A 55,594-nucleotide genomic window follows, 5' to 3' on the forward strand; every position below is an offset into this window, starting at 1 on the left:
TACGTCTCCCTCTGGACCGTTGTCCCGCGCTGTTCGCGTGATAACCCCTCCCCCCTCCCCCCCCCCCCCCCCCTTTTTCCCCCCCCCCCCCCCCCCCCCCCCCCCCCCCCCCTCTCCTTTCCCCCCCCCCCCCCCCCCCACGACGAGGAGCGGCGCTGGCTCACCTTCCGGCGGGGCGACGTACGGGTGGCCGTGAACCTCTCCCCGGAGCCGGTGACGATCGCGCTGGGCCGCAACGGGGTGCGGGTGCTGGCGGCCTGGGAGCCCCTCGAAGAGCCGGGCCCCGACGGCCGGATCCACGTCCCCGGCGAATCGGCGGTCGTGCTGGGTCCGTGAGGGCACGGTCGCCGCGGCCCGCCCCCGGCCGGGCTACTCGACGACGGCCAGCTCGCGCGGGGCGTTGTTGAGCCGTCGCCCGCCCTCCTCGGTGACGGTCACGATGTCCTCGATGCGCACGCCGAACCGGCCGGGCAGGTAGACGCCCGGCTCCACGGAGAAGCACATCCCGGGGACCAGGGGCTGTTCCTCGCCCTCGACCATGTACGGCGGCTCGTGGGTGGTGACGCCGATGCCGTGGCCGGTGCGGTGGATGAAGCGGTCCCCGTACCCGAACTCGGTGATCACCGCTCGGGCCGCCCGGTCCACCTCCTGGCACGAGACCCCGGGGCGGACCGCCGCCACGCCGGCCTGCTGGGCCTCGCGCACGATGTCGTGGACGCGCTGCTCCTCGGCCGTGGGCTCGCCCACGTGCACGGTGCGGGAGATGTCGGAGCCGTAGCCGAACCGCAGCCCGCCGAAGTCGAGGACCACCATGTCGCCGCGGCGGATGACGCGGTCGCCGGCCTCGTGATGCGGGTTGGCCCCGTTGGGGCCGGAGCCGACGACGGTGAAGTCGACCTGGGAGTGGCCGTGGGCGCGCAGCAGGGCGGCCAGGTCGGCGGCGACGTCCGTCTCCCGGCGGTCGGCGAAGGGCAGGTGGAGGATCTGCGCGTAGGCGGCGTCGGCGGCGGCCCCCGCCGCGGCGAGGCGCTCCAGTTCCCGTTCGTCCTTCACGGCGCGCAGCATGGGCAGGCAGTCGGTGAGCGGCGCGTGGGAGGTCTGTGGCAACTCCCTCTGGAGGCCGAGGAGATGGAGGGCCCAGGTGTTGTCGCTCACCCCGAACCGGCCGGCCGGATCCAGCAGCGGGGCGGTCACGGAGTACGGGTTCGTCCCGTCGGTCCAGTCCCGCAGGGTCAGCGCGGCGGCGCCCGCGGCCTTGGCCGCGTCGGGGGCCTCCAGTGCGGGGACGACGAGCACCGGTTCCTGTCCGGCGGCCAGCACGAGCACGGTCAGCCGCTCGGTCTCGGCGGTGGGCCGGTATCCGGTGAGGTGTGTGAGGTCGGGCCCGGGGGCGATCAGCAGACCGGCCAGTCCGGCGTCGGCGGCGGTCCGCGCGGCGGCGGCCATCCGGGCGGCGTAGTCGTCGGCCGTGAAGGGTGCCGGGTCCTTGAATGCGGCGTCACGTGTCATACGGGTGATCCTGCCGTGAGCCGGGCGGCGAGGGCGGCGGCCGCGCCGGTCGGGGTGCCGGGCGTGAGGAGTTCCGTACGGTGCACCAGGCGCGGGGTGGACAGCGGTACGGCGACCCCCGCGCCGGCGGCCTCGGCGACGCTGCGCGGAAGCAGCGCGAGGCCGTGCCCGGCCGCGGCGAGGGCGCAGAGGGCGTGCAGGTCGGTGCCGTCGTAGCGGACGGAGGCCCGGGCGGCGGTGAGCGGCAGCCCCACGCCGGGCGCGTCGAGCCAGCGCGCGTCGGCGAGGTCGTCCAGCCGGACGGCTGCCCGCCCGGCGAAGGGGTGCCCGGCGGGCAGCAGCACGGCCAGCTCCTCCTCGGCCACGCCGGTCACGGTGAGGGGGGCCACGTCGGGCAGCCGCAGCGGGTCACTGGGCGCGGCCGGGCCGTCGACGAGGCCGAGGTCGCAGCCCCCGGTGGCGACGGCCGCGGGCACCTCGGCCGGGGGCAGCACCCGCAGGGTGACCCCGGTGGCGGGCAGGGCCGCGAGCAGCCGGGGGCCGACGGCGAGCGGGGAGGCGGCGAGGGTGACCCGGCCGGGCGGGGCGGCGGTCAGCCGGAGCACGTCGGCGCGGGCGGCGTCGAGCCGCAGGAGCAGGGGCCCGGCGTGCTCCAGCAGCCGCGTTCCGGCCGCGGTCGGTGCGACGGGCCGGCGGGTGAGCAGCTCGGCCCGCAGGTCCCCTTCGAGCGCGGCGATGTGCTGGGAGACGGCGGACTGGGTGTAACCGAGCTCTCGGGCGGCGGCGGAGAAGGAGGCGAGCCGGGCCACGGCGACGAAGGTGCGGAGCAGGTGCGGGTCCATGGTCATCAGGATCACTGATGGCGGGTGCAGGAACAATCGTTGGCGCTGAACGGGGAGTCGGCCGCAGGATGATCGACATGACCACGGCACAGACCACACGGACCGCACGGACCCCGCAGATGACGCAGACCCCGCAGACCCCGCAGACCCCCCAGCCCGCACCTGCGGCGCGGATCGCGCTCGTCGGCGACCGCTCCCCGCACGTGAAGTCCCACACCCGGATCCCGCTCCTCCTGGACGCCCTGGCCTCCCGCGACGGGCTCGTCCTCGACGCCTACTGGATCCCCACCGGCGACGCCGGGGCCGAGGCGGCCGCCGGGACACTGGCCCGCTTCGACGCCGTGTGGGTGCTGCCCGGGAGCCCGTACGCGAGCGAGGCCGGGGCGCTGGCCGCGATCCGGGTGGCCCGCGAGGAGGGCATCCCCTTCCTCGGGACCTGCGGCGGCTTCCAGCACACCCTGCTGGAGTACGCCCGGACGGTCTGCGGGCTGACCTCGGTGGCGCACGCCGAGAACGACCCGGGGGCGGCGGACCCGCTGATCGCGCCGCTCGCCTGTTCGCTCGTCGGGCACGAGGGCCTCGTACGGGCCGAGCCCGGCTCGCTCGCGGAGGCCGCGCTCGGAGCGGAACGGTCGATGGAGCGCTACCACTGCAACTACGGACCCGCGCCCCGGCACCTGCCGACGCTCACCGCCCACGGGCTGCGGCTGTCGGGGCACGACCAGGAGGGCCAGGCCCGCATCGCCGAGCTGCCCGGGCACCCGTTCTTCCTGGCCACGCTGTTCCAGCCGGAGCTGCACGGGGACGGCTCGCGGCCGCACCCGATCGTCCGGGCCCTGGCCGCGGCGGCCGTCGCGCACGCCGCCGGCCGCCGGGACGGTGTCACGGCCCGGCTCGCCGCGACACCGGCCACCAGCCGCTCGGCCGGATAACGCGTCGCGGGACCACCCCGCAGATCGGCTATGCTGTGCATGCACATCGAACGGGTGGTCCGCCGCCCTTCGTGGTGGGTGTAGCTCAGTTGGTAGAGCACCTGGTTGTGGTCCAGGTGGCCGCGGGTTCAAGTCCCGTCACTCACCCTGATCCCCCGGGGTACGAGGTCTCCTCGTACCCCGGGGGTTTTTTGCGTTCGGGGTCCGGCGGTGCGGCTGCGGCTAGGGGGTGTTGCGCAGGTAGGCCTCGACCTCGGTGACGAAGGCCACGGGGGTCTCGTGCGGCGGGTAGTGCCCGGCGCCGGGGAGGGTGCGGATGCGGCAGTTCGGGTACCAGACCTGCCAGGTGGCGCGCATCACGTCGACGGTGAGCGCGAGGTCGTACTCGCCGACCAGGACGAGTACCGGCACCGTGTTGCCCTTGACGGCGTCGGACAGGTCCAGTGACTGCCAGCTCGCGAGGTAGTCGGCGAAGGCCTCCGGGCGGGAGACCTCCAGGGAGTGGGCGACCATCCGGTCGATCCAGCGCCGGCTCGCCCGGTTGCCGGTGACGAGGTCGAGGATGGCGCGCCGGTTCTCGGGGCTCTCCGCGGCGCCGAAGAAGAGGGTGCGGGTGGCGTCGTCCATCGCGTACGGCGCGGCCGGGACCGGATTGATCCCGACGAGCTTCTCGATCCGCTCGGGGGCGCGCACGAGCACCTGCTGGGCCGCCTTGCCGCCCATGGAGTGGCCGAGCAGGGAGAAGGTGTCCCAGCCGAGCTGGTCGGCGAGTTCGAGGACGTCGTCGGCGATCTCGTCGAGCGTGTGACGGCCCGTCACGTCCCGGCGGTCGCCGTAGCCGCGGTAGTCGAGGAAGGCGTACGAGAACCCCTCGGGGTCCAGGTGGTCCAGCACCGAGCCCCAGTTGGCCGAGGTGCCGAACCAGTCGTGCAGCACGATGACGCGAACGGGTCCGGTACCGATCCTGCGGTGGGCGATGGCCATGCGTTCTCCCTCGGTGACGGGGGCGACGAAAACGGACCCGTACGTTCTGCCCATCGGGTCCACGATCACACCGTCGAGCCGACACGCGACCCGCTGCTCCGGTGCGCCCGCGGCCCCGCGGCCCCGCCGCCCCGAGGACCCGCCGGTCCTGGAACGGCGGCTGCCGCGCCCACCGGAGGACCGCGTCAGACGGTCTTGATCGCCGGGTCGGAGACGCCCGGGGCGCCCGTCTCCACGTGGCCGGCGAAGCGGCGCAGGAAGGTGGCGTCGGCGTCGGAGACGACGCTCACGTCGTACCAGCGGCCCGTGGCGCCGAGGTCCACCGTGTGGGCGACGGTGCCGCCGGCCGGAACCCTGATGACCTGCGGGGCGCCTCCGTAGGCGTTGGTCACCGTCAGGTTGACGGCCGCCGTACCGGAGTGGGTGAGGGTCAGGGCCAGGTTGCCGGTGCCGGCGACGTGGCGGGCCGTGGCCTCGGGGCCGGCCTTCTTGGCCGGGCCCTTCCAGGTGCGCAGGAAGCCGTTGGGGCCCCAGACCGTCAGGTTGACCTGGTTGCCGGTGGAGCTGCTGGTGGACCAGGTGTCCGAGAGGGTCTTGCCCGCCTCGACCGTGTAGGGCCAGGGGCCGTCGGTCCGGTTGCCCGAGGTGCTGTGGAAGTGGGCGCCGAGGGTGGGGCCGGAGGAGAACGTGAGGGTGAACTTGCCCGTGGAGACGGTCCGGGCGCCGTCCACGTACGGGCTGTAGCCCAGCGCGCGGGTCGGCTTGGAGCCGGCCTCCTGCCGGGGCAGGGTGCCCGTGGCCGGCGGGGTCGGGTGGTAGGACGGGTGGCGGTTCCTGTCCGGCGGGACGTACCCGGCCGTGGAGGGCAGGGCGGCGGGCGCGGCGTCGGCGCGGGTGAAGTCGAAGGCCGAGGTCAGGTCCCCGCAGACGGCGCGGCGCCACGGGGAGATGTTGGGCTCCTGCACGCCGAAGCGCTTCTCCATGAAGCGGATCACCGAGGTGTGGTCGAAGGTCTCGGAGCAGACGTAGCCGCCCTTGCTCCACGGGGAGACCACGATCATCGGCACGCGCGGGCCGAGGCCGTACGGTCCGGCCGCGTAGCCGCCGCCACCGGCGTACAGGTCCTTGGACACGTCGGCGGTGGACAGGCCCCAGGCCGAGGAGGCGGGCGGGTACGGCGGGACGACGTGGTCGAAGAAGCCGTCGTTCTCGTCGTAGGTGATGAAGAGGGCGGTCTTCGCCCACACCGCCGGGTTCGCCGTCAGCGCGTCCAGGACCTGCGAGATGTACCAGGCACCGAAGTTCGTCGGCCAGTTGGCGTGCTCGCTGAAGGCCTCGGGGGCGGCGATCCAGGAGACGGAGGGCAGCGTGCCGTTCACCACGTCCGCGCGCAGCCGGTCGAAGTAGCCGTCGCCCGCCTTGACGTTCGTGCCGGTGCGCGCCTTCTCGTACAGGGCGCTGCCGGGCTGGGCGTTTCGGTAGGTGTTGAAGTACAGCAGCGAGTTGTCGCCGTAGTTGCCGCGGAAGGCGTCGTTGATCCAGCCCCAGGAGCCGGCCGCGTTCAGGCCGTCGCCGATGTCCTGGTAGACCTTCCAGGAGACCCCTGCGGACTCCAGGCGCTCGGGGTACGTCTTCCAGCCGTACCCGGCCTCCTGGTTCCCGAGGACGGGGCCGCCACCCACGCCGTCGTTGCCCGTGTGGCCCGTCCACATGTAGTAGCGGTTCGGGTCCGTGGCGCCGATGAAGGAGCAGTGGTAGGCGTCGCACACGGTGAAGGCGTCGGCGAGGGCGTAGTGGAACGGGATGTCGTTCCGGGTCATGTACGACATGGTGGTGGCCGTCTTGGCCGGGATCCACTTGTCGTACTTGCCGTTGTTGTACGCCTGGTGGCCGCCGGCCCAGTCGTGGTTCAGCCCCTCCAGGAACTGCATCCCGAGGTCCGCGACCTGCGGGTTGAAGGGCAGGACGTCCTTGGTCCCGTCGGACTGGAAGAAGACGGACTTGCCGTTGTCCTGGAGGACGGGGCGCGGGTCGCCGAAGCCCCGGACGCCCTTCATCGCGCCGAAGTAGTGGTCGAAGGACCGGTTCTCCTGCATCAGGACGACGACGTGCTCGATGTCCTGGATCGTGCCGGTGGTGCCCTGCGCCGGGATGGCGGCGGCCCGCGCGATGCTGTCGTTCAGCATCGTGAGGGCAGCGGTGCCGCCGGCTATCTGCAGGAACCTGCGACGGTTGAGTTCTGCCATGGCGTGACGACCTCTGCGGGTGAGGGGGGAGTCGAGGGGCGCCCCAAGGACAGCGGCCCCGGGGTACCGGCCGGGGATCCCCTCGTGACGCGGTGCCGTACACCTGGAGAACGGACGGCGTTGCTCCGCCCGCCGCGGCCGCGCTGGTGGGAGGGTAGGGGAACTCCCCGCAACACAACACCCCCTCGCAGCGCTCCCGTCAGCCGCCGACGGCCGCCGGTTCCCGTGCCGTGTCGATGAGCCGGTCGAGCAGCGCGAGCAGGGAGGCGCGGACGTCCCCGCGAGAGCGGGCGTCGAGCATGAGGACGGGCGTCCGCGGATCGCGCAGGTGCAGGGCCGCCGCTATCTCCTGTGCGGTGTACGGCTGTTCGCCGTGGAAGCAGTTCGCGCCGACCACGAAGGGCAGTCCGCGGCTCTCGAAGAAGTCGACGGCCGGGAAGCTGCGGTCGAGGCGCCGCGTGTCGACCAGCACGATCGCCCCGAGGGCCCCGTTCAGCAGGTCGTCCCACATGAACCAGAAGCGTTCCTGGCCGGGCGTGCCGAAGAGGTACAGGACGACCCCGGCATCGGTGAGGGTGATCCGGCCGAAGTCCATGGCCACCGTGGTGAGCGTCTTGGACTCGATGCCGTCGAGGTCGTCGACCCCGACGCCCGCGGCCGTCAGCCGCTCCTCCGTCCGCAGCGGCTCGATCTCGGAGATCGTCTCCACCAGGGTCGTCTTGCCGACCCCGAACCCGCCGGCGATGAGGATCTTGACCGGGTCGGGTTCCCCGGAGGCGGGCATGTCATATCCGGGCAAGGTTGTCCCTGATTCTCATGAGCAGGTTGACGTCGGTGGTGTCGGTGGCCGCCAGCGGCGGCCGGTGGTCGATCAGCCCGCGGTCGGCGAGTTCCCCGAGGAGCACCGTCATCGGGGTGAGACGGATGTGCATCCGCGCCGCGATCTCGGCGACCGCCCGCCCGCCCGGCGGCGCGCACATGGCGAGGATCTCCTGCCATTCGGTGGGGAGCCCGCCGAGCGCGTCGCCGGCGACCGCCGCCGTGATGGTGGTGTCCATGGTGAGGACGGTCTGCGAAGCGGCCGTACGTCCGTCGGTCAGGGCGTACAGCCGCGTACGGCGGCGACTCGCGGGCTGCGGCTCGTCCTGCGGCATTACGAGGACGGCACCTGACCGCGGTCGGGGGTGCCCAGCCACTCGCCGAGCGCCTGGGCCGTGCGTACGGCCTCGCCGCCCAGCTCGCCGAGGCGGGCCTTGCGGGAGGTGACCACGATCAGCGTGCTGCCCTCCCCGCACCCGACGATGCAGAGGTACCGGTCGTCCATCTCGACGAGCTGGCGGATGACGCCGCCGCCGTCGATCTCCCGCGATATCGCCTTCATCGTGGAGGCGATGCCAGAGGCCGCGGCCGCCATGCGCTCGGCCTGGGGCTGGTCCAGCAGGTAGGCGCTGAGCCGGATGCCGTCGTTGGACAGGAGCACGGCGCCCTGGATGCCCGCGATCCTGCTCAGGTTGTTGTCCAGGACGCTGTAGATCGCGTCGTTGGATGCGGTGGTGTTCGAGGAGATGGTCATGACTGATCCCGTCGGAGCTCTTCTTCCACTGTCTGGGTCCCCTGTTCGTAGTCCGCCCAGGCGTCGGCCACCTCTTCGGGTGTCTCGGTGTCCGGCCGCACGGGTGTTTGCGGCGCGCGGGGCGCGCGCAGCTGGTCTGCGATGTGGGTCTGCGGGACGCGCTCGGGGAGGGCCGGCCGCGCCGGGGCGTCCGCCGGAGCCGGCCGGACGGCGAGGGCGGCCGCGGGGGCGGGCGCGGACGTCGTCGTACGGCGGCTGGGCAGGCCGGCGCCCGTGAGCAGGACCGGCTCGGGCTCGGCCACCGGCTCGGGCTCGGCCGCGGCCGCGGCCTCCGGCTCGGGAGCGGCCAGGGTCCGGGGGGCGGGTTCGGGCCGGGCGGGCTCGCGCGGGGGCTCCGCCCCGCTCGCCAGCAGCAGTTCCCCGGGGAGGATCACCACGGCGCAGGTCCCCCCGTACACCGAGCGGCGCAGGGTGACGGTCGCCCCGAGCTGGTCGGCGAGGTGGCCGACGACGAAGAGGCCGAGCCGGTGCGCGTTCTGTGCCAGGACGGAGTACGGCGGGGCCTGGTGCAGGCGCCCGTTCATCTCCTCGTAGCGCTCGGGACTCACCCGCGGTCCGCGGTCCTCGATCTCCACCGACAGTCCGTCCGCGACCAGTTCGGCACGGATGACCACCTTCGCCTTCGGCGGGGAGAACCGGGTGGCGTTGTCCAGCAGCTCGGCCAGCAGGTGGCTGATCCGGCTGATCGCGCTCGGTTCCACGCTGGTCTCGTCCAGGGCCTGCCGCTCGATGCGCCGGAAGTCCTCGACCTCCGCGGCGGCTTCGCGCAGCAGGTCGGCGACGCGCATGGGCTCGGTGTGCGGGTCGGGGACCTCGCCGCCCGCCAGGATGAGGAGGTTCTCGATCTGCCGCCGCATGCCGACCGTCAGCTGGTCGGACCGCATCAACTGGGCGAGCAGCGCCTCGTCGTGGCCGAAGGTGTCCTGAAGCTCCTCGGTGAGGCTCAGCTGGCGGCTGACGAGGTTCCCGGTGCGCGAGGCGATGCCGGAGGCGAACAGGCCGAACCCGTGGCGTTCGGCGGCGAGCTGCCGGTGTCCGTCGACCGACACGGCGACGGCCCGGGCGAACGCGTCGCTGATGCGCCCGACCTCGTCCCGGTCGCCGGTCACGGCCGGCAGGGCCGCGGCGTCCACCTTCTGTCCGCGCTGGAGCCGGGCCACGACGTCGGGAAGGGTCTCCTCGGCCACGGTCACGGTGCGTACGTGCAGCTCGTGCAGCCGGCGGAGCACCGAGCGGGTGGTGAACACGACCACGATCACGACGGCCAACAGGCCGCCGCCGCTTCCCCCGATCAGCCAGGCGACCTCGGTCTGCAGTTCCGCGGCCTTGGCTTCGCCGCGGGCGAGCACCGAGCGCGCCAGGTCGATGTTGAGCGTGGTCATCTGCACGGAGAAGTTGGCGTGCGCGGAGGACCAGCCGGCGACCTCGGCGGGCACTTTGATGCCCGACACGGTGTCCTTGTGACCGGAGAGGACGGCGTTCTCGATGCGCGTCTTCGTCTGCCAGTCCGCGGAGCCGACGACCCGCTCGTAGAACCGCTCGTCCCCTTCGGCGAGGTGCGGCACGATCAGCGCCTCGTGCAGGTACCGCTGGGCGCCCAGGGAACTGACGAACTGGTCGTAGCCGACGAAGCTCAGCTCCCCGGAGGGGCCGGCCAGGGCCAGGACGGTGTCCTCGCGCGCCACCATCTCGGTGGCCTGGAGCATCGCGACCACGGGCCGGCTCGCCTGGGCGAGTTCGGCGTCCTCCGCGTGGCTGAACTCCTGCTGGTACACCTGGATGACCTTGCCGATCACCTCGGAGTAGTAGGCGAGCGTGCTGTCGGCGGCGCCGCTGCGGGTGTCCGCGCGCTGGCGGTACGCGGCCAGTTTGTCGAGCTGCCTGGTCACTTCGGTGAAGGACCTCGACGGATCGTCCGCCAGCCGCCGGAACTCGGTGCCGGCCAGGTCCGTTGCCGCGCGACGGGCGCGCAGTTCGCCCTCGGCCCCGTCGGTGCCCGCCCACTGGGCGGCGGTCGCCGTCCGCTCCGCCTGCATGTCGACCATGAGCGTGTACAGCGGTGCGCCGATCCGCTCGGCGGCCTCCACGTCGGCCCGCAGTTGTTCCGACTGGGCCAGCAACCGCTGTGCGCTCACGGTGACCTGAGTGCCCATCGCCAGGGTGGGGACGACCGCCAGCCAGATGAGCAGGGTGCGCAGGCGCACGTTGCGCCACCGACGCGTCGTCGACTGCCCTGGTGCGCCTTCGGGTTCTATGGGAGACATCGGTCCTCGGGAGCGGGGGCGGCAGGGGGATGTCGGGGGTTGCCGAGCAGCCGGACGGCACGGTCCTGGGGAGGGGACGGCCACAACCGGTTCGGCTGCGGCGGGATGTGAGGGTGCCGATCATAACCAGACACATGGAGAAAACGGATAGGTGTCTTCACTGCCCAACCGTGCTATCACCTTTGGATCACCGCAGGCCAGAGACCGGATCGGAATCGAACTGCGATGTCCTCGACATCAAGGGGGACCCGTTCCGGCCAGCCGCGCGAACGGCCGCCCGCCGCGGGCGGACCGGCAAGCGGAACGCGCGCGGGCCCCCACCGGCCCGTTCGGGGTCGGTGGGGGCCCGGCGGGGTCCCGCGGTGTCAGCCCTCGTCGGTGGCGGGGGTCAGGCGCAGGGAGATGCTGTTGATGCAGTACCGCTGGTCGGTGGGCGTCGGGTAGCCCTCGCCCTCGAAGACGTGGCCCAGGTGGGAGCCGCACTTCGCGCAGCGGACCTCGGTACGGACCATGCCGTGCGAGGTGTCGGCGATCAGCTCGACCGCGTCGGTGTCCTTCGGGTCGAAGAAGGACGGCCAGCCGCAGTGCGACTCGAACTTCTCCGAGGAGCGGAACAGCTCGGCTCCGCAGCCGCGGCAGGAGTAGACGCCCTCCGTCTTGGTGTCGGTGTACTCACCGCGGAAGGCCGGCTCGGTGCCCGCGAGGCGCAGCACCTGGTACTCGGACGGGGTCAGCTCCGCCTGCCACTGCTCGTCCGTCTTCTCTACCTCGTAGGACATGACTCTCCCGCTCCCTCGTACCTTCAGCTCGACAGCCGGGCGAGGATGGCCGGACCGAGGTCCGTGACGTCTCCCGCGCCCATGGTGAGAACGAGATCGCCGGGCTTGGCCATTCCCGCGATGACGTCGGCGACGGCCGTCTTGTCGTGCTCGGCGGAGACGTCGGCGCCCGCGGACCGGGCGGCCGCGATGATCAGCTCGCTGGTGATGCCGGGGATCGGGTCCTCGCGGGCCGGGTAGATGTCCAGGACCACGGAGGCGTCGGCCAGGGCCAGCGCCCCGCCCATCTCCTTGCCCAGCTCCTGGGTGCGGGAGAAGAGGTGCGGCTGGAAGACGACCAGGATCCGGGAGTCTCCGGCGGCTCCGCGGATGGCCTCGAGGTCGGCGGTCATCTCGGTGGGGTGGTGCGCGTAGGAGTCGATGACCTGGACTCCGGCGGCCTCGCCCTTGAGCTGGAGGCGGCGCTTGACGCCGGTGTACTTGCCGAGGGCGGAGGCCAGGTTGTGCGCCGGGATGCCGAGGGCGACGCCGGCGGCGAGGGCCGCGACGGCGTTGTGCGCGTAGTGGCGGCCGGGCACGGAGACGGTGAAGGTGAGCATCCGGCCGTCCAGGACCACGGTGACCTCGCTGGTCAGGCCACGCGGGGTGATCTTGGTGATCCGGACGTCGGCGTCCTCCTCCTCGCCGTACGTGACGACGGTGAGGCCGTCCCGGCCCGCGACGCGGCGGGCGATCTCGGCGGCGCCCTCCTGGCCGTGGGCGACGACCAGGGTGCCGCCGGGCACGACCTTGCCGACGAAGGTCTCGAAGGACTCGTAGATCTCCTCGATCGACGCGTAGTTCGCGTGGTGGTCGAGTTCCGCGTTGAGGATGATCGCGACCTGCGGGCTGTACTTGTGGAAGGTGCGGTCGCTTTCGTCCGCCTCGGCCACGAAGATGTCGCCCTCGCCGTGGTGGGCGTTGGAGCCGGGGGCGTCCAGGTCGCCGCCGATGGCGTAGGAGGGGTCCAGGCCCAGGGCCGAGAGGGACACCGCCAGCATCGAGGTGGTGGTGGTCTTCCCGTGGGTGCCGGCGACGGCGATCGGGCGCAGCCCGTCCATCAGGGCGGCGAGGGCGTCGGAGCGGTGCACGACGGGGATGCCGAGCTCGGCGGCGCGGGCCAGCTCGGGGTTGTCGGCGCGGATGGCGCTGGAGACGACCACGCAGGTGGAGTCGGCGGCGAGGTGGCCGGCCGCGTGCCCGATGTGGACGGTGGCGCCGTGGGCGCGCAGGGCCTGGGCGGTCTCGGAGTCGCGGGAGTCGCTGCCGGCGACCTGCGCTCCGCGCTGGGCCAGGATCTTCGCGATGCCGGACATCCCGGCGCCGCCGATGCCGATGAAGTGGGGCCGTTCCATGGCGGTCGGCAGGCCGGGCTTCATTCAGGTCGCTCCAGGATCGAGGGGTGGTGCTGTCGAGCTCTGACGGGCCAAGCCTATTCGTTGTGGGCGAAGAGCTTGAGCACCGGAACGCCGACCTTGTGGCGGGCGCGGGAGGCCCAGTCCCGGTGGAAGAACTCCTCCACGAAGTGCGGGGCGGTCAGGACGATCACCTCGTCGGCGCCGGTCTCGTCCACGACGGCCTTCAGCTTGTCGAGCGGGTGGTCCCCGATGAGCTGCCCGGTGGCGTTGGCGCCCTTCTGCCGCAAGGCGTTCAGGGAGTGCGCGAGGGCGTGCGCCGCCGGGCCGCGGGCGGCCTCGCCCTCGGGTTCGTCGCCCTCGCGGATGGCCTCGGGGAGCTCACCGAGCGCGACGTCGTCGATGGCGCGCAGCAGTCGGTCCTGGTCGCCCCGGGGGCGCATGAGGACGACGAAGGAGACCGGGTCGTCCCCGTGCAGGGTGGTGACGAAGTCCACGTCCACCGTGGTCAGCGGCTGCTCGATCATCAATACGCTCGTGAACACGGACGCCCTCTCCTTCATGGGCCGGGGCCGGCTGGCCGGCCCCTGCGGAAACCATCCTGCCCCGCTGTCGCACGGGGCCTTGCGCAGACATGTCTGCCCAGTTATGTGCCCAGCGGAAGCAAAGCGGAACGCCAAATTCCGCCCCTTGTCAGATCCGACGGTAGCTCGTGAAGAGGAACCCGGCCTCTTCCAGTACGGAGGCGGGCGCGAGCCGGTGCGGAACCGTGACGGAGGGTCCTCCGGCGATCCGCTGGGCGTCCCCGGCCGCGAGCATCGGCGAGATCGTCAGGCACAGCTCGTCCAGGGCGTCGGCGGCCACGAACTGGCCCAGCAGCCGGGGCCCGCCCTCGGTCAGCTGGCGGCGCAGCCCCCGCTCGGCCAGCTCCCGTACCGCGCGGGCCGGGTCCACGGCCGCGCCGTCGCCCGCCACCACGACCTCGGCCCCGGCCCTGACCGCCTCGGCCACCCGGTCGGCGGGCGCGCCGGCGCCGGTGACCACCAGGGTCGGCACCAGCGGGGAGGTGAACAGGGGGAGCGAGAAGTCCAGGTCCATGCGCGCGGTGACCACGGCGATGGCGGGGGCCGGGCCCTGTCCGGCGGCCGCCCGGCGGGCGGCGAAGGCCTCCCGGGCCCGGGCCGGGCGGTAGCCCTCCTGGCGAACCGTTTCCGCCCCGACGACGACCACATCGGCCAGCGCCCGCAGGGTGCCGAAGATCCTCATGTCGGTCTCGCCGGAGATCGGCTGCGAGCGGCCGTCGTGCTGGGCCGCGCCGTCCAGGGTGGAGACCATGTTCGCCCGCAGCCAGTGCCCGTCCGCCGCCAGGACGGGGTACGCGTAGGCGTCCGCGAGCTCGTCGAGCGACCACTCCCGGTCGGCCCGGTCCCCGGGCGGGGCTGGTGTCTGATCGGTCACAGGGAACAGGCGTCGCATCCGGGCAGTGTGCCACGCCCCGTAGAGTTAAGGGCTGTGTCGACATCACTCTCCACCTCCGGTTACCCCTCCGGCCGGCCTCCGATAGCCGACGCGGGACCCCAGGCCCTGTGCGCGCGCGAGCCGCGGGTGCCCGCCGAACGGCTGGTGGCCGAGATGGTGCCGCCGCCGCGCTTCGACTCGGTCCGCTTCGACACGTACGACCCGGACCCGACCCAGCCGAGCCAGTCCGAGGCCGTCACCGTGCTGAGCGGCTTCGCCGCCGGTCTGGGCGGCGCGCACGCGAGCGGCGCCGGCCGCAAGCGCTGGTTCTCCAAGAAGCCCGCGGCCCCCTCCGGCCCCCGCGGCGTCTACCTCGACGGCGGGTACGGCGTCGGCAAGACCCACCTGCTCGCCTCCCTGTGGCACGCCACCCCGGCCGAGCCCGCGCTCAAGGCCTTCGGCACCTTCGTGGAGCTGACCAACCTGGTCGGCGCGCTCGGCTTCCAGCAGACCGTGCAGACCCTGGGCGGGCACCGGCTGCTGTGCATCGACGAGTTCGAGCTGGACGACCCGGGCGACACCGTGCTGGTGTCCTCGCTGCTCAGCCGCCTCGTCGAACAGGGCGTGGCGCTGGCCGCCACCTCCAACACGCTGCCCGGCAAGCTCGGCGAGGGGCGCTTCGCCGCCGCCGACTTCCTGCGCGAGATCCAGGGGCTGTCGGCGCACTTCCGGCCGCTGCGGATCGACGGCCAGGACTACCGCCACCGCGGCCTGCCGGAGGCTCCCGCCCCGTTCTCCGACGAGCAGGTCGCCAAGGCCGCGTACGCGACCGACGGCGCGAGCCTGGACGACTTCCCCGGCCTGCTGGAGCACCTGGCCCGGGTGCACCCCAGCCGCTACGGCGCGCTGACCGACGGGATCACGGCCGTCTGCCTGACCGACGTGGGCCCGGTGCCCGACCAGTCGACGGCGCTGCGGCTGGTGGTACTGGCCGACCGGCTGTACGACCGCGAGATCCCGGTCCTGGCCTCCGGGGTGCCCTTCGACCGGCTCTTCGGCGACGACATGCTGAACGGCGGCTATCGGAAGAAGTACTTCCGCGCCATATCGCGGCTCACCGCGCTGGCACGCGACGCGAAACCCCTGGTGTCCCAGTAGGTTTGGGGACGCCGGGCCCTTCCGGGCGCCCGGCCGTTTCCCACATCTTCGAAGGGATCACCATGGCCACCACGCGTACCGCGCACACCGTCTGGGAAGGCAACCTGCTCAAGGGCGCCGGCACGGTCAGCCTCGACTCCTCGGGCCGCGGCTCGTTCGAGGTGTCCTGGCCCTCGCGCGCCGAGGCCGCGAACGGCAAGACCAGCCCGGAAGAGCTGATCGCCGCCGCGCACTCCAGCTGCTACTCGATGGCCCTCTCGCACGGCCTCGACGGCGCCGGCACCCCGCCCACCCGCCTGGAGACCAAGGCCGACGTGACCTTCCAGCCGGGCGAGGGCATCACGGGCATCCACCTGACGGTGCGCGCCGAGGTCCCCGGCCTGGACGAGGCGGGCTTCGCCTCCGCGGCCGAGGACGCCAAGAAGAACTGCCCGGTCAGCCAGGCCCTGACCGGTACGACGATCACCCTGAGCGCCGAGCTCGTCTGATCCCGCCCGCTCCGCCGGGGGTGCGGGCCGCACGGCGCGGCCCGCGCCCCCGTCAGGCGTTCGCCAGCTGGGGGATCAGCCGCATCGCGTTGCCGTGGTAGATGCCCTGCAGCTGCTCGGGGGTGAAGGACGGGTCCGCCTCGAGAGCGGGCAGCGCCAGGTCCGTGACCGTGTCGGCGGGCGCGGCGGGCCAGTCCGTGCCGAAGAGGACGTGATCGGCCGGGACGTGCTCCAGCAGGGTCGCCGCGGGCGCCATGGGGCCCGCCGTGTCGTAGTAGAAGCGGCTCAGGTGGTCGCGGACGGCGGCGGGTTCCACGCGCGGTTCGCAGAACCGGCCGAGGGCCTGCAGGCGCGTGGCGATGTACGGGAGGAAGCCGCCGGCGTGCGGCAGGACCACGGAGATGTCCGGGAAGCGGTCCAGCGTGCGGTTGCTGATCATGTTCACGGCGGCCCGGGTGGTGTCCAGCAGGAAGTCGCACACGAAGTTCGGGATGCCCGGGACGCTCGACGCGCCGGGCGGGCAGCCGGGCAGGTTGTGCGGGTGGGTGTCCACCACCGCGGAGAACTCGTTCAGCTCGTGGAACAGCCTGTCGTACGAGGGATCCCCGAGGTAGACGCCCCCGTGGTTGGCCGTCACGTTGACCCCGACGGCGCCGAGCTGCCCGAGGCCGCGGCGCACGGCCCACGACGAGGCCTCCGGGTCGTCCAGGAACAGGGGCACGTAGTACGAGAACCTGCCCGGATGCGAGGTCGCCACCTCGATCATCGACTGCAGCGTGATGGTGACGGCCTCGCGCAGCTGCGCCGAGGAGCGGTAGCGCGCCGGCAGCATCGGCTTGAGGACGGCGGTCGTGATGCCCGCCCCGTCCATGAACCGGAGCGCGTCCGCGATGCCGAGGCGCGTCCACGGCGGCAGCTGTTCCTGCGTGATCAGCCCGTGGTGCACGGCCCACTCGCGCCATTGCGGCGCGCAGTAGTGGTGATGCATGTCGATCTTCGAATGGTTTGCGCGCGCCGCGTCCGGGCCCGGTGCGGAGGGGCTCCGCCCGACGCGGATGACCTCGCTGGTGCCCACCGCGGCGATGCGCAGTTCGTCCGCCGGCGTGCCCAGGAGGCGCAGCGCGGGGGTACTCACGGAATCCGTCATGCCGGTCCACCGCCCATCGGGTCTGGGTTACTTTCCGGAGGCCACGGAGGCCATGGTCGGCTCGCCGGGATCTGCGTCCGGGCGCGCGGGTTCCAGGACGATCCGGAGGTGTTCGAGCCCTCGGAACGCCGCCACCGGGCCCTTGAGCCACGCCCCCCGGGTCTCCGCCGCGTCGGCGAGCTCCATGTCCGGGAACTCCCGCAGGAGGCAGGCGAACGCGATCTCGAGTTCGAGCCGCGCCAGCGGGGCCCCCAGGCAGTAGTGGGTGCCGTGTCCGAAGGCCAGGTGCGTCCCCTGGAGTCCTTCGCGCGTCACGTCCAGCTCGTCCGGCGAGTCGAACTTCTCGGGGTCCCGGTTGGCCGAGGAGAGCGCGATCTGCACCAGCGAGCCCTCGGGGATCAGCGTGTCCCGGATCCGGGCGTCCTGCGCCGCGTACCGGAAGGTCGACGTCTCCACCGAACCCTCGAAGCGCAGCATCTCCTCGACCGCCCGCGGGATCAGCCGCGGGTCCTCGCGGAGCCTGGCCGCCTGGTCGGGGTGGAGCAGCAGGTTGAGGACGGAGTTCCCGATCTGGTACGCGGTGGTCTTGTGTCCGGCGAAGAAGAGCACCCACAGCGACGCGACCAGTTCGGGGTCCTCCAGCTGCTCCTCCGCCTGGACGAGGTCGCTGAGGAAGGAGTCCGACGGGTGCGCGCGGGTGTCCGCGATGAGCCGCTCCAGCCGGTGCTGCAGCCGCTCCTCGGCCGCCTTCAGCTCCGCCTTCCGGCTGGGGTCGAACCGGGAGCGCGTCACCACGGCGAACTGCTCCAGGATCTCCGGGCGGTCCTCCTGCGGGATGCCCATCAGTTCGCACAGGACCGCGATGGGCAGCGGGAACGCGAACGCGGCCATCAGGTCGACCGTGCCGGCCCTCCGGCACTCGCCGAGGATGTCCTCGGCGATCTCGGTGATCCGCGGGCGCATCTCCTCCACCCGCCGGGGGGTGAAGGCGCTGCGCAGGATGCGGCGCAGCCGCGTGTGCCGCGGCGGGTCCGAGAAGAGCACGTTGTCGTCGAGCGCGTCGAAGAAGCTGCCGTACACGGCGTGGTAGGTGTCGATGGCGCCGCGCATGTTCTTGCTGAAGCGGGGGTCCGACAGCGCGTCACGGGCGTCGTCGTGGCGCGTGATGAGGTACGTGTCGACGCCGTGCGGCGGGGTCAGCCGGCACACCGGGGCCTGTTCGCGCAGGGCGGCGTACATCGGGTGGGGGCACTGCCGGTACTCCGGCGCGCCCCTGGACACGGCCGAGACGATGTCCCGCAGCCCTCCGCCGCCGTTCGGTGCCGCATCCTGCTGCGCCATGTTCCGCACCCTCCGTCGCACTCGTGCTCGTCTTCCGCGGACACACCGGTTCCCCGTGCGGGTGCGTCGCGAAACGGCGCCGTTCCCGTTCGGGTGAGGCCGGCGGGGCCGGGTACGGGGTCGTCCGCGTGCGGGGTCCGGCAGGCTCTCAGCCGATCGGCGGTCGGCCGTCCGGGGCCGCGTGTGTGGCGGGCGGGGCGGCCCGGGGAAGGGGTAGTGGGTCTCTTGCCAGCCCCTCGCAAGGAGCCCGCGCATGGCCCGCAGTCTCACCCTGGCCCTCACCGCAGCCGCCTCGCTCGCCCTGGCGGCCGTCGCCGCTCCCTCGGCCGCTTCCGGCGCCGCGCCCCGTCCCGGCGCCGGCGCCGACGGTGGCGCCGGCCGGGCCGCGGCCGACCGGGCCCTCGTGTACAAGGCGACCGCCAGGTACCAGGTGCACGCCAACGCGGTGGCCGCCGGCTACAAGCCGGACAAGTACTGCGTCGTCGACAAGGCGGGGGGAACGGGCGCGCTCGGCTACCCGCACTTCAACCACGCGTACGACAACTCCCTCGACCCCGCGAAGCCCGCCGCGCTGTACTACGAGGACGACGGGCGCGGCGGCAAGCGCCTCGTCGGCGTCCAGTGGCTGGTCTACGACCGCGACCAGAAGCTGACCACGGACGACGACCGCCCCACGCTGTTCGGCGTCCCCTTCAAGGGCCCGCGGCCCGGCAACTTCCCGGGCCAGCCGGTCCACTACGCCCTGCAGCTGTGGCTGTGGAAGGACAATCCCGGCGGGCTGTTCCAGACCTTCAACCCGGCGGTGACCTGCCTTCCGGGCACCGTCCGCCCCTGACCCGCACCTGACCCGCCCCTGACGCCGCCCCTGACGCCGTCCCGGGTGCCGTCCCGGGTGCCCTTCCCGCACACCGCCGCCGAACACCGCCCGGAGCCGCCGATGTCCGTCACCCGACGCAGCCTGCTCGCCGCCGGCGCGATCGCCTTCAGCGGGACGCTCGGCGCGCTGTTCGCCGGCGGCTCCCCCGCCGCCCTGGCCGCCCGCGCCGGGCGCGGGTACGGTCCGTTGCTCCCCGACCCGCGCGGGCTGCTCGACCTGCCCGAGGGGTTCGGCTACCGGGTGCTCTCGCGGGCGGGCGGTCCGCTGCGCTCCGGCGAGGGCACCGTCCCGGCCAACTGCGACGGCATGGCCGCCTTCGACGCCGGCCGCGGCCGCGTGCGGCTGGTCCGCAACCACGAGAACCGCACCACCGCCGCCCTGCGCGTCCCCGCGGTCCCGGGGCTGACGTACGACCCCGAGGCGCTGGGCGGCTGCACGGCCCTGGAACTGGACGCTGCCGGGGCGGTCACCGGCGAGCGGGTCGCCCTCGCCGGCACCGCCGTCAACTGCGCGGGCGGCCGCACCCCCTGGAACACCTGGCTGAGCTGCGAGGAGACCGAGGACCGCGCGGGCACCTCCGGCTACGCCCGCGACCACGGCTACGTCTTCGAGGTGGACCCCGCCGACCCGCACCGCTCGGGCGCGGTCCCGCTCACCGCGATGGGCCGCTTCGCGCACGAGGCCGTCGCCGTGGACCCGTACCGCGGGGTCGTCTACGAGACCGAGGACGCCTTCGTCAAGCCGTTCGGGCTGTTCTACCGCTTCCTGCCGGCGCGGCCGCTCGGCGGGCTCGGCTCGCTGCGGGCCGGAGGCGACCTGGAGGCCCTGCGCGTACCGGGGATCGCGGACCTCGCGGTGGTGGACGAGCCCGGGGCGGAGTTCCCGGTGGAGTGGGTGCCCGTACCGGACCCCTCGGCCGCTTCGACCCCGATCCGGCTGCAGGACTTCGGGCCGGGCGGGATCACCCACGCGCAGAAGCTGGAGGGCTGCTACTGGGGCGGCGACGGCGTCCACTTCGTGTCCAGCTTCGCCCGCACGGACGAGGGCGCGTCCGCCGACCACCACGGGCAGGTGTGGTTCTACGATCCGCGCCGGGCCCGGTTGCGGCTGGACGTGCTCTTCGGCCCGGCCGCCGAGATCGCGCTGCCCGGGGACTCCCCCGACAACATCTGCCTGGCGCCGGACGGCGGCCTGATGGTGTGCGAGGACGGCGGCGGCGCCCAGTACGTGTTCGGCGTGACGGCGGGCGGCGAGGTCTATCCGGTGGCCCGCAACGCCCAGGACATCGGGCAGCCGGGGGCCCCGGAGTGGGGGGAGTTCGCGGGGGTCACCTTCTCGCCCGACGGGCGGACGATGTACGTCAACGCGTACACCCCGGGCACCACCTTCGCGGTGACGGGTCCCTGGCGCTGACCCCGGATTCGTATGACGACATGACCACCTGACCGCATCCCCGTACGACCGCCTGTCGCGCAGCTCTCTTGTCGGATAGTCATATAGTTTGCGTACGTGACCATTTCCGTACGAAAAGTAGCCGCCACGGCTGCCACGGCGGTGCTGGGCGCCGCCCTCGCGGGCTGCGGGGGCGGCGCCGCTCCGGACACCGGCCGCGAAGCCCGCCTGGGCACTCCCGCCGCCTCGGCCTCCGGCGCGCCCGCCGCGTCCGCCCCGAACAGCGCGCCCCCCGGCCCGCAGGCCGGCGCTCCGCAGGCCGGCGCTCCCGCCAAGGCCCCGACCCTGGCCCCCGGCCCGAACGGCCTGACCCCGGTCTTCGAGCGGGCGGCGCAGCGGACGGACAAGACCGTGGCACTGACCTTCGACGCCGACATGACCTCCGACCAGGGGCCGCGCGCCGCGGACGGGGAGCACTTCGACAACCCGCAGCTGATCGCGACGCTGCGCACGCTCAAGGTGCCCTCGACGATCTTCATGACGGGCCGCTGGGCCGAGGAGTACCCGGACCAGGCGAAGTCCATCGGCACCGACCCGAACTTCGAGATCGCCAACCACTCGTACAGCCACCACGCCTTCAAGTCCCCCTGCTACGGGCTGCCGGCGCTCGACGCCGCCGCCGCCCGCGCCGACGTGGACCGGGCGTTCGCCGCCTTCCGGCAGGCGGGGGCCGTCAACACCGTCCCGTACTTCCGCTTTCCCGGCGGGTGCTACGACGACCAGGCGCTGCGGGCCCTGTCCACGGCCAAGGTCACGGCCGTCCAGTGGGACGTGGTCAGCGGGGACGCCTTCGCGAAGGACCCCGAAGCGGTGGCCGAACAGGTGCTCACCGGGGTGAGGCCGGGCTCCGTGGTGGTCATGCACTGCACGCGCAGCGCCGCCCCGGTCACCGAGGAGGCCATCCGGAAGATCGTCCCGGAGTTGCGCAAGCGCGGCTACCGCTTCGTGAAGGTCTCCGAGCTCATCGGGAAGTGACCGGGGGCCGCGAGGTGACGGGGCCGGTCAGCCGGAGCAGGCGGTGCGCTGCGCGTCCTGCCACTCGCACACCGGGCAGAGCACCACGCCCGGCGCCGCGACCCCGTACTCGGTGGGCTTGCCGCATTCCAGGCAGTCCGCGTACGGCGGCCCGTCCACCCGCTCGGCCGGGGCGGCGGGGGCGGGGCAGTACGACGGCGTCCCGTTCGGCTGGTCCATGCGGACGAGCCTACCGGCGGCGGCCCGGAACCCGGCGCGGGACAGCCTTCGAACAACTGCTGCCGGAGCACTGGTAGGAAACTTTCCTTCCTGTTAAGGTCCCGGGCGGCGGCTCGGCGCGGTGCCCACCCCCACGGGCATGACGCGCTCAGCGAGAGCTCTGACCCGGCCGCCGCGGTGCCGCCCCCTGCCCGCCCGCGGGCAGGGGACCGGGCCGCCCGCGCCAGTGCCCAGCTCTCGCCGCCCCTCGAAGCAGGGAGTTCCAGGTATGCGCCCGAACACCTCCGACCGGCCGCCACTGTTAAGCGGAAGACTCCGCGCCCTCCTCCTCTCCGGCGTCACCGCACTCGCGCTCGTCTGCGGGCTGCTCCTGGCCTGGCCCGACCGCGCCGGGGCCGCCGCCGACCCCCTCATATCCCGCGGGAAGCCCGCCACCGCGTCCTCCACCGAGACCTCGTCGCTGGGCGCGAAGAACGCCTTCGACGGTGACCCCGCCACCCGCTGGGCCAGCGCCGAGGGGAAGGACCCGCAGTGGATCCGGGTCGACCTCGGCCCCGGGGCCACCGTTTCGCGGGTACGGCTCACCTGGGAGGCCGCCTACGCCAAGGCGTACCGCGTCGAGGTCTCCGCCGACGGCGCAGCCTGGACCACGCTCGCCACCGAGGCCGCCGGCAACGGCGGCGTCGACGACTGGACCGGCCTGTCCGGAAAGGGCCGGTACCTGCGCGTCCAGGGCACCGCGCGCGGCACCTCGTACGGCTACTCGCTCTTCGAGGCCGAGGTGTACGGCACCGTCGAGGGCGGACCGCCGCCGGGCGGCGCCTTCACGGTCGTCGCCGCCGGTGACATCGCAGCGCAGTGCACGTCCTCCGACAGCGGCTGCGCACACCCCCGGACCGCCGCGCTCGCCCGGCAGATCGACCCGAGGTTCTATCTGACGATGGGCGACAACCAGTACGACGACGCCCGGCTCTCCGACTTCCGCGCCTACTACGACAAGAGCTGGGGCGCCTTCAAAGCCAAGACCCGCCCCGTGCCGGGCAACCACGAGACCTACGACCCGGCCGGCCCGCTCGCCGGGTACAAGTCGTACTTCGGGAGCATCGCCTTCCCGCAGGGCAAGAGCTGGTACAGCTACGACGAGGGCAACTGGCACTTCATCGCCCTCGACTCCAACTCCTTCGACCAGGCCGCCCAGATCGACTGGCTCAAGGCCGATCTCGCCGCCAACGCCAAGCGGTGCGTCGCCGCCTACTGGCACCACCCGCTGTTCTCCTCCGGCGGGCACGGCAACGACCCGGTCTCCAAGCCCGTCTGGAAGATCCTCTACGCCGCGAAGGCAGACCTCGTCCTGAACGGCCACGACCACCACTACGAGCGGTTCGCCCCGCAGGACCCCGAGGGCCGGGCGACCGCCGACGGGATCGTGGAGATCGTCGGCGGGATGGGCGGCGCCGAGCCCTACCCGATCGAGGAGATCCAGCCCAACAGCCAGAAGCGGATCAGCGGACCGTACGGCGTGGTGAAGCTCGACTTCACCGACTCCGGCTACGGGTGGACCTACGTCGCCACCGACGGCCAGGTCAAGGACACCGGCCCGAAGTACAGCTGCCACTGATGTACCTGGCCGCCAACGGCCGCCCGGACGCGCCGCCCCGCCCCCAGGGGGCCCGGCGGCGCGTCCCCGCCGCCGTCCTCGCGCTCGGCGCGGTCAGCCTCGTCACCGACGTCTCCTCGGAGATGGTCACGGCGGTGCTGCCGCTCTACCTCGTCCTGGACCTGGGCCTGACTCCCCTCCAGTTCGGCTTCCTGGACGGGATGTTCAACGGGGCCACCGCCCTCGTGCGGCTGCTCGGCGGGCGGCTCGCCGACCGCGGCGGCCGTCACAAACGGGTCGCCGGCGTCGGCTACCTGCTCTCCGCGCTGTCCCGGCTCGGGCTGCTCCTCGCCGGGGGCGCCACCGCCGGGATCGCGGCCGCGCTCGCCGCCGACCGCCTCGGCAAGGGCATCCGCACCGCCCCGCGCGACGCCCTGATCTCGCTCAGCGGGCCCCCGGAGACGCTCGGCCGGTCCTTCGGCGTGCACCGTGCCATGGACACCACCGGCGCCCTCCTCGGTCCGCTCGCCGCGTTCGCCGTGCTGTGGGCGACCGCCGACGCCTACGACGCGGTGTTCGCCGTCAGCTTCTGCACCGGCCTGCTCGGAGTGCTCCTGCTCGTCCTGTACGTCCCGGCCGCGCCCCCCGCCCCGCCGGCGCCCGCGCGCCCGGCCAGGACCGCGGCCCTGCGCGACCCCGCCTTCCGCCGCGTCCTGTACGCCGCCGCCCTGCTCGGCGCCGCCACCATCGGCGACGCCTTCCTCTACCTGCTGCTCCTGCGCGCTCTCGACCTGCCGCCCACCCTGTTCGCGCTGCTGCCGCTCGGCGCGGCCGCCGTCTACCTCCTGCTCGCCGTCCCCGCGGGCCGGTTCGCCGACCGGTCCGGACGACGGCCGGCCTTCCTGCTCGGGCACGGCGCCCTGCTCTGCGCGTACGCCGTGCTGCTGGCGCCCGTCTCCTGGCCGAGCGTCGCCGCCGTCCTGACCCTGCTGGGGATCTTCTACGCCGGCACGGACGGCGTCCTCATGGCACTGGCCGCGCCGGCGCTGCCCGCGCAGGGGCGGGCGGGCGGCCTCGCGCTGCTGCAGACCGGCCAGGCGCTGGCCCGGCTGCTCGGCGCCGCCGGGTTCGGGGCGGCCTGGACCCTCTGGGGACAGCGCCCCGCCCTGTGGGCGGCCGTCCTCGCGCTGGCCGGGGCGCTCGTGGCCGCCTCGCGCATCCTGCCCGCCGCTCCCCCGACCGCCCCGGAGGCACGATGAACCCCCCGTCCCGACGGCTGCGCCTGGCCTTCGTCATCGCCGCGGTCCTGTTGCTGGCCGGCGGCTCGCTGGGCTACGTCCTGCACGCACGGCACCGGGAACGGCCGCCGGGGCAGCAGGCCGACGCCTCCTTCACCCTCGCGGAACCCGGCCTCTACTTCCGGGACCCGGCCGGCGGACGGGTCGCGCGCCAGAGCGGCCCGGGCCTGCCGCGGGTGACGGGCGGCCCCTCCTGCGACCGCTTCCACGCCGCCGGCGAGCACGCCCTGTGCCTGCGCAGGCTGCCGGGCGTCCCGCCCCGCACCGATGTCCTCGTGCTCGACCGGCGGCTGCGCGAGATCCGCCGGGTGACCGTGCCCGGCATCCCCAACCGGGCCCGCGTCTCCGCCTCGGGACAGCTCCTGTCCTGGACGACCTTCACCACCGGCGACTCCTACGCCGCCACCGCGTTCTCCACCCGGACGGCGATCCTGGACCTGCGCACCGGCTATCTGATCAAGTCGATCGAGCAGATCCCGCTGACCCTCGGCGGGGCCCGCCACCACGACTCCGACGTCAACTACTGGGGTGTCAGCTTCGCCGCCGACGACAACCGCTTCTACGCCACCGTCTCCACCCGGGGCGCCACCCACCTGGTCGAGGGAGACCTGCGCGCCTGGTCGGCGAAGGCACTGCGGGAGAACGCCGAATGCCCCTCGCTGTCCCCGGACGGCACGCGCGTCGCCTTCAAGAAGAAGGTCTCCGACGATCCCCGGACGCCCTGGCGGCTGTACGTCCTCGACCTCGCGACGCTGCGCGAGCACCCCCTGGCCGAGCCCCGCAGCGTCGACGACCAGGCCGTCTGGCTGGACGACTCGACGCTCGCGTACGCCCTGCCGGGACAGGACGGCCGCGCGAGCGACATCTGGTCGGCCCGGGCGGACGGCACGGGCGAGCCCCACCTCCTCGTCCCGGGCGGCTCGTCACCCGCCGGCATGCGCTGAGGGGTGTCGCGCCGCCAGGCGGCACGACACCCCTCAGAGTCCCTGACCTACCGCTTGACGGGGGTGTTCGGGAGGAGCGAGAACCCGGCGCCGCACGCCGTCACGATGGTCGACGGCGCGAAGGGCGTGTCGTTGGTGGTACACACGGCCTCGTACTGTGACCCGTCCTTGGTCAGCAGCGTGATGTAGAGGAAACCCGGGTTGGCTTCGGTGACCGAGGTCGCGGTGGCGATGACGCAATCCGGCGCGTTCTCGAGAAGGTCGAGGTTGGTCCACACGCCCGGGGCCCGGCTGTCGTTGAGGAACGCGTTCCCCTGCGCGTCGCTGGCGACGCGGAAGATCACGCCGTCCGGGAAGCCCGTGTAGTCCGGAGCGGCGGAGCTGACGTCGCGGGCGCCGCACTTCTTGCCCGACACCATGGAACTACTGGGATCCGCGGTCTTCCCCGGGCCGTCGTCGGCGATCGCCGACGGGACCATGAGCGCCCCGAGCAGGACCGCTCCCGATACGACCGACATGCCCCGCGCAGCCCAAGCCAGCTTCCTCATGTGCTTCCTTTCCTGGAGGGGAGGCCCTCCGCTGCGTGCGGAGGGGCCACATCTACGGGAACGGGCTTCCCCGCACCGGCCAGAACGGTCACGGAAAGTCATACATCATCACTCTTTGGAACCGCGAGAGACTTCGAATGGCGGCGGCCGGGCACCCATCTGCCCCGCGGCCGCCCGAGCCGGCTCCGCTGACAGCGGGTGGCGACGGCGCGCCGGGGCCGGCCGTGGCTTCGCGGACCCGTCCTAGCCGTTCCGCGCGGCGGCGAGGCAGGCCGCCGTGCCGGCCGCACCCGCCAGGAGCAGCGCCCCCGCGAGGGCCGTGAACGGCAGCGGTACCCCGCCCGAACGCGCCCCCGTGGCCAGGGCGGACAGTGCGCCGTTGGCCGGGGAGGGTGCGAGGACCAGGGCCAGCAGGGAGCCGAGGGCCGCGGCAAGGACCCCGTAGCCGCGGCGCCGTACCAGGGGCCTGCTGCACAGCGCCCCCACCGCCGCGCCGGTCAGCGCGCACACCGCCACCGCCAGACCGCCCGCGAGGGCGGTCCGGGCGGGGGCCGGCCCGGAGCGGTCACCGAGCAGCAGCGCCACGGCCGCGCCGGCCGCGCCGGTGAGCAGAGCCCCGGCGAGGGCGGTGAGCAGGGCCGCCGCGTGCACCCGTACCGGACCGGCCGCGGCGGCCGTGACCTCGCGGGCCGCGGCGGGTTCGCCGGTGACGCAGATCCGGACCAGCCAGGCCGTCAGCGGGACCAGCCCGGTGGCCGCGTAACCGAGGGAATCCGGCACCGGGTCGCCCGGCCGGATCCCGACGGCCACGAAGGCGGCGTACAGGGCGAAGGGCGCGAGCCACCGCTGGGAACGCAGCAGCAGGGCGCACTGGTAGCGGAGCAGGGCGGTCACGGCAGTTCCTCCACGGCGCGGACGTGCCAGGGCGGCCGGGCGGTGAGCAGGACGCGCAGGACCTCGTCGGAGCGGGCGGCGTCCACCGTCAGGACCACGGCGCCGTCGGGGCCGGGACGCCCGTCGAGACCCGGCGGCAGCGGGTCGCCCGGCGGTCCGGCCGCCCGGATCCGTACGCGGGGCCCCGCCGTCCCGGGAACGGGGACGGCGGGGACGGGAGAGAGCCCGGCCCCCCGGACCCGGTAGTGGGCGTCGGGTGCGCCCGCGAGCCGCCGGGGATCGTGGTCGACGAACACCACGGCGGCTCCGGCGGCGGTGCGTTCGGCGACGGCGAGGTCCAGCTCGGCGCGGGCCGCGGTGTCCAGGCCGGTCCAGGCCTCGTCGAGGACGAGCAGCTCCGGTTCGGCGAGCAGCGCCTGGGCGACGGCCACCTTCTGGCTGGTCCCCTTGGACAGTTCGGCCATCGGGGTGCGGGCGTGCCCGGCGGCCCCGAACCGCTCCAGCCAGTGCGCCGCACGCCGGGCCGCTGCGGCCCGCCCGAGCCCGTGCACCCGGCCCAGATGCGTCAGGTAGGACGCGGCCGTGAGCGGCAGCGCCGCCGGGAAGCGCTCGGGAACGTAGGCGGTGCGGCGCGGGCGGCCGTCGACGCGCCCCTCCGTCGGGGTGTCGATCCCGGCGACGAGCCGCAGCAGGGTGGACTTGCCGCCGCCGTTGCCGCCTTCGATCCTGACCAGCGTGCCGGGCGGCAGCTCCAGTGAGACCCCGCGCAGCACCCAGGGCCGGCGTGCCCCGTAACGCCGGCCCACACCGGTGAGGTTCAGTGCGCCACCGCCTCGGTGACCTCGCTCGGGCGGACGATGACGAAGCCCTCGCCGCGCAGCATGAGCTGGACGGCCTCACCGGAGCCGCCGCGGATCATCGAGCCGACCGACTGGGAGCGGTGCAGGCCGGTCTCCAGCTGGGCGCTCCAGCCGACGACCGCGTCCGTGTCGACGTAGACCGGGGCCTGGGCGGTGACCGGGATGATGATCGGGTTGCCGTCGCAGATCACGGCGAGCTTGCCGGTGCCGGTGAAGACGCTGTTGAAGAGGCCGCCGCCGGTCATGCCGGCGCCCTTCACCATCTTGATCTCGTACGACAGGGTGGGGTCGAAGCAGAGCACGTTGCGGCCGTTGACGGTGAGGGCGTCGCCCGGCTCGAAGTCGATGATGAAGCAGTTGGCCGCCTGGTGGGCGAACCACGCCTCGCCCTGGCCGCGTACGGACATGAGCGCCAGGCCCTCGCCGGTCACGGCGCGCTTGAGCATGCCGCCTATGCCCTGGCCCTTGCGCTCGAACTGGAGGTTGCCGCGGAAGGCGACCATCGAGCCCTGACGGGCCAGCATTTCACCGTTGACGTTGTACTTGACGGACTTGGCGTTCTGCAGGCTCATGCCAGGGGTGACGGCGGCCTGGGCTAGGTTCTCGGACGCGAAAAGATCACTCTTCATGCCGCCGATCCTCGCCCGCGGCGAGCACCCGGGGCATCCTCCTTGAGGTGGAGCCTGGCATCCTTGGCCGGATGAGCAGCCAGCACCCGAACGACATCTCCGACGTGCCCGCGGTCGGCGCGGACAGCCCCTTCCGGCAGGAGCACGCCCTGCGCGACGAGGCCCCGCAGTTCGTCCTGCCGCTGGTGGTCCGGATCGAGAAGGCCGAGCCGCCGGCCCGGACCGACACCCTGGAGACGGCGGCCCGCGCGGTGCTGGTCCTGCTCACCGACGAACGGGCGCAGGGCGGGGGCGAGTGGGCCGAGGCGGTCCGCGACTGGCAGGACGCGCGGATCCGCAAGGTGGTCCGGCGCGCCCGCGGGGCGGAGTGGCGCAAGGCCGGGACCCTGCCGGGTGTCACGGTGCACGGTGACACCTCGGAGGTACGGGTCTTTCCGCCGGTGCCCCTGGACGGCTGGCCCAAGGAGCTCGCGAAGCTCCAGGTGTCCGGTACCGATCTGGACGATCCGGAGCCGGTGGACGCGGTGGAGGACCCGGAACTGCCGGTGCTGTGGCTCAACCCCGGCCTCGACATGTCGGCCGGCAAGGCGATGGCGCAGGCCGGGCACGCGGCGCAGCTGGCGTGGTGGGAGCTGACCGGCGCGGAGCGTGCCGCCTGGCGGGACTCCGGCTTCCGCCTGGCCGTACGGACGGCCGCGCGCGAGCGTTGGACGGAACTGGCGGGGAGCGGGCTGCCGGTGGTCCGCGACGCCGGGTTCACCGAGATCGCGCCGGGCAGCGCGACGGTGGTCGCCGACCATCCGGCGCTGCGCGCCCGGCTCTGACGGCGCGGCTCCCGAGACCGCGCGCGTTCGCGGGAACCTCAAATGTTGCTCTGAACGTCCCCCGCGGCGGTTGGCGCGACCGCGCCGGGGCCATGACATCGGCACACGATGCGTTGAGAGGGGGCGAGGGGACATGAAGCCCATGGCACGCCTGGGGGTGGGCATCGGCTGGCGGCCGGAGATCGCGGACGCCGTCGAGCGGCTGGCCGGCCTCGACTGGGTCGAGGTGGTGGCCGAGAACATCTGTCCGGGCCACCTGCCCGAGGCACTGCTGCGGCTGCGCGAGCGCGGCACGATCGTCGTGCCGCACGGGGTCTCGCTCGGCCTCGGCGGCGCGGACCGGCCGGACCCGGCGAAGCTCGCGGCGCTCGGCGAGCGGGCGGTGGCGCTGGGGGCGCCGCTCGTCACCGAGCACATCGCCTTCGTACGGACCTCCTCGCCGGTGCTGGAGGCCGGGCACCTGCTGCCGGTGCCGCGCACGCGCGACGCGCTGGACGTGCTGTGCGAGAACGTACGGATCGCGCAGGACGCGCTGCCGGTGCCGCTGGCGCTGGAGAACATCGCGGCGCTGTTCTCATGGCCGGACGAGGAGCTGACGGAGGGGCAGTTCCTGACGGAGCTGGTCGAGCGGACCGGTGTCCGGCTGCTCGTCGACGTGGCCAACCTGCACACCAACCGGGTCAACCGGGGAGAGGACCCGGCGGCCGTCCTGGACTCGATCCCGCTGGAGGCACTGGCGTACGTGCACGTGGCGGGCGGGGTGGAGCGCGGTGGCGTCTGGCACGACACGCACGCGCACCCGGTGCCGCCGGTGGTGCTCGACCTGCTCGCCGCGCTCCGCTCGCGGGTGGACCCGCCGGGCGTGCTGCTGGAGCGGGACGACGACTTCCCGCCGGAGGCGGAGCTCGCGGGCGAACTGGAGGCGATCCGGGCGGTGGTGACGGCCGGCCCCCCAGCGGAGGTCCGGGCCGAGCCCGCGCCGGAAGCCGCAGCCCGCCCGGAGGCCGCCGCCGAGCAGGAGGGCGCCGCCGGGCAGGAGGGTGTGCGCGAGGCCGCCGCCCGGCGGGAGGCCGCACCGGGGGCCGCCGCCGGGCCCGGGGCCGCCGTCGCCATCGAGCCCGCCCGGACCCGGGTCGCGCTCGGGCAGGCCGCGCTGCTGTCGGCGCTGGTGGCCGGGACCCCCGTACCCGAGGGCTTCGACCGCGGGCGCATCCGGGTACAGGCCCGGGCGCTGGCCGCCAAGCGGGCCGACGTGGTGGCCAAGGTGGCTCCGGAGCTGCCCGGGCTCCTGGGCGGCCGCGGCCCGTACCGCGAGGCCTTCCTCGCCTACGCCAAGGGCCGCCCGATGACCGCCGGATACCGGCGGGACGCGCTGGACTTCGCCGAACACCTGCTGATCCGGGACCTGCCGGCCGATCCGGCCGCCCGGCGCCGGCTCACCGCCTGGTGGCGGGAACGGGCCGGGGTGCGGCCGCCCCGCCGGGTCGTCCGCTGGGCCCGCGCGCTCGCGGGGAGGGCGGCATGAACCTCCTCGCCGTGGCGGTCTGGACCGCCGTCGCCGTCTCCTCCTTCCTGCTGCTGCGCGGGGTGCGCAGGGGCCGCCCCGCCGCGGCGGGACCCGGGGCCGCGCTCCACGACCTGTCCGAGGCCGCCTTCGTGGTGGGCGGGCCCGCCACGGTCGTCGACGCCGCGCTCGTCTCGATGCTCGGGGACGGCCGCCTCGTGGTCGGCGGTCCGGGCATCGTCCAGGTGCGTCCCGGGGCGCGGGCCGCCGACCCGGCCGAGCGCGCCGTGCTCCTGGCCCATGCGGGGGCTCCCTCGGGCTGGCTCTACCAGGTGCGCTACGCCGCCATGTGCGACCCGGCCGTCCAGGAGATCGGGGACGCGCTGGCCGACCGCGGGCTGATCCGCCCGCCCGGATCCGGGCGGAGCCGACGCCGCTGGGGGCTGGTGCAGACCGTCGTGTGCGCGCTTCTGATCCCGGTGTCGCTGGTGCTGACCTTCGTGGGGCTCGCCCTCGACAGCGGCGCCCAGGTGCCGTTCATCGTGAAGGTGCTGCCGGTGCTGGTGATCGGCATCGTCGTGGGCGTGATGGGCTCGGTCCGGGCCAGGAGCCGGGTCACCGGGGCGGGGCTGCGCGCCCTGCGGGCGCTGCGTTCCGCGTACGTGAACGACCGGACCCCGCACGTCCAGACCGCCCTGTTCGGGCTGCGCGGCCTGCGCGACCCGTACCTGCGGCAGCAGCTGGTGCCCGCCGCGCGCGGCACCCGGCTGGCCGCCGCGCAGTCGGGCGCGCGCTCCCACCACACCCACACCCACGGCTCGTCGTCCGATTCCTCGGACGTGCTGCTGCCGGTGGTCTGGTGCGCCGCGAGCGACGGCGGGAGCGGGGGTTCGGGCTGCGGGGCCTCGGGCGGCTGCGCTTCCTCCGGCAGCGGCTGCGGGGGCGGCGGCTCCGGCTGCTCCGGCGGCAGCGGTTCGAGCTGCGGCAGTTCCTCCGGTTCGAGTTGTTCGAGCAGTTCGGGCTCCAGCTGTTCCAGCAGTTCGAGTTCGAGCTGTTCCAGCAGTTCCTGATACGCCGACGGGGGCACGGCGGGCGACACCCGCCGGTGATCCTTTACAACGGACACGGCCCGGCCTCTCATCACTTCATACGATGAGAGGCAGGCCCCCGTCATGCGGATGCGACTCGCGCGCCACGGAGCCGCCGTGGCGGCGCTCTCCCTCGCCCTGTGCGCACCGGCCGCCGGCGCGGTGCCGGTCCCGCCGACCGCGGAAGCCGGCGGAGCCGCCGTGGCCGCCACCGCCGAAGCCGAGTCGGCCGGAGCCGAGTCGGCCGGAGCCGCGCTCGCCGCCCGCCGCGCCGCCACCACCCGCCTCGACTTCCGCACCTGCCCCGACGTCGAGGGGCTGTCGGGCCCGGTCCGCTGCGCCGAGCTGCGCGTACCGCTGGACTACGCCCGCCCCGACGGCCCGCAGATCTCCCTCACCGTCAGCCGGGTCGCCGCCACGCGCGCCCGCGGAGCCGCCCGCCAGGGCGCCCTCGTCCACAACCCCGGCGGCCCCGGAGCCTCCGGGATGCACTTCCCGCTCGTCGCCGAACTGCCCGAGTGGCAGCGGATCGCCGCCGCCTACGACCTCGTCGGCTACGCCCCGCGCGGTGTCGGCCGCTCCGCCCCGCTGTCCTGCCAGGACCCCGCCGCCCGCGCCACGGGCCCCACCGAGGAGCCGGCCGAGCCCTCCCCCGCGTACAAGAGGCAGCGCGCCGGGGCCGCCCGGGCCTACGCCCGCGGCTGCGCGCGGCGGGCCGGCGCGGCCCTGCCGTACTACTCGACCCTGAACAACGCCCGCGACCTGCACGTCCTGCGCGCCGCGCTCGGCGAGGACCGGCTGACCTTCCTGGGCGCCTCGTACGGCACCTACCTCGGCGCTGTCTACGCCACCCTCCACCCGGGCCACGTCCGCCGGATGGTCCTGGACTCGGCGGTCGATCCCGACCCGCGCCGTGTCTGGTACCGCAACAACCTCGCCCAGGCGGCCGGCTTCGAGCGCCGCTGGTACGACTTCCGCGCCTGGGCCGCCCGGCACCACGGCACGTACCACCTCGGCGCCACCCCGGCGGCCGTGCAGGCGACCTACGAGCGGGTCCGGGACGCGGTGGCCCGTACGCCCGCCGGCGGCCGGGTCGGCACCGGCGAACTCCGGGCCGCCTACCTCCAGGCCGCGTACGACGACGACGTCTGGCCGCAGCGGGCGTCGGCCCTGGCCGCCTTCCTGCGCGGCGATCCGGCGCAACTGATCGCCCAGGCCGCTGCGGACCCGGCCGGGGCGGCCGCGGCGGAGAACGCGACGGCCGTCTACACGGCGGTGCTCTGCAACGACGCCCCCTGGCCCGCGGACTGGGAGACCTGGGACCGCGACCACACCGAGGTGGCCCGCACGGCCCCCTTCGAGACCTGGGCCAACGCCTTCCTGAACCTGCCGTGCGCCTCCTGGCCGGTGGCCCGGCGGCAGCGGCCGGTGGCGGTCGAGGGGCCGGTCCGGCTGCCGCGGACGCTGGTGGTCGCGGCGGAGCGGGACGGGGCGACCCCGTACCCCGGAGCGCTGGAGCTCCAGCGGCGGCTGGGCGCCGGGGCGGGGCTGGTGACGGAGGCGGGGGCCGGCTCGCACGGTGTGGTCGGCGGACGCAACGACTGCGTGGACCGGCACGTGGAGCGGTACCTGCTGACGGGCGCCACCCCGGGGTGGCGCGTCACGTGTGCGCCGCATCCGGAGCCCGCACCGGTGTCGCTGGACGACCGGGCAGCGAGCGCCCGCAGGGCGCTGCTGCCGCCTGTCGTCTGAACTTCCGGGCGGGATCTCCGGCTGCGTCGTTTCGGGGGCAGGGCCTCCCGATCCACCGGAGGAACTCACCTGACGGTGTGGTCGTCCTCCGGTCCTTCCCCCCAGGGGAGGTATCAGGCGAGCCCGGCCACCAGATCGGCGACGGACTTGCGGCGTCCGGTGTAGAAGGGCACCTCTTCCCGGACGTGCATGCGGGCCTCGGAGGCGCGCAGGTGACGCATGAGGTCGACGATGCGGTACAGCTCGTCCGCCTCGAAGGCCAGCATCCACTCGTAGTCGCCCAGCGAGAAGGAGGCGACGGTGTTCGCGCGGACGTCGGGGTAGCCGCGGGCCATCTTGCCGTGGTCGGCGAGCATGCGGCGACGGTCCTCGTCCGGCAGCAGGTACCAGTCGTAACTGCGCACGAAGGGGTACACGCTGACGTAGTCGCGCGCGACCTCGTCGGCCAGGAAGGCCGGGATGTGCGACTTGTTGAACTCGGCCGGGCGGTGCAGGGCCATGTTCGACCACACCGGCTCCAGCGCGCGGCCCAGCTTGGTGCGGCGGAACAGGTTGTACGCGGTCTGCAGCTCGTCCGCGGTCTCCGCGTGCCACCAGATCATGATGTCGGCGTCGGCGCGCAGGCCGGAGACGTCATAGGTGCCGCGGACGGTGATGTCCTTGGCGGCCAGCTGGTCGAACAGCTCCTGGACCTCGTCGGCGAAACCGGCGCGGTTCTCGGGCAGGACGTCCTTCAGCTTGAAGACGGACCACAGGGTGTAGCGGATGACCTCGTTGAGGTCCTTCGCCTTCTTCCCCGCGTTGGGAATCTTCTCTGGTGCAGTCATGTTCCTATTGTCCCGTGCGCTGATCAGTGGTCGGCGCCAGGGGTGCCGTACGCGCACCGAGCGAGGCGAGCACCGCCTGCGCGGCCCGGCCGGCGCCGGCGACGCAGGCCGGGATGCCCACCCCGTCGTAGAGCGCGCCGCACACCGCGAGGCCCGGCAGGGCGGCGACGGCGCCGCGGATCCGGGCGACGCGCTCGAGGTGCCCGACGGGGTACTGGGGCAGCCCGCCGTCCCAGCGGGTCACGGTGGAGGCGACCGGCCGGGCCGCGAGGCCCACGGCCTCGCCGAGGTCGGCGAGGGAGACGTCGACCAGCTCGCCGTCCTCGCGGTCGAGGTCGGCCTCGTCGGCGTACCGGCCCACCGAGGTGCGCAGCAGGAAGAGCTCGGGATCCGCCCCGGCCCAGGCCCACTTGTTGCTGGAGAAGGTGGAGGCCTTGATGGTCCGGCCGTCCACGGGCGGTACGAGGAACCCGCTGGCGCCCCCGCCGGCGACGGCGGCCGGCAGGTCGGAGCGGCGGAAGGCCATGGTGACCAGGGCCATCGAGGCGTACTCGACCCCGCGCAGCTCGGCCGCGGCGGTGGGCGCGAGCCCGTCGAGCAGGCGGGCGGCGGGCCCGGCCGGGGTGGCCAGGACCACGCCGTCGGCCTCGATCGTCTCGGCTGTCCCCGCGGTCCCGGCGACGGCCACGATCCGCCAGCCTTCGGCCGTCCGCATGACCTCGGTGACGGGGGCGCCGGTGACGATCCGCGCTCCGGCCGCGCGGCAGGCCTCGGCGACGGCGAGCGGGAGCCGTCCGATGCCGCCGTCGATGCCGGCGAAGACCGGACCGGCCTGCTGGGGCAGGGCCGCGGCCCTGCGCTGGAGTTCCCGTACGCCGTCGGACAGCAGGGGGTGGGTCCGGGCGGCCTCGAAGAGCTGGGGGACGGCGGCCCGCATGGAGATGCGGTAGGCGTTGCCCGCGTAGACCCCGCCGAGCAGCGGCTCCACCAGCCGGTCGACGACCTCGTGGCCGAGCCGGGCGGCGACGTACGCGCCGACGGCGACGTCCTCGCCGATCTCGGCGGGCGGCAGCTCGCGTTCGGCCTCGATACGGGCCAGGCCCTCCGCGGAGAGCACGCCGGAGGTGGCGAGCGGCCCCAGGTCGCCCGGGACGCCCATGACGTGCCCGCGCGGCATCGGCCGGAGCGCGCCGCGGGTCCACAGGTGGGCGGTGGCGGTGGCGGGCGGCTGCACGGCGTCGCCGAGGCCCACGGCCCGGGCGAGGTCCACGCCTTCGGGGCGGCGGGCGAGCATGGATTCGGCGCCGAGGTCGACGCGGGCCCCGGCGAGCTCGCCGGCGTACAGCTTGCCGCCGAGGCGCGGTCCGGCCTCCAGCAGCGTGACGCGGGCGCCTTCGGCGAGCAGCCGGTGGGCCGCCGCGAGGCCCGCGATGCCGCCGCCGATGACGACGACGTGGCCGGGGGAGCCCGGCCGGCCCGGCCGATCCGTACGCATGTCCGCTTCGTGCATGGACACATCGTCTCAGACCGATCTCCGAGGCCGGACCGTGACCGCATCGGGACCGGCCCGGGACCGTGCGAGCGAAACCCGCGGCGGGACTCTGTACGTCGAACGGGCAACACCAGCCGAACTCCGGGGGTTTGCAAGATGCGTGCTCCGCACAGACACCGTTCCGCGGCGGCCCTGGCCGCCCTCTCCCTGGCCGGGGCGCTCGCGCTCACCGGCTGCGGCGCCGACGCCGGGGGCAAGGCGTCCTCGGCCGACCGGGCGGCGGTCGCGCCGGCGCCCGCCCAGGACGGCAAGGCCCCGGAGGGGGCGAAGGGCGCCGCGGCGGCTCCGTCCGCCGCCCCGGGTGACAAGAACGCCCCGCCGGCGGCCGCGGTCCGCCCGAACGTGATCCGCACGGCGACGCTCGGCATCGAGACGACGGACGCCCAGAAGGCCCTCGCGGCGGCCCGCGCCGCGGCCGACGGGGCGGGCGGCTACGTCGGCAACGAGTCCACCCGGCGCGGCGAGGACGGCCGGATGACCTCGACGGTGACCCTGCGGGTGCCCGGCGATCGCTACGACGCGGTGCTCGGCGCGATGGAGGGCAGCGGGCGGCTCCTGCACCGCAAGGTCGACGCGCAGGACGTCACCGAGAAGGTCGCCGACATCGGCAGCCGCGTCGCGTCGCAGCAGGCCAGCGTGGCCCGGGTGCGGGAGATGATGGGCAAGGCCACGGCGCTGAGCGAGGTGGTGATGCTGGAGAGCGAGCTGAGCCGGCGCCAGTCCGACCTGGAGTCGCTGCAGGCGCAGCAGGCGGCGCTGAAGGACCAGACCTCGATGGGCACCATCACGCTGGAGGTCTCGGAGCCCGCGCCGGAGCCGGCGGCCGCGGAGAAGAAGAAGGAGAAGGAGCCCACCTTCCTGGGCGCCCTGAGGGGCGGTTGGGAGGTCTTCACCAAGATCGTGCGGTACCTGACGGTGGCGGTGGGCGCGCTGCTCCCGTTCGCGCTGACGGCCGCCGTCGTGGCGCTGCTGGTCCGGCTGTACCGGCGGCGGCGCCCGGCCCGCCCGACGGCGGCACCGGGCACGGCGCCGGGCACGGCGCCGGTGACGGGCGCGCCCCCGGTCCCGCAGCGGACCGCGACCGCGGCCCAGGATCCCGCGGCCAAGGTCCCCGCGCCCCAGGTCCCCGCGCCCCGGACGCCGGCCTCGGACCCCGGCGCGGACGCGGACCGGAACGTGCGGGACTGAACGCGCGTTCGCCCGTAGCGTGTTCACCATCCGATGACGGGGTGAAGGGGCGGTACGGACGATGGCGACGGAACGACTGGTGGTGGTGGGCGGTGACGCGGCGGGGATGTCCGCCGCGTCACAGGCCCGCAGGCTCAAGGGCCCGGAGGAGCTGGAGATCGTCGCCTTCGAGCGCGGGCACTTCACCTCGTACTCCGCGTGCGGCATTCCGTACTGGGTCGGCGGCCGGGTCGCCGAGCGCGACGAGCTGATCGCCCGCACCCCGGAGGAGCACCGCGCGCGCGGCATCGACCTGCGCACCCGTACGGAGGTCGTGGAGCTGGACCTGCCCGGATCCCGGGTCCGCGCCCGCGATCTGGACAGCGGATCCGAATCCTGGACGGGCTACGACAAGCTCGTCCTGGCCACGGGCGCCCGTCCCGTCCGCCCCCGGCTCCCCGGCATCGGCGCGCACGGGGTCCACGGCATCCAGACCCTGGACGACGGCCAGCGCCTGATGGACTCGCTGGAGCGCACGCGGGGCCGCCGGGCGGTCGTGGTCGGCGCGGGCTACATCGGCGTGGAGATGGCGGAGGCCCTGGTGGAGCGGGGCTACGAGGTGACCGTGCTGCACCGGGGCGCGCAGCCGATGGCCACGCTGGACCCCGACATGGGCGGCCTGGTGCACAGCGCGATGAACCGGATGGGGATCCGTACCGTCTCCGGCGCCGAGGTCACGAAGGTCCTCACGGACGAGCAGGGCGCGGCCCGTGCGGTGGCCACGGCCGCGGGCGAGGAGTACGAGGCGGACGTGGTCGTGCTCGGCATCGGCGTGGAGCCCCGCACGGCCCTCGCCCGGGCCGCGGGCCTGCCGCTCGGCCCGTCGGGCGGCGTCCTCACGGACCTGTCGATGCGGGTGCGGGGCCACGAGGACGTCTGGTCGGGCGGCGACTGCGTGGAGGTCCTGGACCTGGTCGCGGGCCGCACCCGGCACATCCCGCTGGGCACGCACGCCAACAAGCACGGCCAGGTCATCGGCTCGAACGTGGGCGGCGGTTACGCGACGTTCCCCGGGGTGGTCGGCACGGCGGTGAGCAAGGTCTGCGACCTGGAGATCGCCCGTACGGGCCTGCGCGAGCGGGACGCCCTGGAGGCGGGCCTGCGCTTCGTGACGGCCACCATCACCTCCACCACGACCGCGGGCTACTACCCGGGCGCGGCGGAGATGACGGTGAAGATGCTGGCGGAACGCCGCACGGGCCGCCTGCTGGGCGTCCAGATCGTCGGCGGCGCCGGTTCCGCCAAGCGCGTGGACATCGCGGCGGTCGCCCTCACGGCCGGCATGACGGTGGACCAGATCGTCGCCCTCGACCTGGGCTACGCCCCACCCTTCTCGCCCGTCTGGGACCCCGTCCTGGTGGCGGCCCGCAAGGCCGTCTCCGCGGTCCGCTCCGCGGGGGTCTAGGTCGGACGTGCGAAACGTCGGCCCGTGCCGTGCGCGGGCCGACGTTTCGGTGCTGCTCGGGTCAGACGGCCGTCTTGGTGTGGACGTAGTCCACCAGGCGGGTCAGGGCGTCGGGGTCGGTCGTCGGGAGGACGCCGTGGCCCAGGTTGAAGACGTGGCCCTCCAGGCCGGCCGCGGCCGCGAGGACCTCGTCCGTCTTGGCCTCGACCGCCTCCGTGGTGGAGAAGAGCACCGCCGGGTCCAGGTTGCCCTGGAGCGCCTTGCCGGGGCCCACGCGGCGGACGGCCTCGTCCAGCGCGACCCGGTAGTCGACGCCCATGACGTCGGCGCCGGCCTCGCCCATGAGGCCGAGGAGCTCGCCCGTGCCCACGCCGAAGTGGATCCGCGGGACCCCGTACGAGGCGACGGACCCCAGGACCTTCGCCGACGCGGGCATCACCGAGCGGCGGTAGTCCGCCGGGGCGAGCGCGCCGACCCAGGAGTCGAAGAGCTGGACGGCGGAGGCGCCGGCCTCGATCTGGACCTTCAGGAAGGCGGAGGTGATCTCCGCGAGGCGGTCCAGCAGGTCGGCCCACAGCTCCGGGTCCCCGTACATGAGGGCCTTGGTGTGCTCGTGGTTCTTCGAGGGGCCGCCCTCGACGAGGTAGCTCGCGAGGGTGAAAGGCGCGCCCGCGAAACCGATCAACGGCGTGGAGCCCAGTTCACTCGTGAGCATGCCGATCGCCTCGGTGACGTACGAGACGTCCTCGGGGGTGAGGTCGCGCAGTTGTGCGAGGTCCTCGCGACGGCGGATCGGCTGGGCGACGACCGGGCCGACGCCGGGCTTGATGTCCAGGTCGACGCCGATGGCCTTCAGCGGGACCACGATGTCGGAGAAGAAGATCGCCGCGTCGACGTTGTGGCGCCGCACCGGCTGCAGGGTGATCTCGGTGACCAGGTCGGGGCGCATGCAGGACTCCAGCATGGCCGTGCCCTCGCGCACCTTGCGGTACTCCGGGAGGGAGCGCCCGGCCTGCCGCATGAACCACACCGGGGTGTGCGGTACCGGCTCGCGTCGGCACGCCTTCAGGAAGGCGGAATCGTACGTCTGACTCGGCTGGCCCGTCGGGCGTTCGTTGGCACTCACGACCCAAATCTTCGCACGTATGAAGAAGTGCCCGACCCGGCGCGGGTGTCCCTGCGCCGTACGGCCGCACATACCGCCTAGTCTTCCCCGCATGGCTGCGGCTCAGGGACGATTTTCAGATGGCGCTGACGGTGTGGACAGCGCGAAGGAGAGCTCCGTCCCGCTCCCGTTCCGCCGGGCGGTCGACGGCTTGAAGAAGGCGCGGCTGCGCCCCGGCATCGAGATCGACCCGACGAAACCGCCCCAGAGGCTGGCCCCGCACGCCTACGCGCTGGAGGCCGCGGTGGTCGACGGTGAGGACGACCTCGCCGACGGCCGGCTGATCCTGCTCCACGATCCGGCCGGGCACGACGCCTGGCAGGGGACCTTCCGGCTGGTGACGCTCGTCCGGGCGGAGCTGGAGCCCGAGATGGCCGCGGACCCGCTCCTGCCCGAGGTGTGCTGGTCCTGGCTGACGGGTGCGCTGGAGGCGCGCGGGCTGACGTACGGGGAGGCGAGCGGCACCGTGACCATGGCCGGCTCGCACTACTTCGGCGGGCTCGCGGAGCGGCGCCCGGCCACCCAGATCGAGATCAGAGCGTCGTGGACGCCCCGCGAGGGGGTGGGCGGGGTGCCGGACACCTCGGCGCACCTGGCGGCCTGGTGCGAGCTGCTGTGCCAGATCGCGGGGCTGCCGCCGGTGGGTCCGACGGACACCGGCACGGGGGTCGTCTCCCTGCCACAGCGGCGCGGTCCGCACCACCCGTAGCCGCGGGGCCGTACGGCCGCCCCACGGACGCCGGGAGCCACCGCGGCGAACGGTCGAAGCCCGCGACGCAGTGTCGGAAGGCGGCATCCGATGCGGGCTTCTGATCACCCGATGATCGATCGTGCGTCCGAATTGCCCGAATTGTTACTCACCAAATCGTGATCATTCCCTAAAGCCGGGCGGGTGACGTGCCGAAGGAGTCAGTGACCATCCGTACGGTTCGCACCGGCTTCCTTCCCCGAGCCGGCCGTCCCGCCACTCCCCCAGGAGGCCTAGGTGTCCGTTCTTCTCGAGCAGCCCGCAAGCCTGGTCGCCTACCGCCCGAACAAGCCGACGGCCATGGTCGTCGTGGCCGACCCGCGCGTCCGCTCCACCGTGACCCGCCATCTGTGGGCCCTCGGAGTCCGTGACGTGATCGAGGCGTCGTCCATCGCGGAGGCCCGCCCCCGCGTCGGCAGCCCGCGCGACATCTGCGTGGCCGACGTACACCTGCCCGACGGTTCCGGTCTCACCCTGCTCTCCGAGACCCGCGCCGCCGGCTGGCCCAACGGTCTGGCCCTGTCCGCCGCCGACGACATCGGCGCCGTGCGCAACGCCCTCGCGGGCGGAGTGAAGGGCTACGTCGTCACCGGTACGCGGACCAACATCGGGCTCCCCACCCGCCCCGGCGCCGCCCCCATCGGCGCCGCGGCCGCCCGTATGCACCGCCGCCCCCCGGGTGCCCCGAGCCACCCGGGCGGCTACCGCGAGCTCTCCGGCCGCGAGGTCGAGGTCCTGCGCCTCGTCGCGGAGGGCCAGTCCAACAAGGCCATCGGCGTCTCGATGGGCCTGTCCGCCCTGACCGTCAAGTCCCACCTCGCCCGGATCGCCCGCAAGCTGGGCACCGGTGACCGCGCCGGAATGGTCGCCGTCGCGCTGCGCACCGGGATCATCCACTGAGCGCGGGGCGGAGCCCCCGGATAGCGTCCCCCGGACCCGGTCCGGGGGCACCTCCCGGGATACCCGCGGAAAACTCCCCGCGTACTGCTCGCGCCCGTCGCCGGAACGTTCCGGCGACGGGCGCGTCGTATACACGGATACCCTTGACCGGTGACCGACGCCCAAGAGACCGCAGCAGACCTGCGCACCACCACCGGGGGCGGCCCCCCGGACGACGTCGTTGTTCCGCCCGGTGGGCTGCCGATCCCGTTGCTGGAGCCCCGTGAGGGGATCCCGCCGGTGGTCGCCGACGCGGACGCCCTCGCCGAAGTGGTCGCGGCCTTCGCCGCGGGCACCGGCCCCGTCGCCGTCGACGCCGAACGAGCCTCCGGATACCGCTACGGCCAGCGCGCCTACCTGGTGCAGCTGCGCCGCGAGGGTGCGGGGTCCGCGCTGATCGACCCGGTGGGCTGCCCCGACCTGTCCTCGCTGGGAGAGGCCCTGTCCGGCACCGAGTGGATCCTGCACGCCGCCACCCAGGACCTGCCCTGCCTGCGGGAAATAGGCATGGTGCCCACCTCCCTCTTCGACACCGAGCTGGCCGGCCGCCTGGCCGGCTTCCCCCGGGTCGGACTCGGCGCGATGGTCGAGAGCGTGCTCGGCTACGCGCTGGAGAAGGGCCACTCCGCCGTCGACTGGTCCACCCGCCCGCTCCCCGAGCCGTGGCTGCGCTACGCCGCTCTGGACGTGGAGCTGCTGGTGGACCTGCGGGACGCGCTGGAGAAGGAGCTGGACCGGCAGGGCAAGCTGGAGTGGGCCCACCAGGAGTTCGACGCCATCGCCTCCGCCCCGCCCGCGCCGCCCCGCAAGGACCCGTGGCGCCGTACGTCGGGCATGCACAAGGTGCGCCGGCGCCGTCAGATGGCGGTCGTACGGGAGCTGTGGGAGTCCCGGGACCGGATCGCGCAGCGGCGCGACGTGTCGCCCGGCAAGGTGCTCGGCGACGCCGCGATCGTCGAGGCCGCGCTGGCCCTGCCGGCGAACGTGCACACCCTGTCCGCGCTGCCCGGCTACGGGCAGCGGATGGGCCGGCGCCAGCTGGACCAGTGGATGGCCGCCGTGGACCGGGCGAAGGCCCTGCCCGAGAGCGAGCTGCCGCAGCCGGGGGCGACCCCGGCCGGCCCGCCGCCGCCGCGCTCCTGGGTGGACAAGGACCCGGCGGCCGCGGCCCGGCTGTCGGCGGCCCGCACCGCCGTCTCCGCGCTGGCGGAGGCGCTCAACCTGCCCCAGGAGAACCTGATCACCCCGGACACGGTCCGCCGGCTGTGCTGGGAGCCGCCGCAGCGGCTCGACGCGGACACGGTGGCGCAGGCCCTGGCCGGCTACGGCGCCCGCGCCTGGCAGATCGAACAGGTCACCCCGGCCCTGGTCACGGCCCTGGCCGCGACCGCCTGACCCCGCTCCTGCGCGCGCAGGCCCCCGGCTCCGCGCCGGGGGCCTGCGCGCGTTCACGGCGCGGGGGTGATGTTGCCCTCCTTGTCCATGAGGAAGCTGCCCTGGGTGTGCCCGTCGATCGCGGTGTGCTTGAGCCATTCGCGGGACAGGTGGTGCACGTGCTTGGACGCCCGCTCCCACGGGATCTGGTGACCGGCGCAGGCCACCTTGAACATGAGCTTCCTCGCGCCGGGAATGGTTTTGTAGAGCTCGGTGACGGAGAGGAAGGGCACGGTTCCCGGCGGACTCTGGACCGTCTGGTCACGCTCTCCGTACGCGATGAGCACGGGCACCTTGTCACCGAGCACTCCGTGGAGCTTGGCACCGGTCTTGTTCCAGCCCCACCAGAAGGGGTTGCGGTAGCGGAGCACCCCCTGCGGCGCCCCGGAGGCGGTCGGCGGACCCCAGGTGCGGCCCAGCGTGTCGCTTTCCATGATCGCGGCCCACACCTTGTCCTCGATGCCGTCGTCGCGCTGGCCGGGACAGCCCAGCTCCTTGGCCCAGGCGTCCCCGAAGCCCTTCCTGCTGAGGAGGTTCATCGGGAAGCCCCACGTCTCCGCGGGAGTGGACCGGGGCAGCTCGACCGGCGGGTCCCAGTCGGTTCCGCTCAGGGCGGCCGGGCCGTCCGGCGGGAAGACCGGTGCCAGGAGGAATAGGCTCGATACGTTCTCCGGGTACCGAATGCTGTAAGGGCCGAACGCCTGCGCCGCGGCGGACCAGCCCATGAGGGTGACCTTCTTCAGGTTGTGCCGCTTCTTGATGAACTCCACGACGGTGTGCACCTCGGACACGTCGCTGCGGGAGTCCCCGAGCTGCCGGGGGTCCTGCACCGGGTCCGGCCCCGGGCCCGGCAGCGGGTGGCCATTGTGGACGATGCCCTGGTGCTTGGGGTTGGCGTTGCGGGGGTCGTCCATCACCGGGGGCCGGTACGAGCGGCCGTGGCCCTGGAGGTCCATGGCGAAGACGTCGTAGCCCGCGTCGGCCAGGAACATCATCCAGTTGTACTTGCCCGTGCCGAAGTCGGCGCCGGGCAGCACCGGGATGCTGCGGCCGTGCAGCATCAGCACCGCGGTGCGTTCCGCGGGGTTCTGCGTGCCGTCGCGCTCGCGCACGAAGAGGTTGATGGTCTCCCCCTTGTTGACGGGGAGCTGGGAGACGTGGGGTACGGGGTGGTCGGTGGGGAGGACGGGCGCGGCGGGCATGGCGGGGCCCCTTTCGGTCCGCTCGGTCCGGTCGGGATGCCGGGATGCCGAGACCGGGCCAGAATCCCGAGGCGGGGGCTCCCGGAGCCCCCGACGCGACCGTGCGGGCCGGTGTCGGACCCTTTCGGGTAACCCGGGGCGCTCCGATCGGACGGGCGCGAGGAGGGGGCGCGCGCGGGGTGCGGAGTGTGACCTTCGCCGCTGTTCGGGGAGGGGGTGTGCACGTCGGTTACCGACAAGTAGCATGGCCGGGTGAGCGGGCGCTCAGTGATGGGCCGCCCCCGCGCAGCAGTGCACACCCGCACCTGGAGGAGAGCCAACGTGCCTCGTACCGTCAGGGACGTCGTCTTCGTCGACGGCGTCCGCACCCCGTTCGGCAAGGCGGGCCCGAAGGGCATCTACCACGAGACCCGCGCCGACGATCTCGTCGTCAAGGCGATCCGGGAGCTGCTGCGCCGCAACCCGGACCTGGACCCCAAGAAGATCGACGAGGTCGCCATCGCCGCGACCACGCAGATCGGCGACCAGGGCCTCACGCTGGGCCGTACGGCCGGGATCCTCGCGGGCCTCCCGCAGTCCGTCCCCGGCTACTCCATCGACCGCATGTGCGCCGGCGCGCTGACCGCCGTGACCGCCGTCGCGGGCGGTGTGGCCTTCGGTGCGTACGACGTCGCCCTCGCCGGCGGTGTCGAGCACATGGGCCGCCACCCCATGGGCGAGGGCGTGGACCCGAACCCGCGCTTCGTCTCCGAGAAGCTGGTCGACGAGTCCGCCCTGTTCATGGGCATGACCGCCGAGAACCTGCACGACCGGTACCCGACGATCACCAAGCTCCGCGCCGACGAGTACGCCGTGCGCTCGCAGGAGAAGGCCGCCAAGGCGTACGCCGACGGCAAGATCCAGCAGGACCTGGTCCCGATCTCGGTGCGCAACACCAACGAGGCGGCCGGTGAGACGGGCTGGGGCCTGGTCACCACCGACGAGCCGATGCGCCCGGGCACCACGCTGGAGAACCTGGCCGGCCTGAAGACCCCGTTCCGTACGCACGGCCGGGTCACCGCGGGCAACGCCGCCGGTCTCAACGACGGTGCCACCGCCGCGATCATCGCGTCCGAGGACTTCGCCCGCGAGAACAACCTCCCGGTCAAGATGCGCCTCGTCTCGTACTCCTTCGCGGGTGTCGAGCCGGAGGTCATGGGCTACGGCCCGATCCCGGCCACCGAGAAGGCCCTCGCCCAGGCCGGCCTGTCCATCGAGGACATAGGCCTGTTCGAGATCAACGAGGCGTTCGCCGTGCAGGTGCTCGCCTTCCTGGAGCACTACGGCATCGCCGACGACGACTCCCGCGTGAACCAGTACGGCGGCGCCATCGCGTTCGGCCACCCGCTGGCCTCCTCGGGCGTCCGCCTGATGACGCAGCTGGCCCGTCAGTTCGAGGAGCAGCCGCACGTCCGCTACGGCCTGACCACCATGTGCGTCGGCTTCGGCATGGGCGCCACGGTCATCTGGGAGAACCCGCACTTCACCGCCGAGGGAGACGCCAAGTGAGCACCACCGCCGAGCTCCTGAAGGGTGCGGCCGAGCTGTTCCCGGACGAGGTCGTCACCTCCGCGCACGTCCGCCACCTGGACCTGCCGTTCGGCGCCGGGCGCTTCGCGCTCATCACGCTGGACAACGGTTTCGACCACACCAAGCCGACCACCTTCGGCCCGCAGTCGCTGGCCAACCTGAACGCGGCGATCGACCAGGTCGAGCAGGAGGCCCTCGCGGGCTCCATCGTCGGCGCGGGCATCACCGGCAAGCCGTTCATCTTCGCGGTCGGCGCCGACCTCAAGGGTGTCGAGCTGCTGAAGAAGCACGACGAGGCGCTCGCCATCGGCAAGGGCGGCCACGACGTCTTCAAGCGCCTCTCCGCGCTCGCGGTCCCGACCTTCGCCTACTACAACGGCGCGGCGATGGGCGGCGGTGTCGAGGTCGGCCTGCACTGCACCTACCGCACCGTCTCGAAGGCCATCCCGGCCTTCTCGCTGCCCGAGGTCTTCCTCGGCCTGGTTCCGGGCTGGGGCGGCTGCGCCATCCTGCCGAACCTGATCGGCGCGGAGCGCGCGGTCTCGGTGATCATCGAGAACTCGCTCAACCAGAACAAGCAGCTGCGCGGCAAGCAGGTCTTCGACCTGGGCATCGCGGACGCGCTGTTCGAGGGCGCGGACTTCCTGGAGCAGTCGCTCCTGTGGACCGCGAACGTCCTGAACGGCACCACCGAGGTCGTCCGCGCCGAGATCGACCGCGGCGAGGCCTGGGACGCGGCCGTCGCCAAGGGCCGCTTCATCGCGGACTCCAAGGTGCACGGCGCAGCTCCGGCCGCCTACCGCGCGCTGGACATCATCGCCGCGGCCAAGTCGGGCGACCTGCAGGCCGGCTTCGACGCCGAGGACACGGCCCTGGCCGACCTCATCATGGGCGGCGAGCTGCGCTCGGGCATCTACGCCTTCAACCTGGTCCAGAAGCGCGCCAAGCGCCCGGCCGGTGCCCCGGACAAGTCCCTGGCCCGTCCGGTCACCAAGGTCGGCGTCGTCGGCGCGGGCCTGATGGCCTCGCAGCTGGCGCTGCTCTTCCTGCGCCGCCTGGAGGTGCCGGTGGTCCTCACCGACATCGACCAGGAGCGCGTGGACAAGGGCGTGGGCTACGTCCACGCCGAGATCCAGAAGCTGCTCGGCAAGGGCCGCATCAACCAGGACAAGGCCAACCGCCTGACCGCCCTGGTGACGGGCGTCCTGGACAAGGCCGAGGGCTTCGCGGACGCGGACTTCATCATCGAGGCCGTGTTCGAGGAGATGTCCGTCAAGCAGAAGGTGTTCGCGGAGGTCGAGGCGGTCGCTCCGGCGCACGCGATCCTCGCCACCAACACCTCCTCGCTGTCGGTCTCCGAGATGGCCTCGAAGCTCCGGCACCCGGAGCGCGTGGTCGGCTTCCACTTCTTCAACCCCGTCGCGATCCTCCCGCTGCTGGAGATCGTCCGCGGTGAGCAGACCGACGACGCCTCGCTGGCCACGGCCTTCGGTGTCGCCAAGAAGCTGAAGAAGACCGCGGTCCTCACCAAGGACGCCCCGGCGTTCGTCGTGAACCGCATCCTGACCCGCTTCATGGGCGAGATCCAGAACGTCATCGACGAGGGCACCCCGGTCGTCACGGCGGAGAAGGCCATCGAGCCGCTCGGCCTGCCGATGTCCCCGCTGGTGCTGCTGGAGCTCGTGGGCCCGGCGATCGGTCTGCACGTCTCCGAGACCCTGAACCGCGCCTTCCCGGAGCGCTTCACCGTCTCCCCGAACCTCGCGGCGGTCGTCAAGGCCGGCAAGCGCGGCTTCTACGTCTACGACTCCGGCAAGCCGGAGCTGGACCCCGAGGTCGCCGCCCTCCTGGTACAGGGCGACTCCGTCCTGACGGAGGAGCAGGTGCGCGACCGCGTCCTGGACGCGGTGGCGCAGGAGATCGGCCTGATGCTGGAGGAGGGTGTCGTGGCCGAGGCCCAGGACATCGACCTCTGCCTCATCACGGGCGCCGGCTGGCCCTTCCACCTGGGCGGCATCACGCCGTACCTGGACCGTGAGGGCGTCTCGGAGCGCGTGAACGGCAAGAAGTTCCTCGCCCCCGGCATCGCGAGCGTCCCGGCCTAGTCCGGGTCGCGGACGGCCGTTCAACGGCCCGGCCCGCCCCCTTCGGGGGGCGGGCTTCGGCCGTTCGAATATCTGTCTAAGATTCACCCCCATGACGGAAACGCACGCGCGGCCCAGGCGCCGCCGACGCCGCATTCTGCGGATCACCCTGCTGCTGGTCGCCGTGCTGATCCTGGGCGCGGCCGGAGCCGGCTGGTGGACGTACAGCCATCTCAACGGCAACATCGACAGCGTCGACCTGGATCAGGCGATCGGGGACAACCGCCCCCCGAAGGTGGTCGCGAACGCGCAGAACATCCTGGTGCTCGGCTCCGATTCGCGGGCCGGCGCCAATGCCGACCTCGACCACGGCGACGTCAGCGGCGCCCGCTCGGACACCGCGATGCTGGTGCACATACCCGAGGGCCGGGCCAAGGCGACCGCGGTGAGCATCCCCCGCGACACCCTCATCACCCGGCCCGAGTGCAAGGACCGCGACGGCAAGACCGTGCCGTCCGCGAAGCGGGTGATGTTCAATTCCGTCTACTCGCTCGCCGGTCCGGCCTGTGTGGTCAACACCGTGGAGCAGCTGTCCGGGGTGCGCGTGGACCACTTCGTCGAGGTCGACTTCGCGGGCTTCAAGGGCCTCGTGGACGCGCTGGGCGGGGTCACCGTCACCCTCGACAAGCCGATGAGCGGCGCCAAGGGCGGCCTGAAGCTGGACGCGGGCACGCACCGGCTGAACGGCACCGACTCGCTCAAGTTCGTCCGTACCCGCTACGGCTACGGCGACGGCAGCGACCTCGGGCGGATAGGCCTGCAGCAGCAGTTCATGCTGGCGATGCTGTCGGAGATCAAGAAGCAGGACGCCCTCGGCAACCCGGCCCGGCTGTACAAGCTCGCGGACGCCGGGACCAAGTCGCTGACCACGGACTCCGATCTCGCCTCCCTCACCGCGCTGTCCGACTTCGCGCAGAGCATGAAGGGCGTGAACCCGGACACGATGGAGACCATCATGCTGCCGGTCGCCTACGACAAGGTGGACCCGAACCGCGTGGTCGTGGCCGAACCGCAGGCCACCCAGTTGTGGGAGGCCCTGCGCAACGACCAGAAGGTCCCCGCCTCGGCGAAGGACTCCCCCGCCAAGGGCTGACGGGTCCCGCGCACGCAGGAGCCGGCCGTACGGGTGACCGTACGGCCGGCTTCGTCTTTCCCGGGGCTAGAACTCCGCGTTGGCGCCGGCCTTGCCGAGGCGGCTGTGCGAGCGCCCGTAGACGAAGTAGACGACGATGCCGATCGCCATCCAGATGCCGAAGCGGGCCCAGGTCTCGACCGGCAGGTTGAGCATCAGCCAGAGCGAGGCCGCGATCGACAGGATCGGGATCACCGGTACCCACGGGCAGCGGAACGCCCGGTGCAGGTCGGGCCGGGTCCGGCGCAGGATGATCACGCCGAGGGCGACGAGCACGAAGGCGAACAGGGTGCCGATGTTCACCAGTTCCGCGAGCTTCTCCAGACTGGTGAAGCCGGCGACGACGGCGATGACCCCGCCGAGCAGGAGCGTCGCCCGGTAAGGGGTGCGGTACTTGGGGTGGGTGACGGAGAAGACGCGCGGCAGCAGTCCGTCACGGCTCATCGCGAAGAACACGCGGGTCTGGCCGAGCAGCAGGATCATGCTGACGGTGATCAGACCGACGGCCGCACCGAGACTGATGGCACCGGAGAAGAAGGGCTGGTTCACCGATTTGAAGGCTTCGGCCAGGGGCGCCGTCGGTGACATCTCCGAGTACTTCTGCATGCCGGTGACCACCAGCGTCACGGCGACGTAGAGCACGGTGCAGATCAGCAGCGAGCCGAGGATGCCGCGCGGCATGTCCCGCTGGGGGTTCTTGGTCTCCTCGGCGGCGGTGGCCACGACGTCGAAGCCGATGAAGGCGAAGAAGATGAGGGAGGCCGCGGTGAAGATGCCCATGACGCCGAAGTTGGTGGGCGCGTAGCCGAAGAGCACCTGGACCAGTGGCGCGTGCCAGCCGCCGCCCGCCTCCTGCGGCTGGGCCGGAGGGATGAACGGCGAGTAATTGTCGGCCTTGATGAAGAACAGGCCGGCGATGATGACCAGCAGGACCACGGTGACCTTGATGGCGACCACGATGGCGGTGATGCGCGCCGAGAGCTTCGTCCCGACGACCAGGATCGCCGTCAGCACGAGGATCAGCAGGAAGGCCAGCAGGTCGAAGCTTCCTCCCGCGTCCGGCCCCTCCAGTGCCCTGGGCAGGTCCCAGCCCAGGTTGGTGTGCATCAGGTGGCGCACGTACCCGGACCAGCCGACCGCGACGACGGCGGTGCCGAGGGCGAACTCCAGTACCAGGTCCCAGCCGATGATCCAGGCGGGCAGCTCACCGATCGAGGCGTACGAGAAGGTGTACGCGGAGCCGGCCACCGGCACCGTGGACGCGAACTCGGCGTAGCAGAGCGCCGCGAGAGCACACACGATGCCCGCCGCCACGAAGGCGAGGGCGGTGGCGGGTCCGGCGTTGTTGCGGGCCGCGATGCCCGTGAGGACGAAGATGCCGGTGCCGATGATGACACCCACACCGAAAACCGTCAGGTCCCAGGCGGAGAGCGACTTCCGGAGCGCGTGTTCCGGCTCCTCAGTGTCACGGATGGACTGCTCCACCGTCTTGGTGCGGAAGGGGCTGTTCATATCCCTACTCACCGACGCACCTCCGAAACAGGTGTCGACGCACGCGAACGGGCCGGGAGGCCCACCCCTCCAAGGGTGATCTCCCGGCCCGTGACGTGCAACCGCGCGGCGATCTAGTGGCCGGTACCCGGCCTAGTCGACGGCGGCGGCCGGCTCGCTGTCGTAGCGCCCGTCCAGCTTCGCCACCAGGCCCGTGACCTGCCGTGCGATGTCCGGGGCGGTCAGCCCGATCTCGGCCATGACCTCCTTGCGGGAGGCGTGGTCGAGGAAGCGCTGCGGGATGCCGAAGTCGCGCAGCGGTACGTCGACTCCCGCGTCCCGCAGGGCCTGCGAGACGGCGGAGCCCACGCCGCCGGTGCGGCCGTTGTCCTCGACGGTGACGACCACGCGGTGGCGGTCGGCCAGCGGGGCCAGGGCCTCGTCCACGGGCTTGACCCAACGGGGGTCCACCACGGTCGTGGTGATGCCCTGCTTGTCGAGCAGGTCGGCGATTTCCAGGCACATCGGGGCGAGTGCGCCGACCGAGACGAGCAGTACGTCCGGTCGGGTGACCTCGGGGGCCGGGGCGCGCAGGACGTCCATGCCGCCGATCCGGCCGACGGCCGGGACGGCCGGGCCGACGACGCCCTTGGAGTAGCGCACGACGGTCGGGGCGTCCTTGACCTCGACGGCCTCGCGGAGCTGGGCGCGCAGCTGCTCGGCGTCGCGCGGGGCGGCGAGCCGCAGGCCGGGCACGACCTGGAGGATGGACATGTCCCACATGCCGTTGTGGGACGCGCCGTCGTCGCCGGTGACACCGGCCCGGTCGAGCACGAAGGTGACGCCGCACTTGTGCAGCGCCACGTCCATCAGGACCTGGTCGAAGGCGCGGTTGAGGAATGTGGCGTACACCGCGAAGACGGGGTGCACCCCGCCGGTGGCCAGGCCCGCCGCCGAAGTGGCGCCGTGCTGTTCGGCGATGCCCACGTCGTAGATGCGGTCGGGGAAGGCCTCCGCGAACTTGTTGAGGCCGACCGGGTGGAGCATCGCGGCGGTGATGCCGACGATGTCCTCGCGGTCGTGGCCGAGCTTGACCATCTCGTCGGCGAAGACGGAGGTCCAGCTGGCAGCGGCGGTCTTGACCGGCAGACCCGTGTCCGGGTGGATCACACCCACCGCGTGGAAGCGGTCCGCCTCGTGCTCCAGGGCGGGGGTGTAGCCGCGGCCCTTCTGGGTGAGGCAGTGCACGATGACCGGGCCGCTGAAGCGCTTGGCGCGCTGCAGGGCGGACTCCAGGGCCTCGATGTCGTGGCCGTCGATGGGGCCGATGTACTTCAGGCCGAGGTCCTCGAACATCCCCTGGGGGGCGATGAAGTCCTTGAGGCCCTTCTTGGCGCCGTGCAGGGTCTCGAAGAGCGGCTTCCCGACGACCGGGGTGCGCTCCAGGATCTCCTTGCCGCGGGCCAGGAAGCGCTCGTAGCCGTCCGTGGTGCGCAGGGTGGCCAGGTGGTTGGCGAGGCCGCCGATGGTGGGGCCGTACGAGCGCTCGTTGTCGTTGACGACGATGACGAGCGGGCGGTCCTTGGCGGCGGCGATGTTGTTCAGCGCCTCCCAGGCCATGCCGCCGGTCAGCGCGCCGTCGCCGATGACGGCGGCGACGTGGTGGTCCTCGCGTCCCAGCACCTCGTTGGCCTTGGCGAGGCCGTCGGCCCAGCCCAGCACGGTGGAGGCGTGCGAGTTCTCGATCACGTCGTGGTCGGACTCGGCGCGCGAGGGGTAGCCGGAGAGGCCGCCCTTGGAGCGCAGGTTGCCGAAGTCCTGGCGGCCCGTGAGCAGCTTGTGGACGTAGGCCTGGTGGCCGGTGTCGAAGAGGACCTTGTCCTTGGGCGATTCGAAGACCCGGTGCAAGGCGATCGTCAGTTCGACCACGCCGAGGTTGGGGCCGAGGTGCCCGCCGGTCTTGGAGACGGCGTCGACGAGGAAGGACCTGATCTCTGCGGCGAGCTGGTCGAGCTCCTCCTGGCTGAGCCGGTCCAGATCGCGCGGTCCCTTGATGCGGGTCAGCAGCACCCGTGCCTCCTTGCAGTTGCTTGCTGGTCTGTCGAGTCTAATGTTCCGCTGCGCGGCGCGGTCATCGGGCCGTCCCGGCGGGGTCACACCTTTGTCATACATGTACGCACCACCGCGCGGCCACACATCACAAACGGGCGTATACCCGCACAGGAGTACCCGCGCATGCACGCACGGATGCCCGGCGCCACGTGAGTGACGCCGGGCACTGTGACCGTTCTTACCGCCGGATGCCGCTCCGGCGGGCGGTCGGACGCACCGTCAGGCGCGTCCGGCCGTCTTCTGGGTCTTGCGCGAGACCGAGTCGATCACCACGGTGGTCAGCAGCACCGCACCGGTGATCATGTACTGGATCGGCGTCGCGATGCCTTCCAGGGCCAGACCGTACTGGATCGAGACGATGACCATGACGCCGAGGAGGGCGTTCCAGGTCCGGCCCCGGCCGCCGAAGAGGCTGGTGCCGCCGATGACGGCCGCCGCGATCACGTTCATCAGCAGGTCGCCGGCGCCGGCGCTCTGGTTGGCCGCCGCGATCTTGGAGGCCCAGAACAGACCGCCGATGGCGGCGAAGGTGCCGGAGATCGCGAAGACCGTGATCCGGATCCGGGTGACGTTGATGCCCGCACGGCGGGAGGCCTCGACGCTGCCACCCAGTGCGAAAACGTTTCGCCCGAACGTCGTGCGGCGCAGCAGGAAGTCCGTGACGACCAGCGCCAGCAGGAAGAGCACCACCGCGAGCGGCAGGCCCTTGTACTGGTTGAACAGCACGGCGGGACCGAAGGTGCACAGCGCGAGCAGGCCGGTGCGCAGCAGGATCTCGGCGAGCGGCCGGGAGGGCATCCCGGCGGCCTCACGGCGCCGCGCGTCGAAGAAGGCCGCGAGGAAGTAGCCGGCCACCGCGAGCGCGGCCAGCCCGTAGGCCACGGCCACGTCCGAGAAGAAGTACGTGGTCAGCTGGCCGACCACGCCGTCGGAGTCGATGTTGATCGTGCCGTTGCTGCCGAGGATCTGCAGCATCGCGCCCAGCCAGAAGAGCAGGCCCGACAGGGTGACGGCGAAGGCCGGGGCGCCGATCCGGGCGAAGAAGAAGCCGTGGATGGTGCCGATCACGGCGCCGCCCGCGACGGCCGCCAGGATCGCCAGCCATTCGTTCACACCGTGGGTGACGGCCAGGACGGCGACGATCGCGCCCGAGACGCCGCTGACCGAGCCGACCGAGAGGTCGATCTCGCCGAGCAGCAGCACGAAGATGATGCCGATGGCGATCATGCCGGTGCCGGTCATCGTGATCGCGATGTTGCTGAGGTTCTCCGGGGAGAGGAAGTTCGAGTTCAGCCCCTGGAAGATGGACCAGATGATGATCAGGCCGATGACGACCGGGAGGGAGCCCAGGTCACCCGCCTTCATCTTGCGCTTGAACTCGCCCACGTATCCGGCGAGGCCCTGCTCCCGGACGAGGAGGCGGGGGTCCACGGCCGGGATGGCGTCGTGGGCCGCCGCCGGGTTGACCGGGTCGATGTGCTCCTGACCGGCGGGGCCCTTGCCCAGGGGATCGGTGGCGGGGTTCTGGGTGCTCACTTGCCGGCCTCCGAGGTGCGGGCCGCCCGGCGGGTCACGGCGTTGTCCGTGGCACCGGTGATGGCGGAGATGATCTCTTCCTGCGAGGTGTCGGCGACATTGAAGACACCGTTGTTGCGGCCCAGCCGCAGGACCGCCACCTTGTCGGCGACGGCCTTCACATCGGCCATGTTGTGGCTGATGAGGATGACGGCGTGGCCGCGCTCGCGCAGCCGCTCCACCAGGTCGAGCACCTGTGCGGTCTGCTCGACGCCGAGCGCGGCGGTGGGCTCGTCCAGGATGACGAGCTGGGGCTCGCCCAGCATGGAACGGGCGATCGCCACGGTCTGGCGCTGACCGCCGGAGAGCGAGGCGATGGGGATACGGACGCTGGGGATCCGGATGGACAGGGTGGTCAGGAGCTCGCGGGCGCGCCGCTCCATCTCCACCTCGTCGAGGACGCCGTAGCGCTTGAGCTCGCGGCCGAGGAAGAGGTTGCCGACGACATCGATGTTGTCGCACAGCGCCAGGTCCTGGTAGACCGTCGCGATGCCCAGGTTCTGGGCGTCATGGGGCTTGCCGATGGAGACCGGACGGCCCTCCCACTCGATGACACCTTCATCGATGGGGTGCACGCCGGCGATCGTCTTGACCAGCGTGGACTTTCCGGCACCGTTGTCGCCGACGAGGGCGACCACTTCACCGGAGTGGATCTCGAGTTCTACGTCGGTCAGGGCCTGAACGGCGCCGAACCGCTTCGAGACCCCTCGCAACGCCAGCACGGGCGCAGCGGACACATGAACCATCTCCTTCGCCGCCTGACCGGCGGGGATGTCGTGCAAAAGAGCAGGAGCGGGGCGAATGGGGGGGAGGATCGTTTCTGCCCGGCGCCCCGCCGCGTGGCGGGGATGAGGTGGGCGGGGCGCCGGTCAGGCACGGGGGGCCGCCTCGCGAGGAGGCGACGGGGGCCGCTACTTCAGGCCGGCCGCGGCGCAGGCCGCCGCGTACTTGTCGGTGCAGATCTCGGCGACCGAGTAGACGCCGTCCTTGACGACCGTGTCGTTGATGTTCGCCTTGGTCAGCGAGACGACCGGGATCAGCACGGACGCGACGCCCTTGGTGGTCGGGCTGTCGACGGTGGAGGTGGTGACTCCGTCGAGCTTCTCACCCTTGGCGAGGGCGACGGCCATCTTCGCGGCGGCCTCGGCCTCGGGGGCGTACGGCTTGTAGACACTCATGAACTGCTCGCCCGCGACGATGCGCTGCACACCGGCGAGTTCGGCGTCCTGGCCGGTGACCGGCGGCAGGGGGGAGACGCCGGCGGCCTTGAGGGCGGTGATGATGCCGCCCGCCATGCCGTCGTTGGCGGAGTAGACGCCGATGACCTTGTCCTTGCCGAGCGCGGAGAGGGCGGCCGCCATGTTGGTGTTGGCGTTCTCCGGCTTCCACTCGACGGTGTCGTACTCCTTGCCGACGTTCACCTTGCCGTCGAGGAC

General features: G+C 73.0%; 49 protein-coding genes, 1 tRNA gene and 1 pseudogene (1 of these 51 cut by a window edge). 23 read left to right on the top strand and 28 right to left on the bottom strand.

What is annotated here, in order from left to right:
* Nucleotides 1–141: 141 nt before the first annotated feature.
* A pseudogene (locus tag ACZ6JT_RS28120) lies at nt 142–336 on the top strand (DUF3459 domain-containing protein); the annotation flags it as partial.
* Nucleotides 337–369: 33 nt separating this feature from the next.
* Here ACZ6JT_RS28120 and ACZ6JT_RS28125 read toward each other — a convergent pair.
* Both ACZ6JT_RS28125 and ACZ6JT_RS28130 read right to left on the bottom strand, forming a co-directional pair.
* Nucleotides 370–1,509: a M24 family metallopeptidase gene (locus ACZ6JT_RS28125; RefSeq protein ID WP_469213945.1), complete on the bottom strand. Its 1,140-nt coding sequence runs from the start codon at nt 1,507–1,509 to the stop codon at nt 370–372.
* Nucleotides 1,506–2,351, bottom strand: a complete 846-nt coding sequence (locus ACZ6JT_RS28130; RefSeq protein ID WP_469214421.1) for a LysR family transcriptional regulator — start codon at nt 2,349–2,351, stop codon at nt 1,506–1,508. The genes ACZ6JT_RS28125 and ACZ6JT_RS28130 overlap by 4 nt, the downstream gene beginning before the upstream one ends.
* 119 nt (nt 2,352–2,470) lie before the next feature.
* On the opposite strand from ACZ6JT_RS28130, the gene ACZ6JT_RS28135 reads away from it, so the two are divergent.
* Together ACZ6JT_RS28135 and ACZ6JT_RS28140 are read left to right on the top strand one after the other, a co-directional pair.
* Nucleotides 2,471–3,283: a CTP synthase C-terminal region-related (seleno)protein gene (locus ACZ6JT_RS28135; RefSeq protein ID WP_469214423.1), complete on the top strand. Its 813-nt coding sequence runs from the start codon at nt 2,471–2,473 to the stop codon at nt 3,281–3,283.
* A 74-nt stretch (nt 3,284–3,357) separates the two neighbouring features.
* Nucleotides 3,358–3,430: transfer RNA gene (locus tag ACZ6JT_RS28140), tRNA-His, on the top strand.
* Nucleotides 3,431–3,505: 75 nt separating this feature from the next.
* Here ACZ6JT_RS28140 and ACZ6JT_RS28145 read toward each other — a convergent pair.
* The 10 genes from ACZ6JT_RS28145 to ACZ6JT_RS28190 form a co-directional block, all read right to left on the bottom strand.
* Nucleotides 3,506–4,267 (bottom strand): alpha/beta fold hydrolase, encoded by a 762-nt coding sequence (locus tag ACZ6JT_RS28145; RefSeq protein WP_469213947.1) that lies wholly within the window; start codon nt 4,265–4,267, stop codon nt 3,506–3,508.
* Between the two features lie 185 nt (nt 4,268–4,452).
* Nucleotides 4,453–6,513, bottom strand: coding sequence for a phosphocholine-specific phospholipase C (locus tag ACZ6JT_RS28150; RefSeq protein ID WP_469213948.1), 2,061 nt, complete (start codon nt 6,511–6,513; stop codon nt 4,453–4,455).
* A gap of 199 nt (nt 6,514–6,712) precedes the next feature.
* Complete coding sequence (locus ACZ6JT_RS28155) at nt 6,713–7,297, bottom strand: GTP-binding protein (RefSeq protein ID WP_469213950.1); 585 nt, start codon at nt 7,295–7,297, stop codon at nt 6,713–6,715.
* A gap of 1 nt (nt 7,298) precedes the next feature.
* Nucleotides 7,299–7,667, bottom strand: a complete 369-nt coding sequence (locus ACZ6JT_RS28160; RefSeq protein WP_469213952.1) for a DUF742 domain-containing protein — start codon at nt 7,665–7,667, stop codon at nt 7,299–7,301.
* Complete coding sequence (locus tag ACZ6JT_RS28165; protein ID WP_030713599.1) at nt 7,667–8,086, bottom strand: roadblock/LC7 domain-containing protein; 420 nt, start codon at nt 8,084–8,086, stop codon at nt 7,667–7,669. The genes ACZ6JT_RS28160 and ACZ6JT_RS28165 overlap by 1 nt, the downstream gene beginning before the upstream one ends.
* Nucleotides 8,083–10,410, bottom strand: a complete 2,328-nt coding sequence (locus ACZ6JT_RS28170) for a sensor histidine kinase (RefSeq protein WP_469213954.1) — start codon at nt 10,408–10,410, stop codon at nt 8,083–8,085. Before ACZ6JT_RS28170 ends, ACZ6JT_RS28165 begins: the two co-directional genes overlap by 4 nt.
* Nucleotides 10,411–10,775: 365 nt before the next feature.
* Nucleotides 10,776–11,189 (bottom strand): peptide-methionine (R)-S-oxide reductase MsrB, encoded by a 414-nt coding sequence (gene msrB, locus ACZ6JT_RS28175; RefSeq protein ID WP_469213956.1) that lies wholly within the window; start codon nt 11,187–11,189, stop codon nt 10,776–10,778.
* Nucleotides 11,190–11,212: 23 nt separating this feature from the next.
* On the bottom strand, nt 11,213–12,607 hold the full coding sequence (gene murC, locus ACZ6JT_RS28180) for a UDP-N-acetylmuramate--L-alanine ligase (RefSeq protein ID WP_469213957.1): 1,395 nt from the start codon (nt 12,605–12,607) through the stop codon (nt 11,213–11,215).
* Nucleotides 12,608–12,660: 53 nt separating this feature from the next.
* Nucleotides 12,661–13,128 (bottom strand): indole-3-glycerol phosphate synthase, encoded by a 468-nt coding sequence (locus ACZ6JT_RS28185; RefSeq protein WP_469213959.1) that lies wholly within the window; start codon nt 13,126–13,128, stop codon nt 12,661–12,663.
* Nucleotides 13,129–13,276: 148 nt separating this feature from the next.
* On the bottom strand, nt 13,277–14,059 hold the full coding sequence (locus ACZ6JT_RS28190; protein ID WP_469213961.1) for a pyrimidine reductase family protein: 783 nt from the start codon (nt 14,057–14,059) through the stop codon (nt 13,277–13,279).
* An 84-nt stretch (nt 14,060–14,143) separates the two neighbouring features.
* Here ACZ6JT_RS28190 and zapE point away from each other — a divergent pair, with 84 nt between their 5' ends.
* Complete coding sequence (gene zapE, locus ACZ6JT_RS28195) at nt 14,144–15,199, top strand: cell division protein ZapE (RefSeq protein WP_469214425.1); 1,056 nt, start codon at nt 14,144–14,146, stop codon at nt 15,197–15,199.
* 62 nt (nt 15,200–15,261) lie between these two features.
* The gene (locus tag ACZ6JT_RS28200; RefSeq protein ID WP_469213963.1) at nt 15,262–15,687 is read left to right on the top strand and encodes an OsmC family protein; all 426 of its coding nucleotides are present in this window, start codon (nt 15,262–15,264) and stop codon (nt 15,685–15,687) included.
* Nucleotides 15,688–15,739: 52 nt separating this feature from the next.
* Here the strand turns inward: ACZ6JT_RS28200 and ACZ6JT_RS28205 are convergent, their stop codons facing one another.
* Together ACZ6JT_RS28205 and ACZ6JT_RS28210 are read right to left on the bottom strand one after the other, a co-directional pair.
* Nucleotides 15,740–16,834: an amidohydrolase family protein gene (locus tag ACZ6JT_RS28205; RefSeq protein WP_469213965.1), complete on the bottom strand. Its 1,095-nt coding sequence runs from the start codon at nt 16,832–16,834 to the stop codon at nt 15,740–15,742.
* A 27-nt stretch (nt 16,835–16,861) separates the two neighbouring features.
* Nucleotides 16,862–18,175 (bottom strand): cytochrome P450 family protein, encoded by a 1,314-nt coding sequence (locus ACZ6JT_RS28210; protein ID WP_469213967.1) that lies wholly within the window; start codon nt 18,173–18,175, stop codon nt 16,862–16,864.
* A 253-nt stretch (nt 18,176–18,428) separates the two neighbouring features.
* On the opposite strand from ACZ6JT_RS28210, the gene ACZ6JT_RS28215 reads away from it, so the two are divergent.
* From ACZ6JT_RS28215 to ACZ6JT_RS28225, 3 genes are all read left to right on the top strand, one after another.
* On the top strand, nt 18,429–19,010 hold the full coding sequence (locus ACZ6JT_RS28215; RefSeq protein WP_469213969.1) for a hypothetical protein: 582 nt from the start codon (nt 18,429–18,431) through the stop codon (nt 19,008–19,010).
* 102 nt (nt 19,011–19,112) lie between these two features.
* Nucleotides 19,113–20,465 carry an alkaline phosphatase PhoX gene (locus ACZ6JT_RS28220; RefSeq protein WP_469213970.1) on the top strand — a complete coding sequence of 451 codons (1,353 nt, stop codon included), beginning with the start codon at nt 19,113–19,115 and terminating at the stop codon, nt 20,463–20,465.
* A gap of 96 nt (nt 20,466–20,561) precedes the next feature.
* Nucleotides 20,562–21,479, top strand: coding sequence for a polysaccharide deacetylase family protein (locus ACZ6JT_RS28225; protein ID WP_469213971.1), 918 nt, complete (start codon nt 20,562–20,564; stop codon nt 21,477–21,479).
* A gap of 27 nt (nt 21,480–21,506) precedes the next feature.
* Here ACZ6JT_RS28225 and ACZ6JT_RS28230 read toward each other — a convergent pair whose 3' ends face one another.
* Complete coding sequence (locus ACZ6JT_RS28230) at nt 21,507–21,698, bottom strand: hypothetical protein (protein ID WP_469213972.1); 192 nt, start codon at nt 21,696–21,698, stop codon at nt 21,507–21,509.
* Nucleotides 21,699–21,966: 268 nt separating this feature from the next.
* Between ACZ6JT_RS28230 and ACZ6JT_RS28235 the strand changes: the two genes are divergently transcribed.
* From ACZ6JT_RS28235 to ACZ6JT_RS28245, 3 genes are read left to right on the top strand one after another with little or no spacing between them, the layout of a single operon-like run.
* Nucleotides 21,967–23,316: a discoidin domain-containing protein gene (locus ACZ6JT_RS28235; protein WP_469213974.1), complete on the top strand. Its 1,350-nt coding sequence runs from the start codon at nt 21,967–21,969 to the stop codon at nt 23,314–23,316.
* On the top strand, nt 23,316–24,554 hold the full coding sequence (locus tag ACZ6JT_RS28240; protein WP_469213976.1) for an MFS transporter: 1,239 nt from the start codon (nt 23,316–23,318) through the stop codon (nt 24,552–24,554). The genes ACZ6JT_RS28235 and ACZ6JT_RS28240 overlap by 1 nt, the downstream gene beginning before the upstream one ends.
* Nucleotides 24,551–25,537, top strand: a complete 987-nt coding sequence (locus ACZ6JT_RS28245; protein ID WP_469213981.1) for a hypothetical protein — start codon at nt 24,551–24,553, stop codon at nt 25,535–25,537. Before ACZ6JT_RS28240 ends, ACZ6JT_RS28245 begins: the two co-directional genes overlap by 4 nt.
* Before the next feature lie 47 nt (nt 25,538–25,584).
* Here the strand turns inward: ACZ6JT_RS28245 and ACZ6JT_RS28250 are convergent, their stop codons facing one another.
* The 4 genes from ACZ6JT_RS28250 to ACZ6JT_RS28265 form a co-directional block, all read right to left on the bottom strand.
* Nucleotides 25,585–26,085, bottom strand: a complete 501-nt coding sequence (locus tag ACZ6JT_RS28250; protein WP_469213983.1) for a hypothetical protein — start codon at nt 26,083–26,085, stop codon at nt 25,585–25,587.
* 243 nt (nt 26,086–26,328) lie between these two features.
* The gene (locus ACZ6JT_RS28255; protein ID WP_469213984.1) at nt 26,329–26,979 is read right to left on the bottom strand and encodes an ABC transporter; all 651 of its coding nucleotides are present in this window, start codon (nt 26,977–26,979) and stop codon (nt 26,329–26,331) included.
* Nucleotides 26,976–27,800, bottom strand: coding sequence for an ABC transporter ATP-binding protein (locus ACZ6JT_RS28260; protein WP_469214427.1), 825 nt, complete (start codon nt 27,798–27,800; stop codon nt 26,976–26,978). Before ACZ6JT_RS28260 ends, ACZ6JT_RS28255 begins: the two co-directional genes overlap by 4 nt.
* The gene (locus tag ACZ6JT_RS28265) at nt 27,797–28,468 is read right to left on the bottom strand and encodes an AIM24 family protein (protein WP_469213986.1); all 672 of its coding nucleotides are present in this window, start codon (nt 28,466–28,468) and stop codon (nt 27,797–27,799) included. Before ACZ6JT_RS28265 ends, ACZ6JT_RS28260 begins: the two co-directional genes overlap by 4 nt.
* A 71-nt stretch (nt 28,469–28,539) precedes the next feature.
* Between ACZ6JT_RS28265 and ACZ6JT_RS28270 the strand changes: the two genes are divergently transcribed.
* From ACZ6JT_RS28270 to ACZ6JT_RS28285, 4 genes are all read left to right on the top strand, one after another.
* Nucleotides 28,540–29,292: an aminoacyl-tRNA hydrolase gene (locus ACZ6JT_RS28270; RefSeq protein ID WP_469213988.1), complete on the top strand. Its 753-nt coding sequence runs from the start codon at nt 28,540–28,542 to the stop codon at nt 29,290–29,292.
* A 133-nt stretch (nt 29,293–29,425) separates the two neighbouring features.
* A complete protein-coding gene (locus tag ACZ6JT_RS28275) occupies nt 29,426–30,817 on the top strand; it encodes an MbnB/TglH/ChrH family RiPP precursor modification enzyme (protein ID WP_469213990.1) in 1,392 nt (463 codons plus the stop codon).
* Nucleotides 30,814–31,866, top strand: a complete 1,053-nt coding sequence (locus ACZ6JT_RS28280) for a TIGR04222 domain-containing membrane protein (protein WP_469213991.1) — start codon at nt 30,814–30,816, stop codon at nt 31,864–31,866. The genes ACZ6JT_RS28275 and ACZ6JT_RS28280 overlap by 4 nt, the downstream gene beginning before the upstream one ends.
* Nucleotides 31,867–31,974: 108 nt before the next feature.
* Complete coding sequence (locus ACZ6JT_RS28285) at nt 31,975–33,636, top strand: alpha/beta hydrolase (RefSeq protein WP_469214429.1); 1,662 nt, start codon at nt 31,975–31,977, stop codon at nt 33,634–33,636.
* A 113-nt stretch (nt 33,637–33,749) separates the two neighbouring features.
* Here ACZ6JT_RS28285 and hemQ read toward each other — a convergent pair whose 3' ends face one another.
* Complete coding sequence (hemQ, locus tag ACZ6JT_RS28290) at nt 33,750–34,463, bottom strand: hydrogen peroxide-dependent heme synthase (RefSeq protein ID WP_030713537.1); 714 nt, start codon at nt 34,461–34,463, stop codon at nt 33,750–33,752.
* 4 nt (nt 34,464–34,467) lie between these two features.
* Nucleotides 34,468–35,973, bottom strand: coding sequence for a protoporphyrinogen oxidase (hemG, locus tag ACZ6JT_RS28295; protein ID WP_469213993.1), 1,506 nt, complete (start codon nt 35,971–35,973; stop codon nt 34,468–34,470).
* Between the two features lie 138 nt (nt 35,974–36,111).
* Here hemG and ACZ6JT_RS28300 point away from each other — a divergent pair, with 138 nt between their 5' ends.
* Both ACZ6JT_RS28300 and ACZ6JT_RS28305 read left to right on the top strand, forming a co-directional pair.
* Nucleotides 36,112–37,203 carry a DUF4349 domain-containing protein gene (locus ACZ6JT_RS28300; protein WP_469213994.1) on the top strand — a complete coding sequence of 364 codons (1,092 nt, stop codon included), beginning with the start codon at nt 36,112–36,114 and terminating at the stop codon, nt 37,201–37,203.
* Nucleotides 37,204–37,264: 61 nt separating this feature from the next.
* The gene (locus ACZ6JT_RS28305; RefSeq protein WP_469213995.1) at nt 37,265–38,647 is read left to right on the top strand and encodes an FAD-dependent oxidoreductase; all 1,383 of its coding nucleotides are present in this window, start codon (nt 37,265–37,267) and stop codon (nt 38,645–38,647) included.
* Nucleotides 38,648–38,708: 61 nt separating this feature from the next.
* Here the strand turns inward: ACZ6JT_RS28305 and hemE are convergent, their stop codons facing one another.
* On the bottom strand, nt 38,709–39,773 hold the full coding sequence (hemE, locus tag ACZ6JT_RS28310; RefSeq protein ID WP_469213996.1) for a uroporphyrinogen decarboxylase: 1,065 nt from the start codon (nt 39,771–39,773) through the stop codon (nt 38,709–38,711).
* A gap of 91 nt (nt 39,774–39,864) precedes the next feature.
* On the opposite strand from hemE, the gene ACZ6JT_RS28315 reads away from it, so the two are divergent.
* The 3 genes from ACZ6JT_RS28315 (at nt 39,865) to ACZ6JT_RS28325 (ending at nt 42,894) form a co-directional block, all read left to right on the top strand.
* Nucleotides 39,865–40,521, top strand: a complete 657-nt coding sequence (locus ACZ6JT_RS28315; RefSeq protein ID WP_469213998.1) for a DUF3000 domain-containing protein — start codon at nt 39,865–39,867, stop codon at nt 40,519–40,521.
* A 276-nt stretch (nt 40,522–40,797) separates the two neighbouring features.
* Entirely contained in the window at nt 40,798–41,460 is a 663-nt protein-coding gene (locus ACZ6JT_RS28320) for a helix-turn-helix transcriptional regulator (RefSeq protein ID WP_007267191.1), read from the top strand.
* Nucleotides 41,461–41,610: 150 nt separating this feature from the next.
* Nucleotides 41,611–42,894 carry an HRDC domain-containing protein gene (locus ACZ6JT_RS28325; RefSeq protein WP_469214000.1) on the top strand — a complete coding sequence of 428 codons (1,284 nt, stop codon included), beginning with the start codon at nt 41,611–41,613 and terminating at the stop codon, nt 42,892–42,894.
* A 53-nt stretch (nt 42,895–42,947) separates the two neighbouring features.
* On the opposite strand, the gene ACZ6JT_RS28330 is transcribed toward ACZ6JT_RS28325, so the two are convergent.
* Nucleotides 42,948–44,135 (bottom strand): alpha/beta fold hydrolase, encoded by a 1,188-nt coding sequence (locus ACZ6JT_RS28330; protein ID WP_469214002.1) that lies wholly within the window; start codon nt 44,133–44,135, stop codon nt 42,948–42,950.
* A gap of 321 nt (nt 44,136–44,456) precedes the next feature.
* Between ACZ6JT_RS28330 and ACZ6JT_RS28335 the strand changes: the two genes are divergently transcribed.
* The 3 genes from ACZ6JT_RS28335 to ACZ6JT_RS28345 all read left to right on the top strand — a co-directional run bounded on the left by ACZ6JT_RS28335 (nt 44,457) and on the right by ACZ6JT_RS28345 (nt 48,941).
* The gene (locus ACZ6JT_RS28335; protein WP_365477339.1) at nt 44,457–45,683 is read left to right on the top strand and encodes a thiolase family protein; all 1,227 of its coding nucleotides are present in this window, start codon (nt 44,457–44,459) and stop codon (nt 45,681–45,683) included.
* Complete coding sequence (locus ACZ6JT_RS28340; RefSeq protein ID WP_469214004.1) at nt 45,680–47,809, top strand: 3-hydroxyacyl-CoA dehydrogenase NAD-binding domain-containing protein; 2,130 nt, start codon at nt 45,680–45,682, stop codon at nt 47,807–47,809. The genes ACZ6JT_RS28335 and ACZ6JT_RS28340 overlap by 4 nt, the downstream gene beginning before the upstream one ends.
* A gap of 91 nt (nt 47,810–47,900) precedes the next feature.
* Nucleotides 47,901–48,941, top strand: a complete 1,041-nt coding sequence (locus ACZ6JT_RS28345) for an LCP family protein (protein ID WP_030713508.1) — start codon at nt 47,901–47,903, stop codon at nt 48,939–48,941.
* A 66-nt stretch (nt 48,942–49,007) separates the two neighbouring features.
* Here ACZ6JT_RS28345 and ACZ6JT_RS28350 read toward each other — a convergent pair whose 3' ends face one another.
* The 5 genes from ACZ6JT_RS28350 to ACZ6JT_RS28370 all read right to left on the bottom strand — a co-directional run.
* Complete coding sequence (locus tag ACZ6JT_RS28350) at nt 49,008–50,492, bottom strand: amino acid permease (RefSeq protein WP_469214006.1); 1,485 nt, start codon at nt 50,490–50,492, stop codon at nt 49,008–49,010.
* A gap of 132 nt (nt 50,493–50,624) precedes the next feature.
* A complete protein-coding gene (gene dxs, locus ACZ6JT_RS28355) occupies nt 50,625–52,541 on the bottom strand; it encodes a 1-deoxy-D-xylulose-5-phosphate synthase (protein WP_469214007.1) in 1,917 nt (638 codons plus the stop codon).
* A gap of 261 nt (nt 52,542–52,802) precedes the next feature.
* A complete protein-coding gene (locus tag ACZ6JT_RS28360; RefSeq protein WP_469214431.1) occupies nt 52,803–54,089 on the bottom strand; it encodes a sugar ABC transporter permease in 1,287 nt (428 codons plus the stop codon).
* Nucleotides 54,090–54,115: 26 nt separating this feature from the next.
* Nucleotides 54,116–54,904, bottom strand: a complete 789-nt coding sequence (locus ACZ6JT_RS28365; RefSeq protein ID WP_030713496.1) for an ATP-binding cassette domain-containing protein — start codon at nt 54,902–54,904, stop codon at nt 54,116–54,118.
* Between the two features lie 165 nt (nt 54,905–55,069).
* A protein-coding gene (locus ACZ6JT_RS28370; RefSeq protein WP_469214009.1) for a substrate-binding domain-containing protein crosses the window boundary here: on the bottom strand, nt 55,070–55,594 show its end. 591 nt of this gene lie beyond the right edge of the window; 525 of the gene's 1,116 nt are visible here — the last part of the coding sequence; its start codon lies off the right edge, out of view; it ends in the stop codon at nt 55,070–55,072.

The organism is Streptomyces sp. NPDC046308 (assembly GCF_055588065.1).

Excerpts from the sequence above, each read along its gene's own strand:
- ACZ6JT_RS28125 (WP_469213945.1), bottom strand. The coding sequence starts at position 1,509 with ATGACACGTGACGCCGCATTCAAGGACCCGGCACCCTTCACGGCCGAC.
- ACZ6JT_RS28130 (WP_469214421.1), bottom strand. The coding sequence starts at position 2,351 with ATGGACCCGCACCTGCTCCGCACCTTCGTCGCCGTGGCCCGGCTCGCC.
- ACZ6JT_RS28135 (WP_469214423.1), top strand. The coding sequence starts at position 2,471 with ATGACGCAGACCCCGCAGACCCCGCAGACCCCCCAGCCCGCACCTGCG.
- ACZ6JT_RS28145 (WP_469213947.1), bottom strand. The coding sequence starts at position 4,267 with ATGGCCATCGCCCACCGCAGGATCGGTACCGGACCCGTTCGCGTCATC.
- ACZ6JT_RS28150 (WP_469213948.1), bottom strand. The coding sequence starts at position 6,513 with ATGGCAGAACTCAACCGTCGCAGGTTCCTGCAGATAGCCGGCGGCACC.
- ACZ6JT_RS28155 (WP_469213950.1), bottom strand. The coding sequence starts at position 7,297 with ATGCCCGCCTCCGGGGAACCCGACCCGGTCAAGATCCTCATCGCCGGC.
- ACZ6JT_RS28160 (WP_469213952.1), bottom strand. The coding sequence starts at position 7,667 with ATGCCGCAGGACGAGCCGCAGCCCGCGAGTCGCCGCCGTACGCGGCTG.
- ACZ6JT_RS28165 (WP_030713599.1), bottom strand. The coding sequence starts at position 8,086 with ATGACCATCTCCTCGAACACCACCGCATCCAACGACGCGATCTACAGC.
- ACZ6JT_RS28170 (WP_469213954.1), bottom strand. The coding sequence starts at position 10,410 with ATGTCTCCCATAGAACCCGAAGGCGCACCAGGGCAGTCGACGACGCGT.
- msrB (WP_469213956.1), bottom strand. The coding sequence starts at position 11,189 with ATGTCCTACGAGGTAGAGAAGACGGACGAGCAGTGGCAGGCGGAGCTG.
- murC (WP_469213957.1), bottom strand. The coding sequence starts at position 12,607 with ATGAAGCCCGGCCTGCCGACCGCCATGGAACGGCCCCACTTCATCGGC.
- ACZ6JT_RS28190 (WP_469213961.1), bottom strand. The coding sequence starts at position 14,059 with ATGCGACGCCTGTTCCCTGTGACCGATCAGACACCAGCCCCGCCCGGG.
- ACZ6JT_RS28200 (WP_469213963.1), top strand. The coding sequence starts at position 15,262 with ATGGCCACCACGCGTACCGCGCACACCGTCTGGGAAGGCAACCTGCTC.
- ACZ6JT_RS28205 (WP_469213965.1), bottom strand. The coding sequence starts at position 16,834 with ATGACGGATTCCGTGAGTACCCCCGCGCTGCGCCTCCTGGGCACGCCG.
- ACZ6JT_RS28210 (WP_469213967.1), bottom strand. The coding sequence starts at position 18,175 with ATGGCGCAGCAGGATGCGGCACCGAACGGCGGCGGAGGGCTGCGGGAC.
- ACZ6JT_RS28215 (WP_469213969.1), top strand. The coding sequence starts at position 18,429 with ATGGCCCGCAGTCTCACCCTGGCCCTCACCGCAGCCGCCTCGCTCGCC.
- ACZ6JT_RS28220 (WP_469213970.1), top strand. The coding sequence starts at position 19,113 with ATGTCCGTCACCCGACGCAGCCTGCTCGCCGCCGGCGCGATCGCCTTC.
- ACZ6JT_RS28230 (WP_469213972.1), bottom strand. The coding sequence starts at position 21,698 with ATGGACCAGCCGAACGGGACGCCGTCGTACTGCCCCGCCCCCGCCGCC.
- ACZ6JT_RS28235 (WP_469213974.1), top strand. The coding sequence starts at position 21,967 with ATGCGCCCGAACACCTCCGACCGGCCGCCACTGTTAAGCGGAAGACTC.
- ACZ6JT_RS28240 (WP_469213976.1), top strand. The coding sequence starts at position 23,316 with ATGTACCTGGCCGCCAACGGCCGCCCGGACGCGCCGCCCCGCCCCCAG.
- ACZ6JT_RS28245 (WP_469213981.1), top strand. The coding sequence starts at position 24,551 with ATGAACCCCCCGTCCCGACGGCTGCGCCTGGCCTTCGTCATCGCCGCG.
- ACZ6JT_RS28250 (WP_469213983.1), bottom strand. The coding sequence starts at position 26,085 with ATGAGGAAGCTGGCTTGGGCTGCGCGGGGCATGTCGGTCGTATCGGGA.
- ACZ6JT_RS28265 (WP_469213986.1), bottom strand. The coding sequence starts at position 28,468 with ATGAAGAGTGATCTTTTCGCGTCCGAGAACCTAGCCCAGGCCGCCGTC.
- ACZ6JT_RS28270 (WP_469213988.1), top strand. The coding sequence starts at position 28,540 with ATGAGCAGCCAGCACCCGAACGACATCTCCGACGTGCCCGCGGTCGGC.
- ACZ6JT_RS28275 (WP_469213990.1), top strand. The coding sequence starts at position 29,426 with ATGAAGCCCATGGCACGCCTGGGGGTGGGCATCGGCTGGCGGCCGGAG.
- ACZ6JT_RS28280 (WP_469213991.1), top strand. The coding sequence starts at position 30,814 with ATGAACCTCCTCGCCGTGGCGGTCTGGACCGCCGTCGCCGTCTCCTCC.
- ACZ6JT_RS28285 (WP_469214429.1), top strand. The coding sequence starts at position 31,975 with ATGCGACTCGCGCGCCACGGAGCCGCCGTGGCGGCGCTCTCCCTCGCC.
- hemQ (WP_030713537.1), bottom strand. The coding sequence starts at position 34,463 with ATGACTGCACCAGAGAAGATTCCCAACGCGGGGAAGAAGGCGAAGGAC.
- hemG (WP_469213993.1), bottom strand. The coding sequence starts at position 35,973 with ATGCACGAAGCGGACATGCGTACGGATCGGCCGGGCCGGCCGGGCTCC.
- ACZ6JT_RS28300 (WP_469213994.1), top strand. The coding sequence starts at position 36,112 with ATGCGTGCTCCGCACAGACACCGTTCCGCGGCGGCCCTGGCCGCCCTC.
- ACZ6JT_RS28305 (WP_469213995.1), top strand. The coding sequence starts at position 37,265 with ATGGCGACGGAACGACTGGTGGTGGTGGGCGGTGACGCGGCGGGGATG.
- ACZ6JT_RS28315 (WP_469213998.1), top strand. The coding sequence starts at position 39,865 with ATGGCTGCGGCTCAGGGACGATTTTCAGATGGCGCTGACGGTGTGGAC.
- ACZ6JT_RS28330 (WP_469214002.1), bottom strand. The coding sequence starts at position 44,135 with ATGCCCGCCGCGCCCGTCCTCCCCACCGACCACCCCGTACCCCACGTC.
- ACZ6JT_RS28345 (WP_030713508.1), top strand. The coding sequence starts at position 47,901 with ATGACGGAAACGCACGCGCGGCCCAGGCGCCGCCGACGCCGCATTCTG.
- ACZ6JT_RS28350 (WP_469214006.1), bottom strand. The coding sequence starts at position 50,492 with ATGAACAGCCCCTTCCGCACCAAGACGGTGGAGCAGTCCATCCGTGAC.
- ACZ6JT_RS28365 (WP_030713496.1), bottom strand. The coding sequence starts at position 54,904 with ATGGTTCATGTGTCCGCTGCGCCCGTGCTGGCGTTGCGAGGGGTCTCG.